The organism is Winogradskyella sp. A3E31, assembly GCF_046720935.1.
Lineage (GTDB): Bacteria > Bacteroidota > Bacteroidia > Flavobacteriales > Flavobacteriaceae > Winogradskyella.
Window position 1 is genome coordinate 173,015 of record NZ_JBHNWH010000007.1, and the last position, 57,671, is coordinate 230,685.

Genomic DNA, 57,671 nt, shown 5'->3' on the forward strand with positions numbered 1-57,671 from the left:
CCTTTTTACGCCCATGATTTCTGAAGATGAAACTGTGTATTATTGTGAGAATACATTCCCGGAAACACTTAGATTATTTGGTGGAGTACTTAATGATTCTCCTAGTAATTACTTATACGAATGGCAATTTAACGGCACCACAACTTCTGTGAACACATCCTTTAATGACATCAACCAAGCTGGAGTCTATACGGTTATTATAACAGACCCAAATGGATGCAGTAATAGTAGAGACATCACTGTGCTATCCTCTGATATAGCTTCAATAAATAATGTTGAAGTTGAAGGCATAGGCAATTCCAATACGGTAACTATATTCGTTTCTGGAAATGGTGATTACGAGTATGCTTTAGACAATCCTGATGGGATTTATCAAGATGATAATACTTTTGTGAATGTCACACCTGGTTTTCATACTGTTTATGTTCGGGATAAAAATGGCTGTGGCATTGTGGAACAATTGATTTCAGTTTTAGGTTTCCCAAAGTATTTTACACCAAATGGAGATGGAAATCACGATTTTTGGCGTGCAGCCGGAGTTAATTTCGAATTATATCCAAATCTTGACATACACATTTACGATCGCTATGGTAAACTTATAACCAGTCAAAATAGCTCAAGTGCAGGTTGGGACGGCACTTATAACGGTGCAAAATTACCAAGTTCGGACTATTGGTTTACCGCTAATTTGGGGGACGGAAGAAGTTATTCAGATCATTTTACGCTAAAACGCTAAGCGTAATTTTCATTTTATTTAGGACTTCTTAATCCTTAACTTTGTGACATGCGATTTAAGATAAAATCAGACTTTAAACCTACTGGTGATCAACCCGAAGCCATAAAGCAGTTGGCTGAAGGGATTACTGCAAAGGATAAGTACCAAACGCTTTTAGGGGTGACGGGTTCTGGTAAGACGTTTACAGTTGCTAATGTCATCCAAGAGGTGCAACGGCCAACTCTGGTTTTGGCGCACAACAAAACATTGGCGGCCCAATTATACTCTGAGTTTAAGCAGTTTTTTCCTGACAATGCTATAGAATATTTTGTCTCGTATTATGACTACTATCAACCTGAAGCTTACATTCCGGTATCAGGCGTATATATTGAGAAAGACCTTTCTATCAATGAAGAGATAGAAAAGATGCGTCTGAGTACGACCTCTTCCCTACTCTCTGGCAGACGTGATGTTTTGGTGGTTGCATCTGTTTCCTGTTTGTACGGTATCGGTAACCCTGTTGAATTTCAAAAAAATGTAATTACTATTGAACGCGACCAAGTCATTTCGCGTACAAAATTATTACACCAATTGGTTCAAAGTTTGTATTCAAGAACTGAAGCTGATTTTAAAAATGGAAATTTCAGAATAAAAGGAGACACGGTTGATGTCTTCCCTGGTTATTCGGATAATGCCTTCCGAATTCATTTTTTTGGTGATGAGATTGAGGATATTGAAGCGTTTGATGCCCACACCAATGAGGTATTAGAGCATTATGACCGATTAAACATCTATCCTGCCAATATGTTTGTAACCTCACCAGATGTATTGAACGGAGCGATCAAAGACATTCAAGACGATTTGGTAAAGCAACATGATTATTTTAAAGATATCGGTAAACATCTCGAAGCTAAGCGTCTTAAAGAGCGTACGGAATTCGATTTAGAGATGATTCGAGAACTCGGGTATTGCTCGGGTATTGAAAACTATTCAAGATACTTAGATGGACGTGCACCAGGGACCAGACCCTTTTGTTTGTTAGACTATTTCCCAGATGATTATTTAATGGTTGTGGATGAAAGTCATGTTACCATTTCGCAAGTACATGCCATGTATGGTGGGGACAGAAGCAGAAAAGAAAACTTGGTAGAATATGGTTTTAGATTACCAGCAGCCATGGATAATCGACCATTAAAGTTTGAAGAATTTGAAACCCTACAAAATCAAGTTATTTATGTCAGTGCTACACCCGCTGATTATGAGTTACAAAAATCTGGTGGAGTCTATGTGGAACAGGTCATTAGACCAACAGGACTTTTAGATCCTATTATTGAGGTGCGCCCAAGTTTAAATCAGATTGATGATTTAATAGAGGAAATTCAACAACGTGTTGAAAAAGATGAACGAACCCTTGTAACAACTTTAACCAAACGTATGGCAGAAGAGTTGGTGAAGTACTTAACTAGGATTTCTATCCGATGTCGCTACATTCATAGTGACGTTGATACACTAGAACGTGTAGAGATCATGCAAGATTTACGGAAAGGCATTTTCGATGTGTTGGTTGGTGTCAATTTACTGCGTGAAGGATTAGATCTACCAGAAGTCTCGTTGGTTGCAATTCTCGATGCGGATAAAGAAGGTTTTTTACGTTCTAACAGATCATTGACCCAAACTGTCGGAAGAGCAGCAAGAAATCTCAATGGAAAAGCCATTATGTACGCTGACAAGATTACAAATAGTATGCAAAAAACTATTGATGAAACCAATTACAGAAGAGAAAAGCAATTACAATACAATACCGATAATAACATTACACCAACTGCATTAAAAAAGAATTTAGATAGTGCACTTGCTAAAAATTCTGTCAGTACCTACCGGACTGAATTAGATGCTAAGATTGCTGCTGAGCCCGAAAGTAAATATCTAACAAAAGGTGAGCTCGAAAAGAAGATACGGGAAAAGCGAAAGATGATGGAAACGGCTGCAAAAGCCTTAGACTTTATGGAGGCAGCGCGTTTTAGAGATGAAATTACGGCCTACCAAGAACGTTTAGAGACGTTGAAGGTGAAATGATTTTAGTTCAGGTTTTATTCAATTATACGATAATGAGATTGCCACGTCCTTCGTCCTCGCAATGACATAGTCTTTCTTTTTTGACTGGATACTTGTGACTGCGACTGAAGACTAGTTATACTGCACCTTAAAAATATCAATCAAAAAATCTGGTGGCACAATTTTATTGGGGAAGCTTTCCATTAAATCCAAAACTCGACTAATAGATTCATGACTAAGTCCCATTCGTAATCCAAAATTATAGATTTTAACGATTTGCTTGCTCGTAGAATCCTTACTGATATTCATTAATAATACCAAGCGATGGAATTGCACTATACGCTCACTAAAAGACTTTAAGTGTACATAAGACACCGGATGTTCAAAAAGATATTCAAAATCGGCCTGTGATATTTCTAATTGCTGTGCGACTCCTAACAAGAAGTTGTATTCTATCGCTCTTATATTATCATCAGCTTGAGCAAATGCTATCATCTCCGAGAGCAAACTCAATTTTTCAACTCTATTTATCATGCTTAGCTATAGGGATTAATTAACTAATGTAAAGTTAAAAAGGAGCAATTAATTATTGTCGTCGATATAGCGTATCTTGTCGAAAAATTAGTTGTACTTAGTCGGTTTTTTTAAACTTTTATCAATGCAAGGTCACAATTTTACTAACTTCAAAATACTTGTAATAATTTTGTTATCAGTATTTTACGTTAACCAAATCAATTCTCAAAATAGTGTTTCTGAGCAAATTCTGAGTTTTTCCTTAAATGCTCCACAACTCGACACAGATAAAACGATTTGGGTTTACTTACCGGTATCATACAAAACTTCTGAAAAATCATATCCAGTCATCTATATGCACGATGCTCAGAATCTATTTGATGCTGAATTATCTTATGCTGGCGAGTGGAAAGTTGATGATTATTTAGACACATTATCAGAGAATGAAAGCATCATTGTTGGTGTAGCACACGGAAATGAAAAACGTATTGATGAACTAACCCCTTATAAACACGAAAAATATGGTGGTGGTAAAGGTGAAGCTTATCTCGATTTTATAATAAACAACGTAAAACCATATATTGACAATACGTATCGCACAAAAACAAGTTCAGCATCCACTACAATTTTCGGTTCTTCACTTGGTGGATTAATGTCCTTCTATGCGGTTATAAAATATCCTCATATATTTGGAAAAGCAGGCGTGTTTTCACCAGCCTTTTGGATCAACCCAGAAATCTATGAATTAGTAGAATCTAACAACATCCAACCTACTTCGAAATTTTTCTTTCTAGTAGGAACAGAAGAGGGTGAATCTATGGTGCCTGATATGGAAAAAATGATAACTTTATTAAAATCTAAGGGTTTAGGTTCTGATCGAGTTCAATCCAAAGTCATAGAGGGAGGAAAGCATAACGAAGCTTTGTGGGCAACTCATTTCCCTGAAGCATACCAATGGCTAATGACTAACGACTAACGACTAATGACTAACGACTAACGACTAACGACTAATGACTAATGACTAATGACTAATGACTAACAACGACATTTTTAAAAAACTAAGAGTAGCTCATAAATTACGTGATGATGATATTGTAAAAATCTTAGCCTTGGTAGATTTTAAGGTCTCAAAAAGTGAACTCAATGCTTTTTTTCGAAGAGAGGATCATCCTAAATACATGGAATGTGGTGACCAGATTCTTAGGAATTTCCTTAATGGTCTCATTATTCATTTGAGAGGGCCAATGCCGAAAAGAAAAAATTCCCCCTCAAATACATGAGAGAGAATTTTTAATTAAATAGAATACATCTTAGCTTGTAGCTTCTATTTTAACAGGGATGGTGTAAATTTGAGAACCATACCCATTACGTTCAACCTTTTTGTAGTTAAGTCGTCTTTTAATAAAGTTTTTTACACCTTCATCAGTAGACTCTACTGATAATACAACGAACTCATTGTCGTTATTGATCATAAAAAAGACCTTAGCTTCAACAGATTTCTCCACTTCAAAATTTGGTTTTTGAAGAAGTTCACTTACAGACTCAGTTAAGGATTTCGGTTCAGCATCTTTTGAAGGGTTTGTGCTTGCTGAAACAGCACTGCTAAACGTAAATACTACGACTAGCGCAAACATTTTTAATGTTTTCATGATTGTTTGATTTTTGATTGATACTAATTAATAGACTGAAGTTAAGACAAAATGTTACAAGTTAAGCTCCTTATTAACAGTGTTTAACACAGGTTGTGAGTGTATTAACAAAAAAAGCCCTCAAAATTGAGAGCCTTCTTAATCTATATTTATAGCTTTTACTAAGCCAAAACTTCTTGTACTTTATCTGCAGCTTCTTGGAATTCTGTAGCACTTAATACATCTAGTCCAGAGTTATCAATCAACTCTTTTGCTATGTCTGCATTTGTTCCTTGTAATCGTACAATAATAGGTACTTCAATATTACCCATATTCTTATAGGCATCTATAACACCTTGCGCCACGCGATCACATCGAACGATACCCCCGAAAATATTTATTAAGATCGCTTTTACAGCTGGGTCTTTTAAAATGATTTCAAAAGCAGCCTCAACTCTCGCTGCATCTGCAGTACCACCAACATCTAAAAAGTTTGCCGGTTCACCTCCTGCTTGCTTAATTAAATCCATCGTCGCCATCGCCAAACCAGCTCCATTAACCATACAACCGACGTTACCATCTAAATCAACATAGTTTAAGCCTTTTTCACCTGCTTCAACCTCGATTGGATTTTCCTCTCTTAAATCTCGTAATGCAGCCAAATCCTTATGTCTAAATAATGCATTATCATCTAAAGATACTTTAGCATCAACGGCCATTATTTTATCATCACTGGTTTTTAATACCGGATTGATTTCAAACAATGAAGAATCAGACTCAACATAAGCTTTATATAAAGACGTCACAAAACGTGTCATATCCTTAAAAGCAGCACCAGATAAGCCTAAATTAAAAGCGACTTTACGAGCCTGGAAAGGTAAAATCCCTGTTGCAGGATCAATTTCTTCAGTAAAAATTAAATGTGGAGTTTCTTCTGCTACGGTTTCAATATCCATTCCACCTTCAGTAGAATACATAATCATATTACGTCCGTTAGATCTGTTCAATAAAACAGACATATAGTATTCTTCTGGTTCAGAATCACCTGGATAATATACATCCTCAGCCACCAAAACCTGATGTACACGTTTACCTTCGGCAGAAGTTTGAGGAGTCACTAAGTCCATACCGATAATCTGGTCAGCAATTGACTTTACCTCTTCCAAGTTCTTCGCCAACTTAACACCGCCACCTTTTCCACGGCCACCTGCATGCACTTGTGCTTTAATCACGTGCCACCCTGTCCCAGTATCCTCGGTTAATTTTTTAGCAGCGTTTACAGCTTCTTCTGGATTTTGAGCGACGATTCCTCTTTGGATACGTACTCCGAAACTACTTAACAATTCCTTACCTTGATATTCGTGTAAATTCATTTTTGAATAGAAATTTTTAGATTTCAGATCGATACAACTTCTGTATCGAAAATAGATATGCAAAAATAAGCATCCTAAACCGTTTCTCAAATTAATTTAATAGTGAAGTGATTTTGAGTTTAAGATACAGGGTACAGCTTTATTAATTCAATCAACCTTTGTTGATCTTAGCGGAGTATTTAAGATATAACTGTTTTTTATTTCTAACTTATTAAGTTTTTGCCCCCTTAAAGGCTTCATTTTATCTACAAAATTTAAATTGGTATTTAACAGCTTATTCTCAAAAATCTCTTGGACAAAATATTCCCTAAATTGATATACTATTTTAACTTGGGGTTTATATATTTCACGACCAGTCATATCCTTTAAGTTTCTTACCATAAAATTAAGGTATTTCATTTCTTCCTTCCCTAGATTGGAGTATAAGCCATGAGAATCATCAATAAAAAGTCTTAAAGTGGAATCATTAACAATCTGCCTATCTTTTATTTTTATGCGGTTTCTTTGAAACTCAATTCTAAAACTTCTATTTCTAACTGTTTTAAAATCGATGTTAGAATTGAACGTCAACTCAAAATATTTATCACTGGGATTATAAGTGACTTTAGACTCTTTAAAAACATCATTATCTGCAACTACAAATCTGTTATTAAAACTGATGTAACTAAGGTGCATCTCATCACTATACCTTTGGTATTCTATTTTTACAGTGAAGATTGGATTGGACTTATCGACGTCATTTACTGTATAGTTGAAAGCATAAATTGAAAAATCTCGCAATGAGAGTATTATACTGCCAACTACTTTGTGCTTGTAGCTTGTAGCTTTGTGATCATTTGTAAAAGTAATTGTAACCAAAGGGTCGTCATCCTTAAAAAACACTTTAGATCTCTCAAATTTATGAAGCTGTAAAAATTCTTTATTTAAATGATAAACAAAAGAAAATGAATTTTGGTCAAAATTTCTAATGGGATTATGGACATTCAGAATGCTTAGTTCATTTCCACCAAAAGACAAAATCTTTGCCCCTTGAACAAATTTAGATTTTCCGTTATAAGCTTTTGAAAATTCCGGATTAACTTTGAATACTGAATTATTACCAAATTCATAAAATACACTTTGATTGGTTGAATCTATTAACTTTAGACTATTAATTCCACTGTCGAATTGTTCTAAAATACCTTCATTAAGATTAAAATATTGATTATCAAAATATTGATAATCTCTGTAATACCCGATATTAGAATGTGGTTGTTTTGGTAAATTTTCAGTTATTGAATGTACTGCCTTATAGACCAACTCATAAGCAGTCATTCTTTTTGTGGATTCTAAAATAGGCTTTAGATTTTTTTTAGAAACTCGTAAAATTACTGCATCCAAGGTTTCAATCTGTGGTGTGAGGGTAATAACGTTTATTATTTTACTATTCAAAGTACGTAAGTCAACCTCTAAAGGCTGGTAACCTAAAGAATTTAAAACCAATACAGGGGCATCATTAATATTTGAAATAGGGTATCTAAATTGCCCAAAGAAGTCGGCAACTAAGCCACGTTGAGAGTCCTTTATTCTTGCCGTTGCAAATGATATCGGTTCGGATGTTTCAATATCTCTAACTTCAATCAACAGTTCGGATTGAGCGCAGAGCGAACCGAAAATGAAAGCAAGTAGTAAGGTAAAATAGGTTTTCATAAAAAATAAATGTAAATATAGAAATCCATTTCTTTAGAATAAATTGGATAAAATAAATATTGTTATATATTTAACAATATGTTGAAATAATGGTAAAATTCAATGAATTCATTCCCATTTAGACTTAAAAAAATATATTTGAAAAAAAATAATAATGTCTCAACAACTCTTACAAATAGCAAAAGATTTTGGAAGCCCTGTGTATGTCTATAATGCTGAAAAAATAGAGCAGCAATACAAACGCTTAACCAAGGCTTTTGGCAAGGTTGAACATTTAAGGGTAAATTATGCCGTAAAAGCACTGTCTAATATTTCAATTTTAAAGTTTTTTAATTCGTTAGGCTCGGGATTAGACACTGTATCCATCCAAGAAGTGCAATTAGGGCTTAAAGCTGGTTTTGAACCTGAACAAATTATTTTTACACCAAATGGTGTTTCTCTTGAAGAGATTGAAAACGTCGCAGAATTAGGCGTTCAAATCAATATAGATAACTTATCTATTCTGGAGCAATTTGGCACAAAACACCCTAAAGTTCCTGTATGTATTAGAGTCAATCCTCATGTTATGGCAGGTGGTAACACTAATATTTCTGTTGGACACATCGACAGTAAATTCGGAATCTCAATTCATCAAATGCCTTTACTAAAGCGTATTGTTGAAAATACTAAAATGAACATCAATGGCATACACATGCATACGGGTAGTGACATTTTAGATATTGATGTGTTTTTATATGCCAGTGAAATTCTATTCGAAGCTGCTAGGAATTTTAAAGATTTAGAGTTCATTGATTTTGGGTCCGGCTTTAAAGTACCATACAAAGAGGGTGATATTGAAACCAATATTGAGGAATTAGGAGAAAAATTAGGGCAGCGCTTCAACGACTTCTGTGAAGAATACGGGAAAACTTTAACCCTAGCCTTTGAGCCTGGAAAATTTCTTGTCAGCGAAGCAGGAGTCTTTTTAGCTAAAGTCAATGTGGTAAAACAGACCACTTCTACAGTATTTGCACAAATCGATTCGGGTTTTAATCATCTAATACGCCCAATGCTTTATGGTTCTCAACACGAGATTAGTAACATTTCAAATCCAAAAGGAAGAGAGCGTTTTTATTCCGTTGTTGGCTATATCTGCGAGACAGACACCTTTGCTAACAACCGCCGTATCAATGAAATTAATGAAGATGATATTCTCTGTTTTAAAAATGCAGGTGCCTACTGTTTTACAATGGCGAGTAACTATAATTCTCGCTATCGCCCTGCTGAAGTTTTAATTTATAATGGGGAGGCTCATTTAATTAGAAAACGAGAGACGTTTGATGACATCTTGAAGAATCAAATTGAAATTGACCTAAGATAATATATAAATGAATTAGTATAAATTACAATTTTAAGTAATTAATAAAATTTTTCTATTTGGTGAATGTTAAAATTTTAACTACTTTTAACATTCCACCCTATACTTTTTCACCCATTCTACAAAAGCAAGTATTGCTTTTTTTACATGTTTTTCACCTTGATGTTATTGTGTTTTTTTTGACTATTAATCAACTAAATCAATACATTATGAAACAATTATTTTTATTAGGACTTTCCCTAATTCTTTTTACATCCTGTCAAGAACAGCAAACACGGTACACACAACAATCGCCAGAAATTGACACTGTAAAGCAGCATATTGCAAATTACAATGCCATGGACTATTCTGATATGAGCCACATGGCAGACTCAAGTAAAACTTATTTTAATTCCAAAAAAGATTTTATGACAAAATCCGATTTGGCAGACTATCACAAAGCCAATGACGCTAATTATTCTTCTCGCGAATTCTTAAAAGAGGACCAAGAATTTGAAATGGTCGTTACCGATGATGGAGAGACTTGGGTCAATTGCTGGTTAGATTGGAGAGGTACTATGAAAGAAAGTGGAAAAGTGATAGACATTCCTGTTCACTTAACCTATCAGTTTGTAGATGGTAAAATTGTTCGCGAAGTTGGTATGTGGGATCCAACCGAGGTTGTTTTGGATTTACAAGCCACAGCTATGGCAAAGCAAGAAATGGAAGCTGCTGATGACATGTCAGAGTCTGACACTGAAGACATGTAGCTTTATGATTAAATTCATTCCAAATTTATCATTTGAAGCAACTTATAATGTTATTGGTCAAAATATAATATCAACCAATTAAATCAATACATTATGAAAAAATTAATTTATTTACTTTTTGTACTTCCCCTATTTGCATTTGGGCAAGACAACTCCCAAGATCACATTATCAATATCACCCATATTAAAGTGAAAATGGGGCACGATGCACAGTTTGTTGAAGGCGTTAAAATGTATAAGGAATGCTACAATAAGGCTGGTGGTGAAAATAATTGGGATTTTTGGCGTCGCGTACAAGGTGAAGCTGGGGTATATGCCGTTACTGACATGATGGCCAATTGGGCAGAAATGGATGATGACAGTGATGAAGCAGGTCAGAAATGTGTGAGTATATTCCCAAATTTTATTGCACCACACATGAAGTCCATTTATTCTAGCATTACAGAGTCTATTCCTGAAGTGAGTAAAGACGGAAACGAAAACAATGACAAAGTATGGGTCACTTACTTTAATGTTGACAATAGCGCCGATTTTATGTCGGTAATTAAGGCAGTATCAGGTGCTGTAAAAGATAAAGAAGGTGACGAACGTGCCTGGTGGTATAGCGTTGCTGGTGGTAGTTCAGACGCTCCTGATTATATGGTCGTTTGGCCATTTGATAAATATGCGGATCTCGATGAAGACATGGACGGTGTTTGGAAAATCTATGAAGATGCTAATGGAGAAAAGAAAGCCGACGAGATGAGAGCTAAATTTAGAGCTTCTGTAAAAAGTAGTTCCTCCTATATCTATGACAGAAACCCTGATATGTCTAATTAAAATTTGATAACAATTAAATTAGAAAAGTGCTTCAATAAGACGAAGTACTTTTCTTTTTATTATAGTTTATTGTATAAGGTATCTATATTTTAACTAATATTATATCCAATTCCCCAAGTCTTTATAAAACAACTAATTATAAGACTAATGATTTTCTTATTTAAACTTCTTTTTTTTGAATGCAACCTACACATGCATTTCATTTATACCAAACCAACACACCAACCACTATGAAATTAAAATTTTCCTTAATTCTTGCCTTATCTATAACCTTAATCGCAACAACTGTATGGGAACTCTATTGGAGAAATCAAGGTTACTATCCAACACTAAATGACGAAAAAGCATTGTGGTCTATGGAAAGAGCCAAAGTCGAAGAAGCATCTGATGAAGATGTTATTATTTTAGGGTCATCGAGAGCATATTTTGACATACAAGTTGAGGAATGGAAAGAACAAACAGGTAAATATCCTATTCAACTGGCTTCCACAGGGTCGTCACCATTGCCTACATTTCATGATATTGTGCACAACACAAATTTTAAAGGTACCGTGATTATTGGTGTGGCTCCTGGTTTGTTTTTCTCTACCTTGATGCCTGAAGCATTTCCTTGGAAAAGACCTCAATCTAAAATCGATTATTTTGAGGATGAAACTTATGCGCAGAAATTAAACTTTAGATTGTCTATTCCGTTACAAAACAACTTAGTTCTAATATCTGCTGATGAAGAGGAGTGGTCAGATGATATTGATTTAAAGGCATTACTCAATCGTTATAGAATTGGGGATAGAACTGGAAGCCCAGAATATCCTCCTTTCAATAATTTCGGTGATGTTTCCATTCCAAGAAACATGGCACTCTCGCACAGAACTGAAACCGATAAGGATTTTGCGCAAACGGTTATTGATGTCTGGAATTTTGAACCTCCCAAACCACCTAAATCAGAACAGGATAGCACTAACTCAAAAAAACCTGAAGAAAACAAGCCTAAATGGCCAGATAAAGAAGGTACTACAGCGTTCTTTATGGAGGATCTTAAAACCTTTAAAGAAAGAAACGGTACTGTTGTATTAGTAAGATGTCCTTCTAGCGGTAAAGTGAGACAAGGTGAAATCAAAGATGTCCCTAGAGAACGTTTCTGGGATTCTTTGGTTAAGGTTGCTGATATACCTAACTACCATTTTGAAGATTATGAGCAATTCAAAAACTTAGAATGCCCTGAAGAATCGCATTTATCTAAAGGCGATGCAGATTATTTTACGAGGGAGCTAATAAAGCTCTTAAGAAATGATGGAATCTTAAATCAATAAATTGCCATCTAACTTCATTTATCCACCAACCAATACTAACTAATTATGTTATTTAATTCACTAAGTTTTGTTCTGTTCCTAATCATTGTTCTTATTCTGTATTATACGAAGCTATTTGGCTGGACAGGAAAAAAACGTATGCTATTGCTAGCAAGTTACGTCTTCTACGGTATGTGGAATCCACCTTTGGTTATTCTGCTTTGGATTTCTACTATAGTGGATTGGACGGCTGGTAAACGCCTAGCAACTGAAGACAACCAAAGAAAACGAAAGTTATGGCTTATGTTAAGTATGTTCGTAAACTTGGGTTTCTTGGCATTTTTTAAATATGGAGATTTCCTTTTAGAAAATTTTGTATTGTTATTAAATTCAATCGGTATTGAGTTTCAAGCACTGCCTATGGACATCATTCTGCCGATGGGGATTTCGTTTTACACCTTTCAAACCATGTCTTACACCATTGACATGTATAAGCGTAAAATTAAACCGGCTAGAACGTTTTTAGATTTTGCACTGTATGTCACCTTCTTTCCTCAATTAGTTGCTGGGCCAATTGTAAGAGCAAAAGACCTCATCACCCAGTTTTATGAAGAAAAAAAGGCAACAGCTGAACAATTTATGTGGGGATTGTTTTTATTGACTATTGGTTTATTTCAAAAAGTTGTTTTAGCAGACACCTTATTAGCAGATACATCCGATGCCGTTTTCGGCTCACCAGAAATGCTACATAGCATAGATGCATGGATTGGTACTTTGGCATTTTCTGGTCAGATATTCTTTGATTTTGCAGGTTATTCCACATGTGCTATAGGTATAGCCCTAATGCTTGGCATCATTCTACCTGACAACTTTAGGTATCCTTATGCCTCTATTGGCTTTTCAGATTTATGGAAACGCTGGCACATATCATTGTCAAGTTGGCTAAAGGATTACTTGTACATTCCTTTAGGAGGAAATCGTCATGGTATTACTAGGATGTATGTGGCTCTTATGCTTACGATGTTACTTGGTGGTTTATGGCATGGCGCTGCTTGGACATTTATCGTATGGGGTGGATTACACGGCACCTATTTAATTGTTGAAAGACTCCAAAAACAATTTGTGCCATTTAAGGTCACAAAATGGAACGGTATTGCCTTAGCTTTCTTAACATTTACATGCGTTAATATCACTTGGGTGTTTTTTAGAGCTCGATCATTCGATAAAGCTTGGAATATGATAAAAGCCATGTTTTATGTTGAAACTGATGGGGAAAAAGTTCTGGGCTATTTTACAATACTACAAGTCAGTGTATTAATCACTATCTTGTTTATTTGTCATTGGTTAATGCGAAATACATCAATGAAAGAAGTTTCACTTAAGACAAACCCTTATGTTCTTGGTATTGTCTGGGCAATAATGACTTTCCTCATTATTATATCACAAGGTAGTGGAGAACAATTTATATATTTTCAATTCTAAATCAATATGACGTCATCAATCAAATCAAAGCGTATAGAATCCATCGACATCCTTAGGGGATTGGTAATGGTTATTATGGCACTAGATCATGTGCGAGATTATTTTCACCTTAATGGTTTTATCTACGATCCAACAAATTTAGATACCACTACGCCAGAATTATTCTTCACAAGATTTATAACCCATTTTTGTGCTCCTGTTTTTATTTTTCTTTCTGGGACTTCAGCCTTCTTATATGGTAGAAATAAGTCTAAAGGGGACTTATCAAAATTCCTGTTCACCAGAGGGCTTTGGTTGGTTTTTGTTGAAATCGTTATTATGAATTTCCTTTGGTGGTTCGATCCGTCATTCGGATTTATAAACCTTCAAGTCATTTGGGCTATCGGAATATGCATGATCGTTTTGTCCCTTTTAATTCATTTACCAAAAAGGATACTTTTAGTCCTTGGGCTTTTAATTGTATTTGGTCATAATTTTTTAGATGGTATCAGCATGCAAGGCACTAATTTTAATGCCCTTCTTTGGTACGCTCTGCATCAAGGTGGTTTTGTTCCTTTTAGCCAAGAATTTGCTATGGCTTTTACGTACCCCATACTAGCATGGATTGGAATCATTGCTTTGGGGTATTGCTTCGGGCAATTGTACACTAAAGACTTTAAGGCAGTAACCCGCAAAAAGAATTTGTTATTTTTGGGACTATCAGCAATTGCTCTATTCTTTATACTTCGGGCATTTAATATTTATGGTGAAAGCAACCACTGGTCTCAACAAAGTGATTTGAGCTATACTATTATTTCATTTTTTAATGTGACAAAATATCCGCCATCACTTTTGTTTTTATTCATTACACTTGGCCCTGCCCTATTGTTTATCCGTTGGGTTGAAACTATTAAAAACAAGTTTACGGATGTTCTCTTGGTATATGGAAGGGTACCTTTTTTCTATTATGTGCTTCATATTTTGGTCATTCACTTAGCGGCTATGGTCGGACTTGAACTTACTGGTGGTAGTTGGAAACAAATGATATTAACCAATGATGTTTTTATGCAAGGTAAACTGGTAGGCTACGGCTATTCTCTATTCACCACCTATTTGGTTTGGATTGGCATCGTTATTCTACTCTATTTTCCAAGCAAAGCATACATGACCTATAAATTAAAAAACAAGGATAAATGGTGGTTGAGTTATTTGTAACTTTATAGCACTTGAGTTCGTCTAAATTTTTAAATCAATCAGTCTTAATATGAAACTTCTCAAAAACTTTCAATTCTTAACTTTAGCTCTACTAGTTTTTAATTTTACTTTTAGTCAGGACACACGTCTGTTACGCCAACCCGATATTAGTGACAATCAAGTTGTTTTTACCTATGGTTCAGATATCTGGATTTCAGATCTCAACAGTTCTGAAGCTACACGTATTACAAGTACACCTGCCGTAGAATCCAATCCTTACTTTTCACCGGATGGCAACTGGATTGCCTTTACATCGAACAGAGCAGGCACAAATAATGCCTATCTGGTTTCAAAAGAAGGCGGGCAACCGATGCGTCTAACATGGCACCCAAGTGGTTCTGTAGTTAGAGGTTGGAGTCCTGATGGCAAGCACATCTTGTTTGCAAGTAACAGAGAAACCGCACCTAGTGCCTATAATAGATTATATACTATTTCTAAAGATGGTGGCGTTCCAAAATTGCTAACAAAGCAATGGAGCAACGACGGTTCTTTTTCACCAGATGGTAAAAGAATGATTGTCGATAAGATGGATCGATGGGATACCGAATGGCGTGCCTACAGAGGTGGTCAAAACACACCTTTGTTTATTTTAGATTTAGACTCGCAAAGCGAAGAACTTCTACCTCATGAAAACACAACAGATATTCAACCTTTATGGCTAGGTGATAAAATTTACTTTTTATCAGATCGAGATTTAGTTGCTAATATTTGGTCTTACGACCCTGCATCGAAATCATTATCCCAGATAACTAACTTCAAAGGCTCAGATGTAAAATGGATATCAGCCCATAAAAATACGATTGTATTTGAACGCGAAGGCTATTTGCATACCATGGATATTAATTCTGGAGACACAAAAAAGCTCTCAATTAACGTCATTGGTGATTTCCCTTGGGCTGAACCTCAATGGGAAACTGTGACTAATTCTGCACGTTTTGCTTCATTATCGCCAAATGGCAAACGCGCTATTATGGAATCTCGAGGAGATATTTTTACCGTTCCTGTTGAATTTGGAGATTCTAGAAACATTACAGCGACTTCTGGGACAGCAGATAGAAGACCGATTTGGTCTCCCAAAGGAGATAAAATTGCTTGGTTTTCTGACGCTAGTGGAAAAGGGTATTCCTTAATGCTCTCATCTCAAGATGGACTTTCAGAACCAGAATCCATTTCAATCGGCGAATCTAAATTAGCGTGGAATCCAACTTGGTCACCCGATGGAAAACACATCTCATTTGTGGATGACGATGTGCGTTTAAGAGTTTTAAATCTTGAAACCAAAAAAATTAAAACTATTGATATTGGCGGTGTTAATATAGAACGTGGTTCTATTAGAATGAATTGGTCGCCAGACAGCCAATGGATTGCATACGACAAATCTGGTAGCAATAATTTTAAGCAAATCTATATCTACTCCATAGATTCTGATACATCGACGGCAATTACAGACCCTTTTGCGGATTCCTTTTCCCCAACTTGGGATTTAAACCATAAGCAATTGTACTTTTTAGCTAGTACTGATGTAGCATTAGGTTCAGGCTGGGCAAATACTAGCGCTATGACAGCCAATCCAGAATATGCTGCTTATGTCATTAATTTAGATGCCAATGATGACTCTCCGTTTCAACCTAAAAGTGATGAAGAAAAAGTTGAAGAGTCTTCAGATGAAAATGATGATGAAAAGCCAAAAGAAAAAAAGGATAATGGAGCCAAAGAAGTTACTATTGATTTTGAAGACATAAATAGACGTACATTACCATTGCCAATTCCTGTTAGAAATTATAACTTCATCATGGCTGGCCCAAAAGGAACAGCTTTTATTGGAGAACGTATTCCTAACAGTCGTGGTTTAACACTGCACAAATTCAGTTTGGACAAACAGGAAGCCAAAGACTTTTCAGAAGGTGTTGGTTCAGTTTACATCACTCCAAATGGGAAACATATGCTTGCTCAAATCAATGGTAGCTGGAAAGTCATTTCCACTTCTGGAGCTGATGCAAAAGGTGCTAAGGACATAAAGCCAAATCTTCAAATGAAATTAGATCGCTCTGCTGAATGGAAACAGATTTTTGAAGAAGCTTGGCGCTATGAAAGAGATTATTTCTATGATCCTAATATTCATGATAGAGATTGGGATGTTGTTTACAAACGCTATGCTCCTTTGGTTCCATTTGTAAAGCATCGCAGTGATCTTAACTATATATTGGATCAAGTCAATGGTGAGTTGTCGGTTGGTCATAGTTTTGTGCGTGGCGGGGATTATCCAGATGTAGATCGCTCTCAGGCAGGATTGCTTGGTGCTGACATGAGTGTGAGTAATAACCGCTGGAAAATTGACCGTATCTACACCACAGAAAACTGGAATCCTGGGTTATCAGGACCTCTAGATGCACCGGGGTTAGATATTAAAGAGGGCTATTTTATTGTTGGTATCAATGGTGAGGAACTAAAAGGAAGTGATAATTTCAACAGATTTTTAGATGGAACATCCGGTAAGCAAACAATTCTGCATATTAATGATAAACCTCAATTTGAAGGGCATTGGACAGAAATTGTAGAACCGATTAGAAGTGAGAATGCATTGCGCCAACGGACATGGGTGGAAGATAACCGCCGTATGGTCGATAAACTATCTAACGGAAGATTAGGCTATGTTTGGGTCCCAAATACTGGAGGACCAGGATTTGTCTCATTTAATCGTTACTATTTTGCACAACAAGACAAAGAAGGTGCTGTCATTGACGAACGCTTTAATGGTGGTGGTTTATTAGATGACTACATGGTTGATTTAATGACCAGAAGTCTTAGAGCAGCTATTACAAATGAAGTGCCAAATGGTAAACCGATGACATTACCTGCCGGGATTTTAGGCCCAAAAGTGTTGTTGATAAACGAACTTGCAGGATCTGGAGGAGACTTCTTCCCTTGGGTATTTAGACAACAAAACGCAGGACAATTAATTGGTAAACGGACTTGGGGTGGATTAGTAAAATCCTCAACGCATTATAGAATGATAGATGGAGGCTCCTTAACCTCACCAGACAATGCCGTTTTTGACCCTATAAATAACAAATGGATTGCTGAAAATGAAGGCGTAGCACCAGATATTGAAGTGAGGCAAGATGCAAAAGCTCTAAATAACGGTGGTGATCCACAATTAGAGCGTGCTGTAGCTGAGTTATTGAAACAACTGCCTGCTAAAAAAGAAATCAAAGCACCTAAATTTCCTAAGCCTGCCACAGGGAATAAAGGGAATTGATAATGTATATTATTAGTTATTAGAGTTAAGACCGATACGCTATTAGAACTAAGAAACAAGATATAAATAATCTCGTTTCTTGGTTCTTTATTCTTGTTTCTTGATAGTAATTATATGTCGTGAGTATAAATACTAAGCATTTTAAGAATTAAATTGAATAGGGTATTTTTATTATTGAAAGAAATTTCTGCACATTATATGTAACAATTTAATATATTCATACACAGATAAATAGTACACCAACCAAACTACGGACTCTCCTACCCAAATTTCATAGACACTCTTTGAAACTATATTTGTTATGTTATTTACTAACTTAAAACCAAGAACCTATGGGAATTTTCTGGGAATTAATGCAACAAGACGAATTAGACAAACAGCAAAAACAAGCTGATAGTGTCGAAGACCGTGTGGATCAGCTTGAAGCCGAATTAACCAAAACAAAAGCTTTGTTGCGCAAAACTTTAGAGGCACTCGAAATGCACATCAGTACTGATATTGATGGTGATGGCAAGCTTGGATGATAAAATTATTTGTCATTCCGTCCCGATAGTTATCGGGAATGCGGAATCTACTTTTTTCTTTAAATGGATTCCTGCCTTGTGCCATCGCTAAAGCTTAGGCGACACGCGATCGCAAGAATGACAATGCTCTTTGTGTATGATTAAATTTTTTAGATTATCGAAACTTTATTTTGCAAAGCAAAATCAAAGGTCTTGCTTGTCCGAAGAAGCACTTTGTGCGAAGGCGGATAGACCTTTGGCTGAGATAGCCCTGCCTGCCGGCAGGCAGGCGCTTTGCGGAAAAAATAGAAACCTAAAATATGATTAAGTTCTTTAGACGAATTAGATACGACCTTATGAGTGAAAATCCACAAGAACAGTCCAGTCGGACTGGTAAAACCACACGCTATTTTAAATACGCCATTGGAGAAATTGCTCTTGTGATGATCGGTATTTTATTAGCATTGCAGGTTAATGATTGGAATGAAAATCGAAAAACCATAAAACAAGAAATAAATATTCTAAAGCAATTACAAAGTGACCTCAAAGAAAATTCCGTAGAAGTTAAGGAAACTAATGATTTAACAAAAAATCGAGTCGACTATTCAAAAATGATTCTTTCCTATCTTGAAGAGAATCGGCCAGTGGATGACTCTTTAAAGCTTGCCTTTGAGTGGTTAACAACAGATGGATTGTTTAACGTCGCCAACACTACCTATAAATATATCGAGAATCAAGGCATAAATGTTCTTACTAACGATGGCTTAAGAGCACAGATAACAGAAATGTACGAAAGGCATTTTAAAAATATTACTATCCGTGAAAGTCTTAATTGGGCTTTATTGAACGATAAACTCTTTCCTTTGATGGAAGTAGATTTTAAAAGTTCAAAAGCAATAATTAATGATGATGAAATGGGAATTGAATTAGGACTAAATGAGCCTTTGGACATGAATGCTTTGAGCCAAAACCAGCAATTTAAAAATGTGGTCCTTAGAATCCATAATTGGCTCAAATTACGCTATAAATGGCAAAATCAAACCATAATAGAATTAGAGGCCCTTATATATGATGTAGATGCTGAAATTAAAAGATTAAGCCCTTGATAAAATTCTTTAGACAAATACGATTCAAATTAATGGAAAAAGGAAAAACCTCTCGCTATCTCAAATACGCCATAGGCGAAATCATCCTTGTGGTTATTGGAATTTTAATTGCCTTACAAATTAATAATTGGAATGAAGAGAAAGAAACCACCCGAAAAACCAATAAGCTGCTGGAGGATGTCTTACAAGATCTGGAATTTGATATTAAAGTCATTCAAGAAACATTAGAGTATTACAATGCTAAAGATTCCATAATTCATCTTGTCAATGAAAAAGGGCTTGACTATTATAAAGACAGTACTTCTATTTACCTTGGATATCAAGCTATACCTATGCAAATTAGGGTACTTGCGTTTAGAAAGCGTTCTTACGAACAATTAAAAAGTATGAGTGCTTTGATACCACAAAGCCACGAAAAAATCTTCGCTGAAATCGTTGATCTTTATGAACCAACTGACTTATATAAAAATAATTTTCAACCCATTTTAGACGAAGAATATGCCGAACTTCATAAAAAAGAATGGTTTAGTGAGGGCCTTACTGTAGACAATGGCCTAAATCCAAAACTATTAAACTATATGGAAAATGATGCTATAAGAAAAAACAGAATTGTAAGATACCACAATGCCATACACAATTCCTTAAATGTCATATTCAACTATTATGTACAGGGCCAAATAACGTATAAAAACATTGCTAAATTTTTAAATAAGGAGGAGATTCCTTCTTTTTTCTCTGTTTCTCAGTTAGAAGAAGAAGACGTTGAGCAGTTAGAAGGAACCTATTGTTGTATAAGAAATCAAGAATTAACCATAAAACCCATAGAAGGTGAATTAAAATTAATCGGTTTTAATTTTGACTTAAATCTCTACAAATATGGTGATAATGCTTATGTTGGGATTGGCGATGAATATACCAACAGAACCTTTAGTATTGATCCTTACACCCAAGAATTAAAATTCTTTGAATTTCAACAACAACTGTATCAATTAGAGAAGACGACAAATAGCGATGATTAAATTCTTTAGACATATCCGCCAGACCTTAATTATGGAAAACAAAACAAGCCGCTATTTTAAATATGCCGCAGGAGAAATCATTCTCGTGGTCATAGGCATACTCATTGCACTCCAGATCAATACTTGGAACCAAAACCGCTTAGACCGCATTGAACGCAAAAGAATCGTTAAAAACCTTAATTCCGAATTCAGCCAAAACAAAAGAGACCTTACTAAAATTGTTGATCGCTATCGTTTAGCAAAAAATTCTGGGATGAAAATGATGGAATTTGTTGGGGTAGAACAATCGAAAAATTATAAGCAAAAGGAAATTGATAGTTTAATGGATCAGATTTTTGCAACCATTGATTATTTGCCTTCAAACAATGCCATTCAAGAAGTCATTCAATCAGGAAAATTAAAAACTCTGGATAATTCAAAATTGCTCAATAAATTATCCGAATGGCAAAGTCTAATCTATATATGCAGCTCTAGGGAAGAAAAAATTGAAAGATGGATTTTTAATCAAATGCTACCTTATTTAAATAGACACATGTCATGGAGAGATGCCGGCGTTGTTAATGGTTATAACTGGTCTACAAAAGGAACAATCCCGGCAAACTATTCAACCTTTTTAACCGATCTGGAATTTGAAAATTTATTAGAAAACCACTTGTTTTTCCTTAATGAATGTTTAGTTCGTTATTCTGAAACTGTTTCTCTTGTCGATGAAATAATTATCTTAACCTCTCAATATGATTAAATTCTTTCGTCATATCCGCCGTTCATTAATACAAAAAAATCAAATGGGAAAGTATTTTAAATATGCCATTGGAGAAATACTACTCGTAGTTATTGGGATTCTCATTGCACTTCAAATTAATAATTGGAATGAAGATCGTAAAACAAGAATGGTTGAAGTTAAAATGCTTAAAAATATAAAAAACTCTTTGGTATCAGATATTAAGAACCAAATCAACCCAAATCTTGATCAACTAGAGTTAGATATGCGCAATATCGAAGATATAAAGAACTTTTTTGAAATAAGCGAGGTTCATCATGATTCAATGAACCTGAAATACAAAACCCTTATGTACAGTAAGAATCATGATTACGAGGTGACATCTTATAAAGCATTGGAAAATGAGGGTCTTCATATTATCCAAAATCCAGAATTAAAATCGCGCATTTTAAAATTGTATAACATGTCTTATCCAGAAATAGAATTCACTATCTCAAACTTTTCTAACAATCTTATGACCTTTTTTAGACCAAACATGCGAGAACTCTTCAACTTTTTGGATGATAATAGAATGAATGGCTATTCTCCGGTTGACTATGTACAATTAAAAAATAATAGAGATTTTAAGAATAATCTTATAGTTTGTACAGAAAATTGTCAAAATATTTACAATGCAACAACAGCTGCTAAAACAGAGGTAGAAGACTTAATAGAAATGATTGATATAGAATTGAAACACCGTGATTAAATTCTTCCGACATATCCGTCGTTCATTAATTCAAAAAAATCAAATGGGAAAGTACTTTAAATACGCCATTGGAGAAATACTGTTAGTAGTCATAGGAATTCTCATTGCCCTCCAAATCAACAATTGGAATAACCAACAGCAAGATCGAAAACGAGAAGCACAACTTCTTCAAAACCTAAAAGAAGAGTTTCAGCAAAATCTTGATGAGCTTAAAAGAGATCATGCCATTAATGTCTCGTGCTTACAAGCTTGTAAAACGCTTTTAAATTTCCCTAAAGATTCAACACCTAACCCCAATTATATAGATAGCCTCATGGGTAAAGTTTACAATTTTGCCACGTTCGATGCTCGACTTGGAGTTATAAATGATGTTACTTCGTCTGGAAAATTAGAATTATTACAGGACAACAACTTAAAATTTAAGCTTATCCAATGGACAGCAGAATTAGACGATTATGAAGAAGATGTGGTCATTAGGAGAGAATACTGGATTAACAATCTATCACCACTTGTCAATAGCTACCTCCCAATCAGGAATACAGACTTTACACAGGATAGACCAGACTACAAAAGAGACGATGTGGTCAATAAAATCTCAGCCCCAGAACAAAATTATTACGACTTTATGAATAATCTGAAGGTAGATGGATCTTTATTTGAATATTACATCAATCAATCATTTGTGACTACCAATGAGGAGTCTATAAAAGAATATTTAGAGGATATATTGCATTTATTAAATCAAAATATTAATGAGAATTAAGATATGAAACTAAAAATCACACTAATTACATTTTGCATCACAGCGCTTAGCTTTGCACAGAACTTTTCGGATCAAGTCAAACGCTTTATCACCGTTGAGGACAATCAATTTGCCATCACTAATGTCACTGTTATCGACGGCACCGGTGGTGAGATAAAAGAGAATCAAACAATCGTTGTTTCCGACGGTAAAATTCTTAGAACCGGTGATGCTGACAAAATACCAATGGCACTTGGTATTAAAACAATTGACGGAAAAGGCAAAACGGTAATACCAGGTTTAGTGATGCTCCATGAGCACATGTTCTATACCACTCCTTTTGAGAATTGGTTTTCTGTAAGCCAAATGACTTTTACCTTTCCACGCCTCTATCTTGCTGGTGGTGTAACGTCCATGAGAACTGGAGGCAGTATTCAACCACAATCAGACCTCAACGTTCAACAGTGGATTAATGAAGGGTTAATGACTGGTCCTAAAATGCACGTTACAGGTCCATTTATTGAACGTGAAGGTCCAAAAGTACCAGAGTTGGGCTTTATAGGCAATACAGATGAAGTCTCAAAAATCGTCAACTATTGGGCAGATAAAGGAGTGACATCGTTTAAGGTTTACAATAATATTACAAAGCAAGATTTATCTGTAGCTGTTAGTGAAGCACATAAACGTGGCTTAAAGGTTACGGGGCATTTATGCTCGTTAACCTATAAAGAAGCATCAGAAATCGGGATTGACAATTTAGAACACGGCTTTATGGCTTCGAGTGATTTTGCGTTGGACAAGGAAGAGAATCTCTGTGATCCATTTTCAGCAAGAACTGGTTTAGCAAACGAGCCCATTGATGGGGAAAACATCAACAAACTTATAGATTTACTCATCGCAAATGGTACCGCCATAACAACAACACCAAATGTTTTTGAACCTTATACGGATAGAGAGATTGTACCAGGAGGTGGTTTGGATGCTTTGTTACCTCAAATTCAAGAACGATTGACATCTCAGCACAAAAGAGCACAAGGTAGAGATTCCTCTAGCATAGCTTTATTTAATAAAAATTTAGCTTGGGTAAAACGTTTTTATGATAAAGGTGGGATTTTACTCGCTGGCACTGACCCTACAGGAGCAGGAAGAACAGTCGCTGGTTATGCCAATCAACGCACCGTTGAAATCCTAGTTGAAGCAGGTTTCCCTCTCGTTGATGCCATTAAAATTTGTACGATAGATGGTGCCAAGTTTCTTGAAATTTCAGAAGTTACTGGTACGGTCGAGGAAGGAAAACAGGCAGACTTATTGTTAATTGATGGAGATTTATCGCAGGATATTAAAAATATAAGAAAGCTCGAAACGGTCTTCAAAGATGGAGTCGGTTTTAACTCTAAACAACTCTTTGAATCTGTAAAAGGTAAAGTAGGCTTTAATTAATGATTAAATTTTTTAGACATATACGTCAATCTCTAATTATGGAAAATAAGTCATCACGCTACTTTAAATATGCCATTGGCGAAATCATCTTAGTCGTAGTTGGTATTTTATTAGCACTACAAATTAATAATTGGAATGAAGAGAGAAAGGCAAGTGCTTTAGAAAAAGAATTTCTTCAAAATATACAACAAGATCTCGATGCACAATTATTGGAAATCAACCTTCAAATTAAAGCAGAAAATGAATACTTAAAAGCGGCCAGCGAGCTATTGAATAATTATAGCCAAGAAAATAGTCTCGTTATAGATAGTCTTTTTTATAAACAATTATTTCACCTTACATCTCGTAGAACTTTTAAGATTTATGACCCAACATATACAGAATTATTATCTTCAGGGCAGATTGTATTAATAAAAAGTAGGAAATTAAAAAACAGTATCGTAGAATATTATCAGGAATTAACTCGGACAGAAAAAATTATTCAGAATAATAACATTTATTTGACAGATCAGAATTTCATCCCTGTGGCGCTAAAATTGGGGAACTATTACGAGTCTGATGAGCGACAATTAGATACTTCAGACATCGATCCTGAAATTTTAAATGCAACAACAATTTACAATGAAAGATTGGGCAATATATCGAAAGATCTTCTTAGTAATCCAAAACATGAATTGCAACTTATTAATGCGTTAAAGATGAGGCATGGGGCATCAGTTTCTTTACTGGTCAAATCAAAGGGTCTTAAAAAATCTACCGAACAATTAAAAAACCAACTCTCTAATTATAACTATTAATTTTTACCTTTAAAATCTTTTTACAAATCATTTAATCAATACTCATGAAATATAGCATTCTTACCCTTTTAGCCTTACTTAGTTTATCGTGTAAAACACAAGTTAAAGTTGCAGAACCAACAGACAAGGAATTAACTGAAAAGACAACCACAAAATCCGATATTGAAGGTCACATCTACTTCTTGGCGGATGATTTATTAAAAGGTCGAGAAACAGGGACTCCAGAAAATAAAATCGCCGCCGCATATTTAGCCAATACCTTAAGAAGCTACGGGGTAAAGCCAAATCCTGAATCTGGAGACTACTATCAAAGAATGACGTTAGAGGTTCCCGCTCGTGGAGAACGACCAGCACAAAGTTTCGATTCACAAAATGTTATAGGCGTTGTGGAAGGTACCGATCCAGAATTAAAAAATCAATACATTATTTATTCGGCGCATTACGACCATGTTGGAGTGCGTAAGATTCCGAATCAAACGGACTCTATCTTTAACGGAGCTAGAGATAATGCTGTGGGTACAACCACTGTTTTAGCCATGGCGAAAAACTTAGCACAATTCCCAACAAAGCGTTCTGCCCTATTCATTCTATTTACCGGTGAAGAAAAAGGCTTATTAGGCAGTCGTTATTATGTAGAGAATCCTGTGTTACCGTTAGAACAAATGGTCTATTGTTTTAATAGTGATAATGGTGGTTATAACGACACCTCAATAGCTACAATTGTTGGTTTAGAACGTACATCAGTTGGTCAGCACATTAAGGATGCATCAGCTGCTTTTGGGCTCGAAGCCATTGACGACCCGGCTGGTGAACAAGGCCTTTTTGACCGAAGCGATAATGTCAGCTTTGCTAAAAAAGGTATTCCTGCACCAACATTTTCTATGGGATTCAGGTCTTTTGATGGTGATGTCACTAAGTATTACCACCAACCAATTGACGAGGCCAATTCATTAGATTATGATTACCTGACTAAGTTTTTTAGAGCCTATGTGCTTTCAGGACGTAAAATTGGTAATGACCCTAAAACACCTGTTTGGACAGCAGGAGATAAATACGAGGCCGTATCGAAAGAATTATATAAGAACTAAAAAGATTGTTGAAGTAATTTATTTCTACAAACGTTAAATAAAAGTTATAGTAACCCGTTTACTGTAACTTTTTCTTTTCTTATACACCTATACAATACCTTAATTAATAGCAAATGACAGGAATAGACATAGTAATGGTTTTCGCCATTATCCTTTTTGCCCGTTTGGGAATTCGTTTAGTAACGCGCTACATAAGCATGAAGAAGGAGGAAAAGCATGAAAACGGTGAAAATTAACTTTCCTCTTAAGAGTTTGCAATTACTGGTCTAAAGCCATAAATTGACACCTTAATTATTTCACTTATGTCTCGGCATTCCATTTTGGTTTTGATTCTTTCCCTTTGTCTCAACACGCTATATACTCAAGAATTTGGTTATAACGATGTTCAGCTAACCAATACTAATGCCGATGATCGCTATGCCACTTACAACAAAGATGGAGAACTTATTTTGTTTGAATCCAATAGAGATGGTCGCTGGCAAATTTACACTATGGATATAAATGGCAATGGGCAGCGTCGAGTGATTAGTAGTGACGCCAATGACCGTAGACCTTCGTGGCATCCATACAAAAACATGATTTTATTTGAATCGGATCGTAGTGGTACCAATGAAATCTACACCTACGATTTAAATTCAGGAAGTTTAAAACAAATTCCGATTCCACTAGAAGGGAATAAACATTATCCGCAATTTAATTTAAATGGAGTTGAATTGGTTTTTTCTCATGAAGTATCTGACGAACAAATGGATATTTATCGTGTTCATAAAAAGGGAAAATTATTGCGAAAACTGGTCGATAATGGACATATAAATAGATATCCAAAAACGAGTCATCGTGGAGATTTTGTGCTTTACCATTCCAATAAAAATAACGATCAAGAAACAGATGTTGTCTATACGTTTAGCAACTTAAAGGATGAAAATTATAAAATAACATTCTTTAAGGACGATAGTAAATACGCCACTTGGCCTACACAAAGCAACCGAATTCTGGTTAGTACCATTATTGAAGAAGATTTAGACACTTACGAAATTTACACCATGCAGTCCGATGGCTCAAGAAAACGTCGTTTAACATTTAATGATAACAACGATACACTACCGCATTGGTCACCTAATGAAATCAATATCCTGGTTACACGAGAAATAAATGGACATGAGCAAATCGTAAAGATTTTGATGAAAGAGCCTATTGAGGAAGATCCCGATAAAAAATAAGCCCATTACCACTTGGGTCGTAAAAGCCAAACTCTCGCGTTCCCCAAGGTGTGTCTTTTAAAGATGTACGATCATGGAAGACATCTTTAGTTTTATACTCTTCAAACAATGCATCTACCTCATCAACATATACCCTAAACAAAAGTGCATCCAAACCTGCTTTAAATTCTTCTTCTGCATGCCATTGCATGTGTAATTCAATGCCATCACGGCGGACTCCTGCATAATTAGGATTATCACCCGGGTCTTTAAAGGCTAAAGTAAATCCTAGCTTATTGACATAATAATCCACCGAATCCAAAACGTGTTTTACAGGAAGTACTGGATGGACTTGTTTTAAATAGGGTTGTTTCATTTTATTAATATTTACAATAAATGTAACAATTTATCATATATTGAATCTATAAGACTAGTATGAAAACATTATATGTTATAATAATATTCTTAGGTAGTTTACATCTAAGTTTAGGTCAAAGTATTAAAAGTGATAAAAGGATATCTAATGACTCCGTTCATATTGATTTAATAAATCCTTTCTATGTTCCTATGGAACTCAGGCTTTCAGCGTTAGATTCAACAAAAGACTACACTGATATTGTTCCTTATTATTTATTAAAAGAAAAGGATACACTTAAAAATGCTATAGTTCTTCCCATAAAAAAGGTAAACGACACTAGTTCAATAAATATTAAAAAATACATCAACTTTAAGGCAAGCTTTGGTAACCCTAAGTCTAGTATTGATTATAATTATGAATATTCATTGCCTTATCCAAAAGGAAAAAAATATAAAATCATTCAATCATTTGGGGGTAAATTCTCTCACAATATGAAACATTCTAAATACGCCATTGATTTTGGAACACAAATTGGCGATACGATTACAGCTATTAGACCTGGTATTGTCTTTTTTGTTAAAGAAGATTCTAATGAGCACTGTAGAACTCGGCGTTGTGTCAATAAAGCCAATAAAATTATGATTTTGCATAACGATGGCTCTATTGCAAGTTATGTGCATTTAGACGTAAATGGAGTTTTGGTAAATGAAGGAGATGAGATATTAGAAGGGCAACCAATAGGCATTTCTGGGTTTACTGGATTTACAACTAAACCGCATCTTCACTTAGTGATTTATAAATCGGGTAGTGAATCTATCCCCTTTTACTTTAAAGGTCAAAAGCAACGAAAACTTAAACAGGGAAAATCTTATAAAAGAAATATCTGAATCAATTTCTAATTTTTCCTGTAAAGTGATTCACTTTAGGATTAATCGGATTTCCGGTCGTTCTTCTAAAAATAGCTAATTGACCACAGTGCCAAATGGCATCAGCAATAGGTCCATTAACTTGGTTCCAAAAGGGAATCTTGTTATCACCGAAGATGATATTATATTCTGAGATATCGTCACTTTCCCTTAGAATATCAGCGGCTGTTTTTAAGTTGTTCAATATACGCGCTCTCGATTCTTCAAAAGTGAGTTCTTCCTGATCTTGAGAATTCTGCTTTTTTAAAGTTGAGTTTACAATAATGTTCGACAAGCCCAAAATATGATCTATAGTTTCTCGTGTTGTACGACTACCGTCATTGGGTTTATAAGCCAAATCGCTTTCAGTTAAACCTTCTGTAGCCCAATAAAACCTGAAACCAAGCGCATCGACCATACGAGCTGCCATAGTCCCAGCTGTAAATTCTTCGGGATAATCTGGTACTTCATAATACGGCAACTCATTTTTCTCTTGAGAAAATGATAGTTGCGTCAATAAACAAACACAAAATATAAGCTTCACTTTCATTATTAATCTTTTAAAATTTCTGGCGTATCGATTGGATTGACTCCATATTTATCAAAAAGGTATACTAATGAGGTCATGGTGGCTGCACCCAACTCCAGTTCACGTTTATTGACGGCATCAAAGGTGTCGTTACTGGCATGATGGTAATCGAAATAACGTTGTGAGTCTGGTCTTAAGCCTGCCAAGACATTAGTATCTGTCTTTAAAGGGCCAACGTCAGCACCACTTCCACCCAATTCAAAATAATGGATGAGATAAGGTTTAAATAATGATTTCCAACCTAATACCTGATTAAAATTCCGTTCATTAGCAGCAAAAGAGAAACCTCTTGGTGTAAACCCACCTGCATCACTTTCTAAAGCAAAAATGTGGTTTTCATTATTGGCTTCAGCGAGTCTTGCATATTCAGTGGCACCTCGTAGACCGTTTTCTTCGTTCATAAATAAAACAACTCTAAGGCTTCGTTTTGGGGTTAGTCCACTTTCCTTCATTAATCGCAACACGTCCATGGATTGCACAACTCCTGCTCCATCATCGTGAGAACCATCACCTAAGTCCCAAGAATCTAAATGCCCGCCAACAATAATGTATTCATTAGGGAATTCACTCCCCGTAATTTGGCCAATGACATTGTAAGACTGCACATCATCCATTTGCTGGCACGATTGCTTCAAATAAAAATTGAGGTTATCATTAGCTTTTAATGCTTGGCTCAATGCTTCCGCATCATTAGTTGAAATGGCCGATGAAGGAATGCGCTGCTCAACGGGTAAGTCACCATAGGACATGCTACCAGTGTGCGGAAAGTCATCTTGTCTTAAGTTCATGCTTCTCACAACAACTCCAACAGCTCCATATTTTGCAGCCTCCATAGCACCAGCATAGCGCTGATCTACACAACCTCCATAAGCTTCAAACGTTTGGATTAAATCTGCTTGCATCGGTCTATTATAAAACACGATTTTTCCTTTTATGGCTTCCTCACCCAATGCTTTTAAGTCTTCAAAATTATGAACCTCTACAACTTGAGCAACCAACCCTTCTTCGGCTGTCGCCACAGAGCCACCAAGGGCACAGACATTGACTTCCGTTTTTCCTTTAGCAGTCTCAAAATACGCTTCCTCTTTATCTCCCCTAACCCATTTTGGCACCATAACCGGTTGTAACCATACACTATCCAAGTCTAATTTTTCGAGCTCTGATTTGGTATATTCAACAGCTTTTTGCGCATTTTCTGACCCTGATAAACGTCCGCCAATGTCATTTGATAAATGATCTAACCATTGGTAACTGTGCCCATTGGTTAAGGATTGTGTGTAAATGGTTCTAATAATGTCCTTATCTTCTTGAGTATTTCCAGAGCTACAAAAAGCAACTAGTGCTACAAGAGATAAAGTGATTTTTAGGCTATTCATTTTCAAGTTGTTGTTTGTATTGATCAATATTAGCTTTTTCATCATCTGGCAATTCTGGTTCTTTGATATCGTCATACGTTTTTAATGTATCGTATAGAATTTTAGCTACGATATAACGTGCTGTCGGCTTATCATCCGCAGGAATATTGTACCACGGCGCATGAAACTTAGAGGTTTTATTAATTGCATCTTCATAACAGGCTTGGTACTCATCCCAAAGCTTTCGTTCTTTGAGATCGTCTGAAGAGAATTTCCAGTTTTTTTCTGGCTTATTTAAACGTCTTAGCAAACGATTTTTTTGTTCATCCTTCGACAGGTTAAGGAAAAACTTGAAAATGATGGTCCCGTTATCAGAAACATGCTTTTCAAAATTGTTGATTTCATTAAATCTCCGTTCCCAAAAAGCTTCATCTACATCTTCTACACTGTTGATATCTGGCATATTCTCGTACATCAGATAGTTGGGATGTACTCGTGTGACCAATACATTTTCATAATGTGTTCTATTGAAAATCGCAAATTTTCCTCTTGCCGGTAATGCAATGTAGTGCCTCCACAAATAATCGTGCTTTAGCTCTAAATCCGTTGGCTTTTTAAAACTGTGCGACACTATTCCTCGCACATTGAACTCCTTAAACACTTCACGGATAAGGCTATCCTTACCAGCAGTATCCATACCCTGAATGCACATAAGTACAGCATATTTACCATGTGCATACATGGCATTTTGAATATCCGCTAACTTTTTACTGAGCTTATTGAGTTCTTTTTCAATCTTTTTTTTCTCCTCATCAAGATTATAGGTAGTACTTAAACTTTTAAGTTCAATGTGTTCCGTGATTTTAAACTCGTCTATGTGTGGTTCTTTCATAAATCAATATTATTTTGAAGCAAAGGACTTTACATCATCCTCGCTAACTTCTTTTCCGCCTAAAATAATAAGACGTTCAATAACATTTCGAAGTTCTCTTATATTACCTGTCCAATCGTAGTTTTGTAATAATTTAACTGCCTTATCAGAGAAGTCTTTATTTGCTGTTCCCTGTTCTTCAGAAATTTTCTTCGCGAAATAATCTATCAACAAAGGAATATCCTCACGCCTATCGTTGAGTGAAGGGACTTCAATTAATATCACCGCTAATCTGTGGTATAAGTCCTCACGAAACTTTCCGTTCTCGATTTCCTTTTTTAAATTCTTATTAGTCGCTGCAATGACTCGGACATTAACTTTAATATCTTTATCGCTACCGACCCGTTGAATACGACTTTCTTGCAGTGCACGTAGCACTTTTGCCTGTGCAGATAAGCTCATATCGCCTACTTCATCTAAAAATATTGTTCCGCTATTAGCAGCTTCAAACTTACCAGCCCTATCTTTTGCAGCAGACGTAAAAGCCCCCTTAACATGCCCGAACAATTCACTCTCTATCAATTCACTTGGTATAGCCGCGCAATTGACTTCGATCATCGGGCCTTTGCTCCGTTCACTCTTTTGGTGCAACCAATGTGCTACCAATTCCTTACCGGTTCCATTTGGTCCTGTGATTAAAACTCTTGCATCTGTAGGAGCAACTTTATCGATCATATCTTTAATGCGCTCAATGCCATCACTTTCACCAATCATTTGGTAATTTTTTGAGACCTTCTTTTTGAGTCTTGTGTTTTCTACCACTAATTCTTTTCTGTCTAGAGCAATTCTAACGGTATTTAACAGTCGATTAAGGTCTGGTGGTTTAGAGATATAATCAAAAGCTCCTAGTCTCATGGTGTTAACAGCCGTATCTAAATCTCCGTGACCAGAAATCATGACGATAGGAATTTCAGGTTTAATTTTCTTAACTGCTTCAAGAACTTCTACTCCATCCATCTTCGGCATCTTGATATCGCATAATATCAAGTCAAAATCGTCTTTTTTTATTTTTTCAATTCCAGATAATCCATCTTCTGCTTCCTCAACGCTGTAGGTGTCACTTTCTTCAGATAATATTTTAACCAACACACGTCGGATAGCGGCTTCATCTTCAATAATCAGTATTTTCTGCATATTATATTTTAAATTTTAATCCTGTTCTTAAATACAAGGTGTTAACGTCATCTAAGGTAATAACTTCATCTCTATTTTCATTTCTAAGCACGTTATTCAGCCTAAAGGTATAGCCAAAATAACTGTATGCAAAAAGATGTTTTGTGAATTCATACTCATAACCTAGTCCACCAACAAGTACAGACAATGAAATGTTGTCAACACTTTTACCATTGATTATTGACGGTTTTTGGATATGTGCATAGTACCCGTCCAAAGAAAGGAAAGCTTGTATATTTTGATTTTCAGTAAAACTATGCTTAAGATTAGACTTTGGCACTCCCAATGTAAATGACCAATTTTCCCTAAAGTTTCTGAAGTAACTGACAAATGGCAATGGAAAAGGAATACCGGTAGTTGCATTATATGTTAAGCCCAAGATGATACGATAAGGTCTCTTAATATCTGTAGCATCTAATCTGTCTTTAATAAAGAAGACTCCCCCATTTAAGAACATGTCATTGATTGAAAAATCTTCCGTAAGCGTAGAGGCAACCCTAGGGTTAATTTTTGCACCAACTCGCCAATGCTCACTCATCTTAAAGGTATAACCTACACTAAAATCAATGATATGTAATGTCTCTAAGGGTGTGGTTTCAAAATTATACTTGTCATCCAAATCTAAAATGACGTGGTTATATTCGCCACCGAGAACGAGATAGGCATCTTCTTTTATCTCAATCGGATAATTAAGCAATGCTCTTAGTCTTGTGTATCGATCTTCCGATTTTCGTTTAGGAATAAATGAATATTCGATACGTGCCAAATCAGTAATTTGAGCTTCAATCTCTACAGAAAAGCATACCATTAGGCAAACTACTGCTAATTTAAAGGTCTTTTTTTTGCAGTAGCTCATGGATTATTTCTTTGGGTCAATAATATGAATGTCGCGTTGTGGGAATGGAATAGTGACGTTGTTTTCCCTAAATAGTTTATCAATTTCAAAGCGAACATCACTTTTAGGAAATGTTGCTTTAAAACTGTCATTTAATGTAAATACCAATTTAAAATTTAACGAACTATCTCCAAAATTGGTAAAAACTACTGTTGGTTCTGGTTCTGAAATTACGGCCTCATGGGTACTTGCAGCCTGCAACAATAAACGCTTTACCAATTGCACATCGCTACCATAGGCCACACCAACCTCAACACTCTCTCGGGTTAAGGTGCCATTTTGTGTCCAGTTATGAAGAATATTTGTTAGGTATAAATGATTAGGAATTACTAAAACTTTATTATCAATGGTTACTGCTCGAGTTGTTCTTAATTTTATCTCCTCGACACGCCCCACTTTGCCATCAATCTCAATAATATCGCCAACATGCAACGACTGATCAATTAAAATAAAAACACCAGAGATTATATCCTGAAACAAGGTCTGGAGTGCCAAACCAATACCTATTAAAAGTGCAGCAGAAGCAGCAAATACCGCAGTGACATTGACACCAACCGAATGAAGTGTAATTAATAGTATTACAACATATATCAACCACCTAAAGTAACCGAAAACCACTCTAAACTTTACTTTATCGTCACGAGGTAATTTCCTTGTAAGCACCCTAAAAAGAATTCTTAATACTATGGTAGTTATAAAAATTGCTGTGGTAACAATAAGCAAATCCATTACGGAAATACTAATGCCTTCATTAAAATCTAAATGCATGTGCAAAAAGTCCCTTGCTTTTTCCCAAAGTGAGCTTTCAGTAATCTTTTCCCCGATGTCTGTTAAATCTTGAAACAGCATTAAGACTAATATTTTAACCATTTAAACAATTCTTTATATGTTGGTTTTTTGCCATACATTAATATACCTACTCTATAAATTTTAGAAGCGAACCATACCGTAAACGAAAAGGTGCCGATAAGGATGATTAAAGATAATAATTGTTGCCAAATCGGAACACCAAACGGAATACGCATTAACATAACTACGGGTGATGTGAGAGGTATAAAAGAAAATACAGTTGAAACAGTGCCGTGGGGATCCTCAATCACCGTAAAAATCCCGACATAAACTGCCAATATTAAAGGCATTAAAATGGGCAACATAAACTGTTGGGTATCCGTTTCATTGTCAACTGCTGCGCCAATGGCAGCATATAGTGAACTATACAAAAGGTAACCGCCAACAAAGAAAAACAGAAAGGCAATCACTAGATTGGTCATCGGTAAACTAGCGATACTCGACAAAATATTTTCAGCCATTTCTTGAGCGCTACCATTAGACATTGCTTCATTAACCAATTCTTGTTGTGGCGTATTCATTGCTGTGACATCGATGCCAAATATAGCTGAGACTACAACTAAGAGTATTCCCCCTAAAATAACCCAAATGACAAATTGCGATATTCCCGCTAGTGAGGTTCCAATGATTTTTCCCATCATCAGTTGCACCGGTTTTACCGAGGAGATAATGACTTCGATGATTCGGCTTGTCTTTTCTTCAATGACGCTACGCATAATCATATTGCCATAAATAATGATAAACATAAACAGTAAATACCCTGCTGCTCCGCCAAATGCCAATTTTAAAATGTTATCGATTTTAGAACTTTTTTTACCATCAAAACTTTCTTGCCCAATATCCACAGAAGTCCTTGCTTCCTCTATCATTGCAATGTCTAAACCACTTTCTAAAAGTTGAAGTTCATTCAACTTGCGTTCTAATTTATTTTCAAGACTCGAAATGACACTTATTGAAGGGGATTCTTCGGAATAAAACTTGATATTTTCTGAAATTGATTCAAAATCCGAAGTTTTAGGAATATACAGAAGCCCGTAATTTTCTTCTTTTTTAACATCAGTTATTGCTTCTTGCAGGGTCATATTGCTTAACCGCTTATAGGTTGTATTCTCTGTATTTTCGAAAATGCTAGACAAGATTCCTGAATCATCAAGAACGGAAATTGTTCTTTTTTTATCGTTATTTAATTGCGATAGGTAAGACACAACAGCTATAAGCGCAATAAAAATTAGCGGACTCACAAATGTCATTACAATAAATGACCGATTACGCACCTTTGTTAAATACTCGCGTTTTATGATTAATGGCAGATGGTTCATCTTAGTTGTTTTGCACTGTTTTAATAAAAATATCATTTGCAGACGGCACAACCTCAACAAAATGATGCACTTCTGCTTTGGTTGTTAAAAAAGACAGCAATTGATTAGGAGAGGTTTCAGGTTCAATTTTTACATTAATTTTTATATCATCATTTAGGGTTTTGAACGTTGCTGGCAGTACTTCAAATTTGTCTTTTATTTCTGAAATAACACGATCCTTTTCTGATGTTTGTAATCCAATCTCAAACGTATTTGATTTATACTGGCGTTGAATGTCTATTAATTTTCCATCCAATATTTTATTCGATTTGTGTAGTAATGCTATATGGTCGCACAATTCCTCTACAGATTCCATACGATGAGTAGAAAAAATCACCGTTGCTCCTTCATCTCGAAGTTGTAAGATTTCCTCTTTAATAATATTAGCATTTATCGGGTCGAAACCTGAAAAAGGTTCATCAAAAATCAGCAGCTTTGGCCTGTGTAGCACAGTAACTATAAACTGTATTTTTTGCGCTTGCCCTTTACTGAGTTCCTGTATTTTTTTGTTCCACCAATCGCCAATATCCAATTTATCGAACCAGTATTTTAATCGGCTTTTAGCCTCACTTTTCGACAGCCCTTTAAGTTGTGCTAAGTACAAAGCCTGTTCCCCAACTTTCATGGATTTATACAAACCTCGTTCCTCGGGCAAATAACCAATATCTCTAATATGATGCTGTTTTAGGGCGTGACCGTCCAAAAACACCTCGCCAGAATCTGGCATTGTAATTTGATTAATGATACGGATTAAAGTGGTTTTGCCAGCTCCATTTGGGCCCAAAAGACCAAATATGCTTCCGTGAGGAACAGAAATGGAAACATTATTTAAAGCTTTAAAATTTCCAAAATGCTTGGAAACGGAATTGGCCACTAATAGGTCACTCATGAAAGGTTTTTTGCTAATTTATCAATGGATAAAGATATTAATTCCTATACCAAAATAGGTATATAATTAAAGATTCTGCGTGTTTTGACCAAAAAAACAAAACCCACCCTTATAGTAAAATAAGGATGGGAAAAAATTGCTATGAAAAAGAAAAATTATCACTAATAAGCATTAGTGATGCTTCAAATATACTCTTTTTTATGAAAAACAAGGGAAAATCAAGAAAACATATCCTTCACTTTTTCAAAAAATGATTTGTCTCCTTTTTCCGGTTTAGGCTCAAAGTGCTCGTCACCACGCATGTTTTCAAAAAATTCTTTTTGACTTTTGTCTAAAGTTTTTGGTGTCCAAACATTTACATGTACTAAAAGGTCTCCTTTACCATATCCGTTGATACTTGGAATTCCCTTTCCTCGTAAACGCAAAATCTTACCTGATTGCACACCTGGCTCTATCTTAATTCTCACTTTTCCTGTTACTGTATCAATTTCCATAGAAGATCCCAAAACGGCATCAGGTAAACTAACATACAAATCGTAGTGTAAGTTATCACCTTCGCGCTTTAACGTTGGGTGGTCTTTTTCTTGAATAGCAACCAATAAATCACCAGAAATACCATTACCAGGCGCTTCATTACCTTTTCCGGTTACCTTTAGTTGCATCCCATCCACAACACCAGCTGGAATTTTTACTGAGACTGTTTCTTCCTTCGCTACTAAGCCTTGTGCATCAGCACCGGCAGGTTTTTTATCTATGGACTGACCAGTACCATTACATGTAGGACAAGGTGCAGAAGTTTGCATTCTCCCTAAGATGGTATTTTGGACTCTGGTAACCTGACCAGCACCATTACAAGTACTACACGTTTTATAGGTGACACCATCAGCCTGGACCTTTCGTTTTACCTTAATCTTTTTCTCAACACCATTGGCAACTTCTTCTAGAGTTAGACTTACACGTATTCTCAGATTACTCCCCTTAACAACACGCTGTCTTCCACCTCCACCGAAGCCACTAAATCCGCCTCCACCAAAAGCTCCACCAAAGATATCACCAAATTGGCTAAAGATGTCATCCATATTCATGCCTCCACCACCAAAGCCACCTGCTCCTTCAAAAGCTTGGTGTCCAAACTGATCGTAACGTGCTTTTTTGTCGGCATTACTCAAAACTTCATAAGCCTCAGCTGCTTTCTTGAATTTATCTTCAGCTTCTTTATCATCAGGATTTTTATCTGGATGGTATTTCAAGGCCATTTTTCTATACGCCTTTTTTATCTCAGCATCCGATGCATTTTTGCTAATTCCTAATATGTCGTAATAGTCTTCTTTCATTCATTGCGTTTTGGTCATTTCCTTTTTTAAGAAAATGCATTAAAATTTATTGGCCAATCACCACTTTTGGAAAACGAATCACTCTATCTCCCAACTTATACCCTTTTTCGATTACATCTATAATTTTACCCTTAAGATCGTCGCTAGGTGCAGGTATTTGAGTCACTGCCTCATGGTCGTCCGCATTAAAGGCATCACCTTGTTTTACGTCAATCTTAGATAAGCCTTTTTGTTCTAAGGTGGACATTAATTTTTGATAAATCAACAACACACCCTTTCGTAATTCCTCTGCCTCTTTGTCTTCTTCTATATGGGTCAAAGCACGCTCAAAATCATCTAGTATGGGCAACATGGCCAGCATCACGTCCTGACTCGCTGTCTTAAACAATTCTATACGCTCGCGAGTGGTACGTTTTTTATAATTCTCAAACTCGGCGAAAAGGCGCATAAACTTTTCCTTTTCTTTAACCAACTCTTCCTGCAACTTTTCTTCTACAGTCAATTCTTCCTGTTGGCTTTCTTTTTCTGAAGTTTTTTTTGTTTCAGGTTCCTTTACTGTTTCAGTCGCAGTGTCTTCGACCTGATTTGATTTTTTATCTTCTTTTATATCTTTTTTGCTCATTTTAAGCGTCTGTTTTAAATCTTTGATTTAGATGGCAAAAGTACTGCCATTATTATTAAAATGTCAAAATGTCATTAACAAATATTTACAATTTACCTAGGCGAATTTTGTTTAATTTTGATATTTAATCACTAAACAAAAAATAAAATGAAAAAATTTGTATTAAATACCTTTGTTATTGCATCACTGATTTTTACATCTAGCTGTAAGGACAAAGCCAATGAAGCAGAAACTAAAGAGGCTGAAGACGCAGCAATGGCTGAAGCATCAGCTGTTGCCTACAACGTCGTCCCTACCGAATCTACTATTATGTGGAAAGGTTTTAAACCAACAGGCACACATAATGGTGTCATTTCTGTGTCAAACGGATCAATGAATGTATCTGAGGATAAAATTGAAAGCGGAGTTTTTGAAATAGACATGTCATCAATAACTGTTAAAGATATCCCTGTTGAAGAAGAGTCCCATGCAAAGTTAACTGGACACCTAAAAAGTGATGACTTTTTTGCTATTGAAACGTACCCAACTTCAAAATTTGTAGTGACCGGTATGGAAATGAAAGATGGAAAAGCGATGCTATCTGGTAATTTGACCTTAAAGGATGCTACAAATAATATAACCATTCCGGTAAGTATGTCATCCGAAGGGGATATGATGACGTTAACAAGTGACACTTTTACTATAGACCGCTCTAAGTGGAATGTAAAATATGGTTCTAAATCTTTCTTTGATAATTTGGGAGATTCCTTTATCAATGATGATATTGAACTACAGATTAGTGTGAAGGCTAAAAAAGAATAGCTTACTAGATATTACAACTAAAAAAAAGCACTCAATTTTTGAGTGCTTTTCTTTTTCATAACAGTTCTTCCCAAATTATTTAGGCATCACTACAGTATCAATTACGTGAATTACACCGTTACTAGCTTTTACGTCAGTTGCGACTATTTCACTATAATTGCCATTCTGGTCTTTCAACCAGATCTTTCCGTCCTTAGACATCACAGTCAATGTAGCTCCGTTCAATGCTTTTACATCTACCTTTCCGTTTCCTTTTTTCAAAGCAGCAACCACATCACTAGCCATTAATTTCGATGGAATAACATGATAGGTTAAGATATTTGTTAACATCTTTTTATTCTTTGGCTCTAGTAAAGAATTAAGAGTTGCTTTGTCAATTTTTCCGAATGCTGCATTAGTTGGCGCAAAGACTGTAAATGGTCCATCACCCTGTAAGGCAGAAACTAAATCCGCAGCTTTCAATGCAGCTACTAGTGTTGAAAAATCATCATTGCCTACAGCAACATCTACAATAGTTTTTTGTGCGGTAGCTGCAGTACTAAAGGTTAATGCGACTACAGTTGTGAAAATAAATACTAACTTTTTCATTTTAAATTTTTTTATTGGTTAAACTAATTTTTGCGTTTACTTTACTTTTGAAACGCTTTCATTTATATTTACACAGCCTTTGGCATTATGGATGAAGCACATCTGTATTTTGGCAAATCTTTAACATTGATGCACGACGATTCTCTTCTTATACAACAGCTAAAAACAAAAAATGAAAGAGCATTGTCGAGCTTATATGACAAATATTCTGAAGCGTTATATTTTGTGATTCTTAAAATGACAAAAGACGAAACTGCTGCACAAGATCTCTTGATGAAGACTTTTATGACTATTTGGGAAAAATCACACCAATACGATTCAGATAAAGGGCGCTTTTACACTTGGGCCTATAGAATAGCCAGAAATAAAACGCTAAATTTTCTAAGAAAATCAGACCCCTTCATCCAAACCGATGATTTTAGTGTATATGAAAGTACAGAAGATAACATTACTAAAAATGACGATTCTCTAGCTTTGAGAGGAGCAATTCTAAAGTTAGAGAAACATCACCAAAAAGCGTTAGAACTTATTTATTTTAAGGGTTTAACACACAGAGAAGCCTATAAAGAAATGGATGTACCACTTGGTACTTTTAAATCTTATGTTAGACAAGCGCTTAGGGAATTGAAAACAATCTATTCAAAAACAATGGTTTTTGTTTTAACGTTTGGAAAAGGCTTATGAAGATGGAAAAGAAAAAAATAATAGAAGAAGGTTGGTTAGAACAGTATGCTATAGGAACATTGACTGCTAATGATAAAGTTTTACTTGATAGGATGCTTCAAGAAGATACTGAATTACGTCATCAACTTGACGAGATAGAGCTTAATCTTGAGAAAATTAGCTTAGAGAATACGATTGAAGTTCCTCAATATGTAAAGTCAGGTCTTTTTAAGAATATAAAAAAAGAAACCGGAATCACCTCAGAGATTTCTGTAAATCAAAACTCTCGTATGCCAATAATGATTGCTGCAAGTATCGCTGCAATTTTAATGTTTGGCTGTTTTTATCTCTATTCTGAAATGAATGGCATTAAAGAAGATTTACAAATTGTTAGACAAGAAAATTCTAAATTGAAACAGGATTTAAATACGACAAAAGAAGTTCTTACAGAAACAAACAATTGGTTCGGATTGATTACCGATAAAAATACAGAACGCTATACACTCAGAGGAAATGCATTGGCACCAGATGCTAAATTGACGAGTTACGTTAATCACGAAACAAAATCCGTAGCACTCCATACTCATAACCTCCCCGAATTAGATGAGGAACATGATTACCAAATGTGGGCAGATGTCGATGGAGAAATGATTAATATGGGCGTGATACCTAAGAATGCCAATTTAATGGCCATGACGTATATTGATAATGCAGAGTCGCTTAATATTACGATTGAACCAGCTGGCGGAAACACCCATCCGACAGTAGAACGTTTAATTTCCAATGTGTACTTAAATTAAAAAACCCCTTGCAAAAATGCAAGGGGTTTCTCTCTCAAAAAATAGTTCTTACAAATGTAAAAACATCGATTAATAGCCTCTTAAAAATCGGTAGTGACTGCACTTGCACCCATAAATTCGGTTGAGTAGATTGGTGCACAATTACAATTATCTTGTGGTATTTCAAAAATTAAAAATTTGTTCTGCGCTCTTTCAGCCACATAAATGGCATTCTTAGCAGCATTAACTACAACATCAACTGGATTACCTAATTCGGTAGAAGCACCTTCAATTCTAATTTGGTCATCCAAAGAAATGGTTCCACCATCTCCTGCAGCGTTGTATGTATTTATAAAGTCCGTAATAATTACTAAAGCTCCATCATCTGCTGACCCAGCAGAACCAATATCTGTCAATACCATGATATCTGAATTAGCATCATAGTTTAGTCCGTGTGTTCTAACCAAACCTTCTATACTAACACTCATTGTTGAAGCAAGTGCTCCACTTTTTGCTCTAAAGAAATCTTTAAAATATGCCAATTTATTATCTGCATCTTCTATAGCCCAAAGGTCTTTACCTGTAACTTGGATCCCCCATACTTCGAAATCAACATCATAAGAACGGAAATCACTAATATTCTCATCATTAACATGGTAACTACTAAATTTTCCTGGAGACACGTCATCAACCACTACAACTTTATTGTTATATAATGTCGCTTCTCTACCATTAGAAAAAGTAGATGGTCCCATGGCACTTGGTGAAATCATATCACCGTCCATTGCTCCTGAAATTTCTGAAAACGCAACAAGCTTACTATCTGATCTATTAACTTGGTAGAGGGCATCTCTGTTGGCATCATAAACAACACCGTCAGCATCAGCATAAGGGACGTTTAATGTTGACATCGAAGGCATGGTATTACCATCGGCCACATCGTAGACTCCTATTTGTCCTGAATTGTTAGAAGACACGTAAACTTTAGAGCCATTGAGATTTGTAGCAGGCTGTCTTGAAGCTTTACTATCAACTTCAGTAAAAGAGTTTTGGGGAGTGTAATCGGTAGACTCAGTATCGCAACTGGTCAATGAAAGTGCAAATGCCGCACAAACAATAAGCAATGAATTTTTCATTTGTTTTTAGTTTTAAATGATTAATACTTGTTTTCTGTTTGGGGCAGTCTCTCTACTTACGTAATTATTAAAGGGTCGGTTTTAAAAAAAGTGAATTATTTTTAAAACCAGTGATTTTCTAATGTCTTGGTAGCTTAAAAAATAGGTTACCTTTGTGCATTAAATTCAAATCATGTCTTTTAAAGACTTAGGACTTATAAAACCTCTGCTTAAAGCTATAGATGCTCAAGGCTACGATGAACCCACTTTTGTACAGGAGAAAACGATTCCTTTAGTATTAGAAAAAAAGGATGTTGTTGCATCTGCACAAACAGGTACAGGGAAAACCGCTGCGTTTGCTTTACCCATTTTGCAATTGTTATTTGATAAGCAAGATGCTTCTAAACGTCAAAAGAAGATTAGAGCACTGGTCGTTAGCCCTACACGAGAACTCGCAAGCCAAATCAATGAGAATTTTAAAAACTACGGTCAGTTTACCAATTTAAGATCAGCAGTTATCTTCGGGGGTACTTCTATTGAACCACAAATTGACATCCTAAAAAAAGGGGTTGATATTTTAGTGGCTACTCCCGGTAGACTTCTCGATTTGCATAAGCAAGATTATATCAATCTCGATTATATTGACATTCTTGTGCTAGATGAAGCCGATTTAATGCTCGATATGGGTTTTATTGATGATGTAAAAAAGATTGAGCGTCTTTGCCCTGATGAAAAACAAACACTTTTATTTTCTGCTACCATTCCTTATAAAGTAGAGCAGCTTGCCAATACCATATTGAAGGATCCTGAGCGTATTGATGTCACACCAAAAGCATCTATTGCCAATGACATTAGTCAAGTGTTGTATTATGTACCTAAACGCAATAAAATACAATTGTGCCTTCATTTGCTAAGAAATACAGTAAAAGGAAATGTTCTCATCTTTAGGCGCACCAAATTCGGGGTTACTAAACTCGAAAACAGATTATTGGAAAATGGATATAAGGTGGATAGTATCCATGGTGACAAAACCCAAAGTGACCGACAGACGGCTTTGAACAAATTCAAAAATGGCTATGTCAATATTTTGGTGGCGACAGATGTTGCCGCAAGAGGAATTGATATAGATGAACTTGATACAGTTATGAATTTTGATTTACCAAATGTTCCTGAAACCTATGTTCACCGCATTGGTAGAACAGGTCGCGCAGGTAATATTGGTATAGCATATTCCTTGTGTTCTGCGGATGAAAAGAATTATATAAAATCCATACAAGAATTTATTGGAGTTCAAATTCCTGTTGAAGCTGAACATCCATTTCCTTTAGACCCCAAAGCAAAGCCAACCGTTCATAAAAAGAAAGGCAGTAAGCATAAAAAAGGACGTAAAGGCAGTGGTTCTAAAAAGAAAAAGAAACGATGGTATTAAAAGATGAAAAGAAATAATTTTTAGGCTAAATTGTTTTTGCTCTATCAATAATTTCTTTCTTAAAGAGAGAATCGCTCTCTAAAATTTTGAAAAAGTCTAACATGAATTGTTTGGCTTTATTATAACTTTCTATATTTTCAAAAAACGTTTTATGATCATCAAGAACCTTTAGAATCTCTGGTTTCTTTTCTAAATATTCATTTCTGATTTTGTCGTACACAGACAAATCCCTTTTATATCCTAAATAGTATCGCTCTGTAACCTTAGTAATTGGCAGTGGATTTTTCCTTGAATCTGATACAATGGCGTAATCAGAATCTACCAAACCACAAAGATCAAAATCATATGGTATAGGAACTGATTTTTTGTCAACAAAGAGCATCTTCATATTATGTTGATAGGACACAGAATAATCTGTATTTCCAATCATAAATTGAAACAGTGCGTTTCTTACCGTAACCTCATCAAAATTAGCAGGATGCTTTTTTTTATCAAAAACCTTACCTCCAACTCGCTCGGCTAAATCTTCATCATCTTCTATAACAAAACCTTTAAACTTGTAAAGTTTGTCATCCTTCTTTTTTACGTCTTTATACTCAATATCTAGTAGTCTGGTTTTAAAATGATACTCTGAAATTTGCTCATACATTTTATAAGCCAAATATTCCTTTAAAACAAAATCACTGCTATTAGATTTTTTGCAGGGCATAACTAATTTTAGTTTCCTACTCCCCTTAAATACCGTTTTTTTGGCATTATCCTTAGAAACCTTCAGTTTTAAGGGTGTAAAAAAACAATTCTTTTTTCTAAATTTTCCACGAGCCCTGATTTTTATATCTACATCTTGCCACTCATTTTCAGAGTTGAGATAGGCTATGTTGGACTTCATAAATGTAGAATCATTTGTCTTAGCCTTAATTTCTTTTCGAGAATATTGAAATCGGATCGGTAGTATCTCTGTTTGTAAAAAAAGACGCTCCTTCTGTTTTTTTGTTTTGTCTTTATTGTTCTCTTGAGCTTGTATTGGGAGAGAAACGAATAAAACAATTAAGCTAAAATATTTTAAATAGCGGAAATTCATTTTTATTGCTAACTTTATCAAATATAACCAATTAACCAACCTCATCAGAAAATATTCAACAATTTTAAATTCAAGGACACTTATTGTGTTGACTTCTGCTTGCGCAATAACGTATGCTTCTTTTTACTTTAATATAAGTTTTAATGTAGATCTTACATTACTCAGTATTGCAATTATTTTCCCTCTAGTCTTTGCGATAAGAGGATCTTTTAGACGTAGGGAAAAAGCTTTAGAACATTTAAGTGAATTTAAGAGCACACTTAATACATTAAAATATTATCTCATTAGTAAAAATGACCGATCCAAAGAGTTTATTGATAATGTAAATAATATTCTTCTTGAAATTAATAATACCGTTATAGCTCATCTGGGTGCTAAAAATAAGGGTATGCATGAAGTGGATAAATCTACTGATAAATTATACCAATTTATACTTGCAAATGAGGCTGTAATATCTAGACAAGTAAGAGAAAAATCTTTCCGGTTTATGAAAGATATGCATGAGTCTGTTGAAAATTTAAATTCCATACATATTCATCGAACCCCTATAAGCATGAAGGCCTATTGTCTAATTTTCGTCTATATCTTTCCTTTTATTTATGCCCCTGAAGTGATAAAGAATGTTGGTGATTACCAATCTTCTGTAATAGTCTATCTTATAGTCATTGTTACCCAATTCATACTAATCTCTTTGTATAATATCCAAGACCAATTGGAGCATCCCTTTGATAGTGTTGGTGTGGATGATATAAATCTTGATAATTATAGAATAAACAGGTGAGTCTGTAGGGTTTAAATTGCACCACCCTATTTTCATCTATTGTTGTAAAAGCAACATCTGTTACAAGACTTTGTATTATTAATTAGGGCATCCAGATAAATCCAACTAAATTATCATATAGACTACAAAAAGCATTATTATTAAGCCTAATTTGTTTTTACTCTAAAAAGACTTATAAAAAATTGAAAAAGAAAGCACACCCTAAAATAAAATCAGAACTTCACCCAAGGAATCAGCACAGAACACGCTACAATTTTGATGACCTTATTAAAAGCTCCCCAGAGTTAGCCCCTTTTGTTGCTCCAAACAAGTATGGAGATCTTTCAGTAGATTTTTTTAATCCCGAAGCAGTAAAAGCCCTAAATAAAGCTTTATTAGTTCATCATTATGGCATAGAATTTTGGGATATTCCTAAGCACTATTTATGTCCACCGATTCCTGGCCGGGCAGACTATATTCACAATATCGCAGACCTTTTAAAAAGAGATGAAAAAGACATCCCAAAAGGACATCAAATTAAAGGTTTAGACATAGGTGTTGGTGCAAGTTGTATTTACCCCATCATTGGTAACCATGAATACGGTTGGTCTTTTATAGGTAGTGACACCGATGAGACTGCTATTATATCAGCCAAAGCCATAGAACAAAACAACTCTAAATTAAAATCCAATGTAGAGATTAGACGTCAGGAATCGAGTAATGCTTTTTTCAAAGGCATTTTAAAACCTGATGAGAACATTGATTTTTCAATGTGTAACCCGCCCTTTCATTCCTCATTGGAAGAAGCTCAAAAAGCCAGTCTTAAAAAGCTTAAAAACCTAAAAGGGAAAAAACCAGACAAAGCAATACTCAATTTTGGCGGTCAACACAATGAGTTATGGACCAAAGGTGGTGAAGTCCGGTTTGTAAAGGACATGATTTATGAAAGTAAACACTTTGGTAAGCAATGCCTTTGGTTTACCTGTTTAATTTCAAAAGAAACGTCTTTAAAACCGACGTACAAGATTTTACAAAAAGTAAATGCTACAGAGGTTAAAACGGTTGAAATGGGACAAGGTCATAAAATAAGTCGCTTTATAGCTTGGACGTTTTTATCTGAGAACGAACAAAAAGATTGGAGAATAGGACGTTGGTAGAACTATTCAATAGTCATAAAAAAAGTTAAATTTAATTGAATATACCTAAATTTAGGATGAAATAAATCAACCAACCCATGAGTCAAGATTATAATAATCCGGCTTTTAAAAAGCTATTACAAAAACTACAGGAAGAAAGTTGGCAATTAGAACTGATTATTTCTGGTTTTGCCATTTTTGGTCTATTCTCGATTTTTGACCCTATATCTGTAGCCCTAACTGCAGCAGAAAATGATGAAAAAATCTACATGGTCATTATACTTATGGTGGCTCTGGTCTCTTGTGCCATTTTAGCCCTAAATTTAATTCTGCATGTTATTCTCAGAGGTTTATGGATTGGAGCATTGGGGCTACGCTATGTTTCCGGGGATATTGATTATGACTACCTCAACTATAGTCCAAAATTCACTAAATACCTTAAAAAAAGAGTTGGCTCATTCGATAGGTACATTGCACGGCTAGAAGATTATTGCAGTATCATATTTGCCATATCATTTCTTCTTATATTCTATGTTCTAGCCCTAACCTTTACCATTGTATGTATTGCTTTAATTGCAAATTACATTCTTGATAATGACAACCTCAACAAGACATTTAGATTGTGGCTAGGCATTCCGATGATGTTGTTTATTACCATAGGCATGTTTATCACATTTATTGATTTTGTTACACAAGGCTGGTTAAAGAAAAAAAAGTGGATTAGTAAGATTTATTTTCCGGTATATTGGGTTTTTAGTTTTATTACCTTATCATTTCTATATCGGCCAATCGTCTATAACTTTTTAGATAACAAATTTGGAAAACGCTTAAGCTTTTTATTAGTTCCTCTCTTTATACTAATACTAATAGGTTCTTCCTTTGTTTATGAACGTTCTAATTATTTTGGCGAAGACCTCAACTCTAATACCATAATTGCAAATTCTTTAAACTACGAAGATTTACTCACCGAAGATGCAGACTTTATTAAACGTGCTGCTATATCATCAAAGGTTATTACTGATCCATTTATAAAAATTTTCTTGGTTCTCGACGAGAATATTGAAGATAATGTCGTGGATTTTAACCAAGGTCTTAAACCAGAAAACGATATTCGTGGATTAAATTCTAAGATGTTTTTTGATTCAAATTTTAGATGGTCTAAAAGGGACAGTCTTCAAAAAGAATATATAAAAACACTCAACTATGTGTATAGTGTAAAAATTGACACCATAACATATAAAAGTGACTTTATCCTAGGTGAAAGCTTGAAGAAGCAAAGGGGTTTTGAGAGTTATATTGGCATAAAAGATCTCCCTGAAGGTAAACATCTATTAAATATCATTAGAAAAAGAATTATAAGAAACAACGATACCGTTAGCACCTATGTAGCTCGTATTCCCTTTTGGTATTATCCTAATTAAAAAGACATACGATTATTAAAATACTGTTTCAATAACGGAATTTGAATACTTAACATAATAGCAAGTAAAACAAACACATACATAAATGTATTAGAAAAATCAAAAGAGAATCCTTCGAATGGATTAAGCGCCACATCCGGTAAATTATAACGCTCGGAAAGGCTTGCCGTGTTGCCTGAGTCTTGAAAAAGGACATAACTAACCAATCCTAAAAAGCCTGCACCTATTAGCCACCACAAATATTTTGGAATAAGTGGTTTATAAACTATTGCTTTAGATGCTGACAAGGCTTCAATCTTAGACATTACATTATCTGTAAAGTCATTTGGCGCTTGCTCTAAGCTATCATCCGTCATTAACTTATTAACTAACTCCTCTATTTTTTTATCATGCTTCTCCATAATTCAAACTATTTTGCGGTTGCAGGTATTGCTCTAAAATAACTGCCAATTTTTTTCGAGCTCTAAACAATTTCACCTTAACCGTATTGGCTTCAACATTAATGATTTTAGAAATTTCTTCTAAAGATAATTCTTCAAAATAAAATAAGGTTAACAATGCACTGCTATCCTCTGGTAATTTGTTGATGCAATCTTTTATTAAAGTACTCCTTTCTTCCTTAATTATATTGTCTAAAGCATTATCAATAGTATCTAACTTATTAAAAGTATATTCATCTATTGCAACATTGTTTATGTGCTTTTTGTTCTTTTTAATATTGTCCAGACACGTGTTATAAGCCACTCTATAAATCCAAGTCGAAAACTTAGAATCCCCTTTAAACCTATCCAATGACTTAAAAACTTTGATAAACGTATCTTGTGCTACTTCTTCGGCCTCTTCCCTGTTCTTCAACATTCTTATCGCTAAAGTATAGACCAGATCCTTATAACGATCTACTAGTTGTGCATAAGCTCTAGCATCGCCATTATTAATAGCATCTATTAATATGTTTTCGTCGTTGGTGGTCATTTTTATTTAAGACGACAACTATGTATATAAGGTTACACAAACTGATAAAAATTAATTTTTTTGAAAAAATTGTAACCTAAATCAAAAACCAGTCGTCATAAGCTTTGAACAATTAAAACTAATCAATTTAAAAACAAACATTATGGATGAAGAAATTTTAATACCAATTAGCATGTTCGCAGCTATTTTTGGAATTGTGTACTTATACTTTTCTACAAGAAATAAAGAACGGCTAGCTTTAATAGAAAAAGGTGCGGATGCAAGCATCTTTAATATTGGTAAACGCGCAGGGTCTTCATGGAAGATAGTCATATTAAATCTAGCATTTCTTTTAATGGGTATTGGTGTTGGCGCCTTTATAGGTTCCATTATCGATGAATATACCCGATTAAATGATGGGGCAATTGTTGCTGTAATTTTTATCATGGCAGGTCTAGGTCTATATGTCGGTTTTACACAAACCAAAAGAGCGTTGGACGACTAAAAAACAACTAATCAATCAAAAGACGAAAAACGTCTCACTCATTACCAAATGGGTTGGACGTTTTTTTATGCTTTTTTTCGATGTTTATAGCAGCTTGAAATTAGTCATCGGATTTTTAGGACATTAAGTAGATTTTATCTGGTTGAAAAAGTATATTGGTTATATTTATAAGCAGTATTAACGACCATGCTCAATAAAACCATCTTCCTTCCTTTATTTTTTTTAGGTGTTCAAGTACTTTGGAGCCAAATAAAAATAGTAGATAGTATTTCTAAGATACCTGTTTCCTATGCTACAGTGTCTTTCGGAAATGGCAATGGTATTTTTGCCGATGATGAAGGTGTGTTTGTTTTTAATAAAAAATTATACCCGGATATTGATTCGCTTTTTATTTCTGCTCTAGGTTATAAGGAACTTGATTTGGCCAGCGCAAATATTGAAAAACAATTATTTCTTCAGCCTCAGATAGATCAGTTGGACGAAGTGCTTTTGAGTTATACACCAAATAGACCTTTTGAGACTGAAGAACTCGAGCCCTATTTAGATGACGATTATTACAATTGCTGGTTACCGACCATAGAATCTGAAATCGCTGTATTTTTTCCGAATGAAGAAAGCTCGTTGACGCAGATTGCATCGGTTAAGTTTCCTATCGCCTTAGAATCTAAGGACTGGAGTAAGCGCAAGAAGAAAAACAGTGATAAAAAGAAATTTTCAACCCTATTTAAAGTCAAGTTTTATAAAAACGAAAATGGTCTTCCAGGCGAAGTCCTTTCCTACCAAACCATAGTCTTTAGGGCTACTGAGAAAGATGGTGATTTTCATGAACTCGATGTATCTGGAAACTCGATTTTTATGCAAAAGGAAGGTGTCTTTGTGTCTCTACAGGTTTTGGGCTACACCGACTCAAAAGGTAAATTATTACCCAATAAAAAATATAAGGAAATCAAAAGTCAGTCTGGTATTGTAAAAATACCTACCAACTTTAGACCCTTGTTGCCTTTTACTAACGAAATACAACCACATAGAACTTATATTAAACGTGTCTTTATCAATGACAATGATTGGACTCCGTTTAAAGCTAATAATGGCTTTAAATCAACCTTATTAGACAAAGGATATTATAACTACGGAATAGGACTAACACTTAAAATTTATAAAGATGAATGAACCATGGCACTTATATTTAATGGCTGCGATATATATTATTGCAGGAATTTCACATTTTGTTAAACCGCAAATGTATATGCGTACTATGCCCAACTATTTACCAAACCATAAGGCTTTAGTACTTATTAGTGGCGTTTCCGAAATTGCTTTAGGTTTAGGGTTATTATCCTCAGAAACACGAGATATTTGCCTTATCGGAATTATGCTAATGCTCATTATGTTTTTGAGTGTTCATTTTTACATGTTAACGAGCAAAGAAGCCGGTGCTGGCATACCAAAGTGGATTTTATACCTTCGTATACCACTACAATTTGTATTGATGTATTGGGCATATTCATATCTTTAAAAGATAACTATGAAAGATAAAACAGGCCTTATCATTGCCATTATCGGTATAGTAATTTTAGGAGGTATTATTGGTTATCAAGCTAAAACGGGTGAATCGCTTACATACCTCATACCTGTTGGATTGGGCATTAACCTGTTTGGTGTTTTCTTGCATATGAAACGCAATCGCAAGTAATTATTTAATTGGAAAGTCGAAATACGTATCAGGAAATGGCTCACCTCGTAACGTGAAGTGCCACCATTCTTTAGGATAATTCCTGAATCCATGCTTCAGCATTACAGTTTGTAGAAGTTGTCTATTTGCTTTTTGTTCAGCTGTTATGGATTCATAATTTACCCAAGACGGTTGTCCGAAAAAATCATAAGGACTTCCCATATCCAAAGGAATGTTAGTCTCACCGTCAATGATGGTTAAATCTACTGTACTGCCACGGCTATGACCAGATTTACTCGCAATATATCCTTCACTAAATAAATTACTTTTATCAACTTTTGGGTAGAACTCCTGCTTATTTATAGTATCATTAATCTGCTTTGCCCAACGTACAAAATGGTTTACAGCAGTTTGTGGTCTATAGCCATCATAAACCCGTAAGCATAGGTTTTGTTGCTGTAGTTCGTCCTGTACTAACTTTAAATGCTTTGCTGCTGCTTTGGTGAGATAAAGCGTGTTAGAATGGTACCCATTTATTGTGTCACCGACAAAATTATGAGTTGAATAATAACGAAGCTCTACATCCAAATCAGCAATAACCTCAGAGACATCTGTAAAATCCTTGGGCATATCCTTACGCTCTTGAAAAGAAAGCAAGCCAAATAAGAGGATTAAAAGTAGATTTTTGTAATTCATATTCAATAGCTAATTTAGAGAAAATTAAACTATGGAACTGTTTTCTGCAGAAAAACAAGTAATGTGCTTACCCAATGCTGAGCTTATTTATTATCCAAATTTCTATAAAAAAGGAGAAGCAGATCGACTTTATGAAAGCTTAAAGCAAAGCACAAAGTGGCAACAAGATGATATTACGGTCTATGGAAAAACCTATAAACAGCCACGATTAACTGCTTTATTTGGTAAGAATGGTAAAACGTATTCCTATTCAGGTATCCTTATGCACCCAAAACCCTTTACTAAAAAGCTTATTAAAATTGAAGCTGATATTTCTAATACATGTGGTCAAAATTTTGATACCGTTTTATTGAATTGGTATAGAGATGGCAATGACAGTAACGGATGGCATGCAGATAATGAAAAGGAATTAGGGAACAACCCCATAATTGCATCATTAAGTTTTGGTGAGGAACGTCCATTCCATTTTAAACATAGAACCATAAAATCAGAGAGACATAAATTAGTATTGAAACACGGTAGTCTATTGGTAATGAAAGGAGAAATGCAGCATCATTGGCTACATCAAATAGCCAAAACTAAAAAGGATATTGGAGGTAGAATAAACCTCACCTTTAGAAATTTGCAAACCTTATAAAAGCAAAAAACCGAGATCCCTCAATCTCGGTTTTTCTAATAATTTGCTTTAATATATGCTAGTAGATTCAGGGTCTCTAAACCAATAACATAATGCAAATATTAATTAATTAATCCATTGAACTAAAAACTAAATTTTAGTACACAACAAATATAAAATCCTATTTCAATTATATAGTTTAAATACATTATTAATCGATGAAATACACCTAATTTTAACATTTAAAGATGAAATAATGTATTTCATCGATAAAACACACTGCTATAATAACAAAAGCGATCCGAGCGTTATACCTTTTTATCAGTCTTTGGACTATATTTGTCCGTAAATAAAAAATACTATGAAAGGAGCTTTTCTCAGTTTATTACTTTGTCTATCACTTACTCTTTTTGGGCAAAACAATCCTCTTCAAAGTACAGAAATAGAAATCAATAAATGGGTAGAAGGGACGCTATTAACGCCCAACTCTAACTCTAAGCCCGATTTGGTAATAATTATTGCAGGTTCTGGTCCTACTGATAGAAATGGAAACCAGAATACCTTAAAAAATAACTCCCTGAAAAAATTGGCAATAGCTTTGGCAGAATCACAAATTGCTTCATTTAGATATGATAAGCGTACTGTAAAGCAAATTCAAATGGGAAAATTAGAAAAGAAAATTAGCTTTGATGATTTTGTTGATGATGCAAAGGCATGTATCGACCATTTTAAAGACAATCCAAATTTTTCCAAAATATATATTATTGGCCACAGTCAAGGTAGTTTGGTGGGTATCCTTGCAGCCGAGGACAATGCCGATGGATTTATTTCCTTAGCTGGTGCAGGCCAAAATATAGGGGATGTACTCATAGAGCAAGTCAATAAAACTGCTCCCTATTTTACGGAAGCCACAACTGCTGTTGTCGAAAAGTTGAAAGAAGGAAAGACCACAAAAGAATATCCCAAAGAGTTGAGTAATATGTTTAATGAAGAGCTTCAAAAATTTATGATAAGCTGGATGCAATACAATCCTACAGAAGAAATAAAATCTTTGGAAATGCCTGTACTTATAATCAATGGCACAAAAGATCTTCAAGTGTCTGTTGATGAGGCCAATTTATTAGCTGCTGCAAATTCTAAAGCGGAGCTAAAAATCATTGAAAACATGAATCATGTTCTTTTTGAAATTGAAGGTTCTGACCTGGAAAATTCCAAGTCCTATAACGAGGCCTTTAGACCTATTTCTTCAGAACTCATCAAAAGCATAGTAACCTTCATAGAATCAAACAGATAGGCATTTCAGCCGAAAAATTTGTTTTTATTAGTGATTTCATAGTTATTTTTTGTCACTCATCGACAAATCAGGGTGTTTTTTGAAATTAATTCTACTTTCAAAATCTGAATACACCCAAATCTATGTATCATGAAATCTAATTACCTACTAATTGGTTTACTTTTTTGTCTGCCCTTTTCACTACAAGCTCAAGAATTTGGCTTTGGTGTGCGTGGCGGATTCAATACCTACTCTATCGGCGAAATTATAACTGTTGGTTCTAACGGACCAAACGGCCCTGAAGCCGGACTTGTTTTTGACCCGGTTGAGGATATCGGTTTTCAGTTTGGCGGCTATTTTGTGGCACAATTCGGAAAGTTTTATGTACGCCCAGAACTGAACTACATGTCCTTTCAAAATCATTATGATTTTCCAGATCAGCAATCCAAATGGACACGTTCAAAAATTGACTTTCCAATATTATTAGGTTACGACATTATTGGTCCTGTATCAGTATATGCTGGTCCTGACTTTGGTTTTTTTAGTGATGCAGAAATTGAAGGTGTACAAGAAACTTCTTTTACAACAGGCAATGTAGGTCCTGATTTAGAAAAAACAGCCGTGAATTTAAATTTTGGAGTGACATTCAAATTTAAAAGTATAGGTATTGACCTACGTTACGAAATGGCCTTAGCAGAAACTGAAGAGGAACGCGAAGATTTTATTAGGTCTGCTTATGGGGTAAACCTTGCTGATTTAAAACCATATAATCCAAACGTATTAAGTTTAAGTGTCTTTATAGATATATTTAGAACTGATAGTGGCAACATTGGCGAGTTCTTTGCTGGGCTTTTTAAAAGTGATAAATGCTACTGTCCTTACAATAAATAAAGCAAATCCATCTTACTTCAATAAAAAAAGCATCTTCAGACGAAGATGCTTTTTTACTAACTAACCAACCAATGTAATGTGTGCATTTATTGAGCTGCTAACCAGGCGAACTCTGCATTTTACATTACACCAATACTATATTCAAATCCCGTGCCAAAAAAATAATTTTCATAAAATATTTTGAAAATCAAAAAACAAAATATATCTTTATGATATCAAAATAATATCATTTTGAATTTAACTTATAAAATCCAACATCATGAAAGAAGAAAAAGTCATTGTCCCTGCTAACGGATACCTAATGTTATTGGTATTCTTTGTATTATTTATCGGTAGTATTGTCGCAATGATTTTATTGCGAAGCCCATGGTTTATCATTGCCATTGTATCATCTTTAATATTGGCATTTGGCTTTGTAATGGTGCAGCCAAACAATTCGAGGGTCCTATTGTTATTTGGAAAATATGTCGGTACCATTAAAAGGAATGGCTTTTATTGGGTCAATCCCTTTTATACTAAAAAGAAAATATCTCTAAGGGCTAGTAACTTTGATAGCGAACGTCTTAAAGTCAATGATAAATTGGGTAATCCTGTAATGATTAGCACCATTTTAGTGTGGAGGGTATTTAATACCTACAAAGCTGCATTTGATGTGGATAATTACGAAAACTTTGTCCGCGTGCAAACCGATGCTGCCGTCCGAAAGTTAGCAAGCATGTACCCTTACGATAATTTTGCAGATGAAGGACATGATGAAGACATTACCTTACGTTCTAGCGTCAATGAAGTTAGTGAAGCTCTTGAAAAAGAAATTGAAGAACGCTTATTGATTGCTGGCATCGAAGTATTAGAAGCACGCATCGGGTATTTAGCTTACGCTCAAGAAATTGCCAATGCCATGCTCAAGAGACAGCAAGCTACTGCAATCGTTGCTGCCAGACATAAAATCGTAGAGGGTGCTGTAAGCATGGTCGAGATGGCTTTACATGAATTGAGCAAAAACCAAATTGTAGATTTAGACGAAGAGCGTAAAGCAGCCATGGTTAGTAATCTTATGGTTGTTCTTTGTGGCGACAAAGATGCATCACCAATTGTAAATGCAGGCACTTTAAATCATTAATATGAACAAGTCACAAATTTTAAGTATTGCTCTTGGAAGTTCTGGCGGAACAAGTTTAGGAATAACTGTAGGCGTTGTTGCTGGTAATATTGTTGTAGGTTTAATTGCGGGTAGTATTATAGGTCTATGTATTGGTACCATCATAGCTTTAGTATTCCTGAATGAGAATTCTGAAAATGAATAAATTTAAAAAATATGAAAGAATATAAAGTTATACAGCCAAAACTATCTTTAAGAAATCGATTTCAAAAATATGAAGATCTTTTGAACCAATATGCAAGGGAAGGCTGGGAAGTTAAACACGTTGGGCAAAATTCCCCTTTTATTATTTTTGAACGTGATAAAAACAGATAATGCGGATATTTAAGGAACAGCAACGATTTACTCAATTATGGCTCATTATTCTAGTGGCCATTAGTACGCTGGTGCCTTTAGGAATAGTATTGGGCACATATTACAAAGATTCTAAAAGTATGTCTATTATTGAGCTGGTCTCAATCATTAGTGTAGTTATTTTGGCTGCTGGTATTATATTCTTGTTTAAGTTGACCTCTAGAATTGATGAAAAAGGTATTCATTATAAATTTTTTCCTTTTCATTGGACAAATAAGAGTATTGTGTGGGGAGACATAAACAAAGCTTATGTTAGAAGTTACAGTCCAATAGGAGAATATGGAGGCTGGGGCTTAAGAGGTGGGAAACTCTTTAGTAAAGCTAATGGGAAAGCTATAAATGTCTCTGAAGATATCGGCATTCAGCTCGAATTAAAAAATGGTAAGAAACTATTAATTGGCACACAAAAGAAACATGAAGCTGAAAGCGTATTAAATACCTACAAATTAAAAATTAATACTAATGGCTAAGAAAAAAGCCTTTGCATTACGGATGAATGAAGACATGCTCAAAGCTGTCGAAAAATGGGCTGCGGATGAATTTCGCAGTACTAACGGACAGATTGAGTGGATGCTAATGCAATACCTTAAAGAACACAACAGACACCCAAAACAAAAAAATAAGGAGTGACCAATCGGTCACTTTTTTAGGCCTTAATTTTTGTATTTTGCATCTTTAAACTACCACTATGGAAAATACTCCAGTCTTTACCAACGATGCCATTGTATTCGGGATTTTAATGATTTCCCTTGGATTTGTGTTTTACACGGAATCCATAAAAACAGGATTTTGGAAGAAATTTTACAGGATTGTTCCCGGACTATTGATGTGTTATTTCATTCCGTCCATATTCAATTCTTTGGGTGTAATTTCAGATGAAATCTCGCAAACTTATTTTATTGCCAGTCGTTATCTATTACCTGCATCATTGGTATTACTAACGCTAAGCATTGACCTGAAGGCGATTTTTAATTTAGGATGGAAAGCCTTAGTGATGTT

Annotated in this window: 64 protein-coding genes (2 of these 64 running past the window's edge); 43 read left to right on the top strand and 21 right to left on the bottom strand. The window is 35.1% G+C overall.

Going from position 1 to position 57,671, the window contains the following annotated elements; translation table 11 throughout:
- On the top strand, positions 1–736 hold the 3' end of the coding sequence (locus tag ACFEMA_RS10420) for a choice-of-anchor L domain-containing protein (protein ID WP_411768137.1). 1,610 nt of this gene lie to the left of the window's left edge; the window shows 736 of its 2,346 coding nt (coding positions 1,611–2,346); its start codon lies off the left edge, out of view; its stop codon occupies positions 734–736.
- A 48-nt stretch (positions 737–784) separates the two neighbouring features.
- Entirely contained in the window at positions 785–2,791 is a 2,007-nt protein-coding gene (gene uvrB, locus ACFEMA_RS10425) for an excinuclease ABC subunit UvrB (protein WP_411768138.1), read from the top strand.
- 111 nt (positions 2,792–2,902) lie between these two features.
- Here the strand turns inward: uvrB and ACFEMA_RS10430 are convergent, their stop codons facing one another.
- On the bottom strand, positions 2,903–3,304 hold the full coding sequence (locus ACFEMA_RS10430; protein ID WP_411768139.1) for a TerB family tellurite resistance protein: 402 nt from the start codon (positions 3,302–3,304) through the stop codon (positions 2,903–2,905).
- A 169-nt stretch (positions 3,305–3,473) separates the two neighbouring features.
- Here ACFEMA_RS10430 and ACFEMA_RS10435 point away from each other — a divergent pair, with 169 nt between their 5' ends.
- Positions 3,474–4,259 (top strand): alpha/beta hydrolase, encoded by a 786-nt coding sequence (locus tag ACFEMA_RS10435; RefSeq protein ID WP_411768140.1) that lies wholly within the window; start codon positions 3,474–3,476, stop codon positions 4,257–4,259.
- A 55-nt stretch (positions 4,260–4,314) separates the two neighbouring features.
- Positions 4,315–4,563 (top strand): DUF1456 family protein, encoded by a 249-nt coding sequence (locus ACFEMA_RS10440; RefSeq protein ID WP_411768141.1) that lies wholly within the window; start codon positions 4,315–4,317, stop codon positions 4,561–4,563.
- Positions 4,564–4,593: 30 nt separating this feature from the next.
- On the opposite strand, the gene ACFEMA_RS10445 is transcribed toward ACFEMA_RS10440, so the two are convergent.
- The 3 genes from ACFEMA_RS10445 to ACFEMA_RS10455 form a co-directional block, all read right to left on the bottom strand.
- Positions 4,594–4,932: a hypothetical protein gene (locus ACFEMA_RS10445; RefSeq protein ID WP_411768142.1), complete on the bottom strand. Its 339-nt coding sequence runs from the start codon at positions 4,930–4,932 to the stop codon at positions 4,594–4,596.
- 161 nt (positions 4,933–5,093) lie between these two features.
- Entirely contained in the window at positions 5,094–6,284 is a 1,191-nt protein-coding gene (gene sucC, locus ACFEMA_RS10450) for an ADP-forming succinate--CoA ligase subunit beta (RefSeq protein ID WP_411768143.1), read from the bottom strand.
- Between the two features lie 147 nt (positions 6,285–6,431).
- Positions 6,432–7,973 carry a hypothetical protein gene (locus ACFEMA_RS10455; protein WP_411768144.1) on the bottom strand — a complete coding sequence of 514 codons (1,542 nt, stop codon included), beginning with the start codon at positions 7,971–7,973 and terminating at the stop codon, positions 6,432–6,434.
- Between the two features lie 151 nt (positions 7,974–8,124).
- Between ACFEMA_RS10455 and lysA the strand changes: the two genes are divergently transcribed.
- The 18 genes from lysA to ACFEMA_RS10545 all read left to right on the top strand — a co-directional run bounded on the left by lysA (position 8,125) and on the right by ACFEMA_RS10545 (position 27,545).
- Positions 8,125–9,333, top strand: a complete 1,209-nt coding sequence (lysA, locus tag ACFEMA_RS10460) for a diaminopimelate decarboxylase (RefSeq protein WP_411768211.1) — start codon at positions 8,125–8,127, stop codon at positions 9,331–9,333.
- A 206-nt stretch (positions 9,334–9,539) separates the two neighbouring features.
- Entirely contained in the window at positions 9,540–10,079 is a 540-nt protein-coding gene (locus ACFEMA_RS10465) for a nuclear transport factor 2 family protein (RefSeq protein ID WP_411768145.1), read from the top strand.
- Between the two features lie 93 nt (positions 10,080–10,172).
- Positions 10,173–10,898 carry a hypothetical protein gene (locus ACFEMA_RS10470; protein ID WP_411768146.1) on the top strand — a complete coding sequence of 242 codons (726 nt, stop codon included), beginning with the start codon at positions 10,173–10,175 and terminating at the stop codon, positions 10,896–10,898.
- 179 nt (positions 10,899–11,077) lie between these two features.
- On the top strand, positions 11,078–12,208 hold the full coding sequence (locus tag ACFEMA_RS10475) for a hypothetical protein (RefSeq protein ID WP_411768147.1): 1,131 nt from the start codon (positions 11,078–11,080) through the stop codon (positions 12,206–12,208).
- Positions 12,209–12,253: 45 nt separating this feature from the next.
- Positions 12,254–13,669 (top strand): MBOAT family O-acyltransferase, encoded by a 1,416-nt coding sequence (locus ACFEMA_RS10480; protein ID WP_411768148.1) that lies wholly within the window; start codon positions 12,254–12,256, stop codon positions 13,667–13,669.
- Between the two features lie 6 nt (positions 13,670–13,675).
- Complete coding sequence (locus tag ACFEMA_RS10485; RefSeq protein WP_411768149.1) at positions 13,676–14,863, top strand: DUF1624 domain-containing protein; 1,188 nt, start codon at positions 13,676–13,678, stop codon at positions 14,861–14,863.
- Between the two features lie 49 nt (positions 14,864–14,912).
- Complete coding sequence (locus ACFEMA_RS10490) at positions 14,913–18,161, top strand: PDZ domain-containing protein (protein ID WP_411768150.1); 3,249 nt, start codon at positions 14,913–14,915, stop codon at positions 18,159–18,161.
- Between the two features lie 332 nt (positions 18,162–18,493).
- Positions 18,494–18,685 carry a hypothetical protein gene (locus tag ACFEMA_RS10495; RefSeq protein ID WP_411768151.1) on the top strand — a complete coding sequence of 64 codons (192 nt, stop codon included), beginning with the start codon at positions 18,494–18,496 and terminating at the stop codon, positions 18,683–18,685.
- Between the two features lie 299 nt (positions 18,686–18,984).
- Positions 18,985–19,770: a DUF6090 family protein gene (locus ACFEMA_RS10500; protein WP_411768152.1), complete on the top strand. Its 786-nt coding sequence runs from the start codon at positions 18,985–18,987 to the stop codon at positions 19,768–19,770.
- 32 nt (positions 19,771–19,802) lie between these two features.
- On the top strand, positions 19,803–20,789 hold the full coding sequence (locus ACFEMA_RS10505; RefSeq protein WP_411768153.1) for a DUF6090 family protein: 987 nt from the start codon (positions 19,803–19,805) through the stop codon (positions 20,787–20,789).
- Positions 20,782–21,531 carry a DUF6090 family protein gene (locus tag ACFEMA_RS10510; protein ID WP_411768154.1) on the top strand — a complete coding sequence of 250 codons (750 nt, stop codon included), beginning with the start codon at positions 20,782–20,784 and terminating at the stop codon, positions 21,529–21,531. The genes ACFEMA_RS10505 and ACFEMA_RS10510 overlap by 8 nt, the downstream gene beginning before the upstream one ends.
- Positions 21,524–22,258 carry a DUF6090 family protein gene (locus ACFEMA_RS10515; RefSeq protein ID WP_411768155.1) on the top strand — a complete coding sequence of 245 codons (735 nt, stop codon included), beginning with the start codon at positions 21,524–21,526 and terminating at the stop codon, positions 22,256–22,258. Before ACFEMA_RS10510 ends, ACFEMA_RS10515 begins: the two co-directional genes overlap by 8 nt.
- A 43-nt stretch (positions 22,259–22,301) precedes the next feature.
- On the top strand, positions 22,302–23,021 hold the full coding sequence (locus ACFEMA_RS10520) for a DUF6090 family protein (protein WP_411768156.1): 720 nt from the start codon (positions 22,302–22,304) through the stop codon (positions 23,019–23,021).
- Positions 23,022–23,024: 3 nt separating this feature from the next.
- Complete coding sequence (locus tag ACFEMA_RS10525) at positions 23,025–24,440, top strand: amidohydrolase family protein (protein WP_411768157.1); 1,416 nt, start codon at positions 23,025–23,027, stop codon at positions 24,438–24,440.
- 38 nt (positions 24,441–24,478) lie between these two features.
- A complete protein-coding gene (locus ACFEMA_RS10530) occupies positions 24,479–25,237 on the top strand; it encodes a DUF6090 family protein (RefSeq protein ID WP_411768158.1) in 759 nt (252 codons plus the stop codon).
- Between the two features lie 44 nt (positions 25,238–25,281).
- The gene (locus tag ACFEMA_RS10535) at positions 25,282–26,325 is read left to right on the top strand and encodes a M28 family peptidase (RefSeq protein ID WP_411768159.1); all 1,044 of its coding nucleotides are present in this window, start codon (positions 25,282–25,284) and stop codon (positions 26,323–26,325) included.
- 113 nt (positions 26,326–26,438) lie between these two features.
- Positions 26,439–26,561, top strand: coding sequence for a hypothetical protein (locus tag ACFEMA_RS10540; protein ID WP_411768160.1), 123 nt, complete (start codon positions 26,439–26,441; stop codon positions 26,559–26,561).
- Positions 26,562–26,627: 66 nt separating this feature from the next.
- Complete coding sequence (locus ACFEMA_RS10545) at positions 26,628–27,545, top strand: TolB family protein (protein WP_411768161.1); 918 nt, start codon at positions 26,628–26,630, stop codon at positions 27,543–27,545.
- On the opposite strand, the gene ACFEMA_RS10550 is transcribed toward ACFEMA_RS10545, so the two are convergent.
- The gene (locus ACFEMA_RS10550) at positions 27,517–27,900 is read right to left on the bottom strand and encodes a glyoxalase superfamily protein (protein WP_411768162.1); all 384 of its coding nucleotides are present in this window, start codon (positions 27,898–27,900) and stop codon (positions 27,517–27,519) included. The genes ACFEMA_RS10545 and ACFEMA_RS10550 overlap by 29 nt on opposite strands.
- Positions 27,901–27,959: 59 nt before the next feature.
- On the opposite strand from ACFEMA_RS10550, the gene ACFEMA_RS10555 reads away from it, so the two are divergent.
- A complete protein-coding gene (locus tag ACFEMA_RS10555; protein WP_411768163.1) occupies positions 27,960–28,769 on the top strand; it encodes a M23 family metallopeptidase in 810 nt (269 codons plus the stop codon).
- Position 28,770: 1 nt separating this feature from the next.
- On the opposite strand, the gene ACFEMA_RS10560 is transcribed toward ACFEMA_RS10555, so the two are convergent.
- The 10 genes from ACFEMA_RS10560 to ACFEMA_RS10605 all read right to left on the bottom strand — a co-directional run bounded on the left by ACFEMA_RS10560 (position 28,771) and on the right by ACFEMA_RS10605 (position 38,782).
- The gene (locus ACFEMA_RS10560) at positions 28,771–29,337 is read right to left on the bottom strand and encodes a hypothetical protein (protein ID WP_411768164.1); all 567 of its coding nucleotides are present in this window, start codon (positions 29,335–29,337) and stop codon (positions 28,771–28,773) included.
- A gap of 2 nt (positions 29,338–29,339) precedes the next feature.
- A complete protein-coding gene (locus tag ACFEMA_RS10565; RefSeq protein WP_411768165.1) occupies positions 29,340–30,752 on the bottom strand; it encodes a M28 family peptidase in 1,413 nt (470 codons plus the stop codon).
- Positions 30,745–31,623, bottom strand: coding sequence for a PPK2 family polyphosphate kinase (locus tag ACFEMA_RS10570; RefSeq protein ID WP_411768166.1), 879 nt, complete (start codon positions 31,621–31,623; stop codon positions 30,745–30,747). Before ACFEMA_RS10570 ends, ACFEMA_RS10565 begins: the two co-directional genes overlap by 8 nt.
- Before the next feature lie 9 nt (positions 31,624–31,632).
- Positions 31,633–32,796 carry a sigma-54-dependent transcriptional regulator gene (locus ACFEMA_RS10575; protein ID WP_411768167.1) on the bottom strand — a complete coding sequence of 388 codons (1,164 nt, stop codon included), beginning with the start codon at positions 32,794–32,796 and terminating at the stop codon, positions 31,633–31,635.
- 1 nt (position 32,797) lies between these two features.
- A complete protein-coding gene (locus ACFEMA_RS10580) occupies positions 32,798–33,691 on the bottom strand; it encodes a DUF6268 family outer membrane beta-barrel protein (RefSeq protein ID WP_411768168.1) in 894 nt (297 codons plus the stop codon).
- A gap of 3 nt (positions 33,692–33,694) precedes the next feature.
- The gene (locus ACFEMA_RS10585; protein WP_411768169.1) at positions 33,695–34,600 is read right to left on the bottom strand and encodes a mechanosensitive ion channel family protein; all 906 of its coding nucleotides are present in this window, start codon (positions 34,598–34,600) and stop codon (positions 33,695–33,697) included.
- Positions 34,585–35,898: an ABC transporter permease gene (locus ACFEMA_RS10590; RefSeq protein WP_411768170.1), complete on the bottom strand. Its 1,314-nt coding sequence runs from the start codon at positions 35,896–35,898 to the stop codon at positions 34,585–34,587. The genes ACFEMA_RS10585 and ACFEMA_RS10590 overlap by 16 nt, the downstream gene beginning before the upstream one ends.
- Before the next feature lies 1 nt (position 35,899).
- The gene (locus tag ACFEMA_RS10595; RefSeq protein ID WP_411768171.1) at positions 35,900–36,826 is read right to left on the bottom strand and encodes an ABC transporter ATP-binding protein; all 927 of its coding nucleotides are present in this window, start codon (positions 36,824–36,826) and stop codon (positions 35,900–35,902) included.
- Between the two features lie 218 nt (positions 36,827–37,044).
- On the bottom strand, positions 37,045–38,160 hold the full coding sequence (dnaJ, locus tag ACFEMA_RS10600; protein ID WP_411768172.1) for a molecular chaperone DnaJ: 1,116 nt from the start codon (positions 38,158–38,160) through the stop codon (positions 37,045–37,047).
- A 46-nt stretch (positions 38,161–38,206) separates the two neighbouring features.
- On the bottom strand, positions 38,207–38,782 hold the full coding sequence (locus tag ACFEMA_RS10605) for a nucleotide exchange factor GrpE (RefSeq protein ID WP_411768173.1): 576 nt from the start codon (positions 38,780–38,782) through the stop codon (positions 38,207–38,209).
- 147 nt (positions 38,783–38,929) lie between these two features.
- On the opposite strand from ACFEMA_RS10605, the gene ACFEMA_RS10610 reads away from it, so the two are divergent.
- Positions 38,930–39,583: a YceI family protein gene (locus ACFEMA_RS10610; RefSeq protein WP_411768174.1), complete on the top strand. Its 654-nt coding sequence runs from the start codon at positions 38,930–38,932 to the stop codon at positions 39,581–39,583.
- A 75-nt stretch (positions 39,584–39,658) separates the two neighbouring features.
- Here ACFEMA_RS10610 and ACFEMA_RS10615 read toward each other — a convergent pair whose 3' ends face one another.
- Positions 39,659–40,171, bottom strand: coding sequence for a fasciclin domain-containing protein (locus ACFEMA_RS10615; RefSeq protein ID WP_411768175.1), 513 nt, complete (start codon positions 40,169–40,171; stop codon positions 39,659–39,661).
- Positions 40,172–40,258: 87 nt separating this feature from the next.
- Between ACFEMA_RS10615 and ACFEMA_RS10620 the strand changes: the two genes are divergently transcribed.
- Together ACFEMA_RS10620 and ACFEMA_RS10625 are read left to right on the top strand one after the other, a co-directional pair.
- The gene (locus ACFEMA_RS10620) at positions 40,259–40,855 is read left to right on the top strand and encodes an RNA polymerase sigma factor (protein ID WP_411768176.1); all 597 of its coding nucleotides are present in this window, start codon (positions 40,259–40,261) and stop codon (positions 40,853–40,855) included.
- 2 nt (positions 40,856–40,857) lie between these two features.
- The gene (locus ACFEMA_RS10625; protein WP_411768177.1) at positions 40,858–41,634 is read left to right on the top strand and encodes an anti-sigma factor; all 777 of its coding nucleotides are present in this window, start codon (positions 40,858–40,860) and stop codon (positions 41,632–41,634) included.
- Positions 41,635–41,714: 80 nt separating this feature from the next.
- Here the strand turns inward: ACFEMA_RS10625 and ACFEMA_RS10630 are convergent, their stop codons facing one another.
- Positions 41,715–42,749 (bottom strand): hypothetical protein, encoded by a 1,035-nt coding sequence (locus tag ACFEMA_RS10630; protein WP_411768178.1) that lies wholly within the window; start codon positions 42,747–42,749, stop codon positions 41,715–41,717.
- Positions 42,750–42,921: 172 nt separating this feature from the next.
- Here ACFEMA_RS10630 and ACFEMA_RS10635 point away from each other — a divergent pair, with 172 nt between their 5' ends.
- Positions 42,922–44,157, top strand: a complete 1,236-nt coding sequence (locus ACFEMA_RS10635) for a DEAD/DEAH box helicase (protein WP_411768179.1) — start codon at positions 42,922–42,924, stop codon at positions 44,155–44,157.
- A gap of 25 nt (positions 44,158–44,182) precedes the next feature.
- On the opposite strand, the gene ACFEMA_RS10640 is transcribed toward ACFEMA_RS10635, so the two are convergent.
- A complete protein-coding gene (locus ACFEMA_RS10640) occupies positions 44,183–45,046 on the bottom strand; it encodes a hypothetical protein (protein WP_411768180.1) in 864 nt (287 codons plus the stop codon).
- 277 nt (positions 45,047–45,323) lie between these two features.
- Here ACFEMA_RS10640 and ACFEMA_RS10645 point away from each other — a divergent pair, with 277 nt between their 5' ends.
- From ACFEMA_RS10645 to ACFEMA_RS10655, 3 genes are all read left to right on the top strand, one after another.
- Positions 45,324–46,019, top strand: coding sequence for a hypothetical protein (locus ACFEMA_RS10645; RefSeq protein ID WP_411768181.1), 696 nt, complete (start codon positions 45,324–45,326; stop codon positions 46,017–46,019).
- Between the two features lie 182 nt (positions 46,020–46,201).
- Complete coding sequence (gene rlmF, locus ACFEMA_RS10650) at positions 46,202–47,155, top strand: 23S rRNA (adenine(1618)-N(6))-methyltransferase RlmF (RefSeq protein ID WP_411768182.1); 954 nt, start codon at positions 46,202–46,204, stop codon at positions 47,153–47,155.
- 77 nt (positions 47,156–47,232) lie between these two features.
- Complete coding sequence (locus ACFEMA_RS10655; protein ID WP_411768183.1) at positions 47,233–48,555, top strand: hypothetical protein; 1,323 nt, start codon at positions 47,233–47,235, stop codon at positions 48,553–48,555.
- Here the strand turns inward: ACFEMA_RS10655 and ACFEMA_RS10660 are convergent.
- Positions 48,552–48,956 carry a hypothetical protein gene (locus ACFEMA_RS10660; RefSeq protein WP_411768184.1) on the bottom strand — a complete coding sequence of 135 codons (405 nt, stop codon included), beginning with the start codon at positions 48,954–48,956 and terminating at the stop codon, positions 48,552–48,554. The two genes, ACFEMA_RS10655 and ACFEMA_RS10660, sit on opposite strands and share 4 nt — an antisense overlap.
- Positions 48,943–49,527, bottom strand: a complete 585-nt coding sequence (locus ACFEMA_RS10665) for an RNA polymerase sigma factor (protein ID WP_411768185.1) — start codon at positions 49,525–49,527, stop codon at positions 48,943–48,945. Before ACFEMA_RS10665 ends, ACFEMA_RS10660 begins: the two co-directional genes overlap by 14 nt.
- A 142-nt stretch (positions 49,528–49,669) precedes the next feature.
- On the opposite strand from ACFEMA_RS10665, the gene ACFEMA_RS10670 reads away from it, so the two are divergent.
- The 4 genes from ACFEMA_RS10670 to ACFEMA_RS10685 all read left to right on the top strand — a co-directional run bounded on the left by ACFEMA_RS10670 (position 49,670) and on the right by ACFEMA_RS10685 (position 51,704).
- Complete coding sequence (locus ACFEMA_RS10670) at positions 49,670–50,011, top strand: DUF6249 domain-containing protein (protein WP_411768186.1); 342 nt, start codon at positions 49,670–49,672, stop codon at positions 50,009–50,011.
- 186 nt (positions 50,012–50,197) lie between these two features.
- The gene (locus ACFEMA_RS10675) at positions 50,198–51,181 is read left to right on the top strand and encodes a hypothetical protein (RefSeq protein WP_411768187.1); all 984 of its coding nucleotides are present in this window, start codon (positions 50,198–50,200) and stop codon (positions 51,179–51,181) included.
- Positions 51,174–51,527: a MauE/DoxX family redox-associated membrane protein gene (locus ACFEMA_RS10680; protein ID WP_411768188.1), complete on the top strand. Its 354-nt coding sequence runs from the start codon at positions 51,174–51,176 to the stop codon at positions 51,525–51,527. Before ACFEMA_RS10675 ends, ACFEMA_RS10680 begins: the two co-directional genes overlap by 8 nt.
- A gap of 9 nt (positions 51,528–51,536) precedes the next feature.
- Positions 51,537–51,704: a hypothetical protein gene (locus ACFEMA_RS10685; RefSeq protein ID WP_411768189.1), complete on the top strand. Its 168-nt coding sequence runs from the start codon at positions 51,537–51,539 to the stop codon at positions 51,702–51,704.
- Here the strand turns inward: ACFEMA_RS10685 and ACFEMA_RS10690 are convergent, their stop codons facing one another.
- Complete coding sequence (locus tag ACFEMA_RS10690) at positions 51,705–52,379, bottom strand: M15 family metallopeptidase (protein ID WP_411768190.1); 675 nt, start codon at positions 52,377–52,379, stop codon at positions 51,705–51,707.
- A 31-nt stretch (positions 52,380–52,410) separates the two neighbouring features.
- Here ACFEMA_RS10690 and ACFEMA_RS10695 point away from each other — a divergent pair, with 31 nt between their 5' ends.
- The 9 genes from ACFEMA_RS10695 to ACFEMA_RS10735 all read left to right on the top strand — a co-directional run.
- Positions 52,411–53,016 (top strand): alpha-ketoglutarate-dependent dioxygenase AlkB family protein, encoded by a 606-nt coding sequence (locus ACFEMA_RS10695; protein ID WP_411768191.1) that lies wholly within the window; start codon positions 52,411–52,413, stop codon positions 53,014–53,016.
- Between the two features lie 340 nt (positions 53,017–53,356).
- Positions 53,357–54,289, top strand: coding sequence for an alpha/beta hydrolase (locus ACFEMA_RS10700; protein WP_411768192.1), 933 nt, complete (start codon positions 53,357–53,359; stop codon positions 54,287–54,289).
- Between the two features lie 129 nt (positions 54,290–54,418).
- Complete coding sequence (locus ACFEMA_RS10705; protein ID WP_411768193.1) at positions 54,419–55,159, top strand: hypothetical protein; 741 nt, start codon at positions 54,419–54,421, stop codon at positions 55,157–55,159.
- Positions 55,160–55,418: 259 nt separating this feature from the next.
- Positions 55,419–56,279 carry an SPFH domain-containing protein gene (locus ACFEMA_RS10710; protein WP_411768194.1) on the top strand — a complete coding sequence of 287 codons (861 nt, stop codon included), beginning with the start codon at positions 55,419–55,421 and terminating at the stop codon, positions 56,277–56,279.
- A gap of 1 nt (position 56,280) precedes the next feature.
- On the top strand, positions 56,281–56,463 hold the full coding sequence (locus tag ACFEMA_RS10715) for a hypothetical protein (RefSeq protein ID WP_411768195.1): 183 nt from the start codon (positions 56,281–56,283) through the stop codon (positions 56,461–56,463).
- A gap of 11 nt (positions 56,464–56,474) precedes the next feature.
- Positions 56,475–56,633: a DUF4177 domain-containing protein gene (locus ACFEMA_RS10720; protein WP_411768196.1), complete on the top strand. Its 159-nt coding sequence runs from the start codon at positions 56,475–56,477 to the stop codon at positions 56,631–56,633.
- Entirely contained in the window at positions 56,633–57,142 is a 510-nt protein-coding gene (locus tag ACFEMA_RS10725; RefSeq protein WP_411768197.1) for a hypothetical protein, read from the top strand. Before ACFEMA_RS10720 ends, ACFEMA_RS10725 begins: the two co-directional genes overlap by 1 nt.
- Positions 57,135–57,302, top strand: a complete 168-nt coding sequence (locus ACFEMA_RS10730; protein ID WP_411768198.1) for an Arc family DNA binding domain-containing protein — start codon at positions 57,135–57,137, stop codon at positions 57,300–57,302. The genes ACFEMA_RS10725 and ACFEMA_RS10730 overlap by 8 nt, the downstream gene beginning before the upstream one ends.
- Positions 57,303–57,360: 58 nt before the next feature.
- Positions 57,361–57,671: the 5' portion of a DUF819 domain-containing protein gene (locus ACFEMA_RS10735; RefSeq protein WP_411768199.1), read on the top strand. The gene runs 955 nt beyond the window's last position; 311 of the gene's 1,266 nt are visible here — the first part of the coding sequence; its start codon is at positions 57,361–57,363; its stop codon lies beyond the right edge, outside the window.

Bases quoted from the DNA above. Each gene is read 5' to 3' on its own strand.
- uvrB (WP_411768138.1), top strand. From the start codon at position 785: ATGCGATTTAAGATAAAATCAGACTTTAAACCTACTGGTGATCAACCC.
- ACFEMA_RS10430 (WP_411768139.1), bottom strand. From the start codon at position 3,304: ATGATAAATAGAGTTGAAAAATTGAGTTTGCTCTCGGAGATGATAGCA.
- ACFEMA_RS10440 (WP_411768141.1), top strand. From the start codon at position 4,315: ATGACTAACAACGACATTTTTAAAAAACTAAGAGTAGCTCATAAATTA.
- ACFEMA_RS10445 (WP_411768142.1), bottom strand. From the start codon at position 4,932: ATGAAAACATTAAAAATGTTTGCGCTAGTCGTAGTATTTACGTTTAGC.
- sucC (WP_411768143.1), bottom strand. From the start codon at position 6,284: ATGAATTTACACGAATATCAAGGTAAGGAATTGTTAAGTAGTTTCGGA.
- ACFEMA_RS10455 (WP_411768144.1), bottom strand. From the start codon at position 7,973: ATGAAAACCTATTTTACCTTACTACTTGCTTTCATTTTCGGTTCGCTC.
- ACFEMA_RS10465 (WP_411768145.1), top strand. From the start codon at position 9,540: ATGAAACAATTATTTTTATTAGGACTTTCCCTAATTCTTTTTACATCC.
- ACFEMA_RS10470 (WP_411768146.1), top strand. From the start codon at position 10,173: ATGAAAAAATTAATTTATTTACTTTTTGTACTTCCCCTATTTGCATTT.
- ACFEMA_RS10475 (WP_411768147.1), top strand. From the start codon at position 11,078: ATGCAACCTACACATGCATTTCATTTATACCAAACCAACACACCAACC.
- ACFEMA_RS10480 (WP_411768148.1), top strand. From the start codon at position 12,254: ATGTTATTTAATTCACTAAGTTTTGTTCTGTTCCTAATCATTGTTCTT.
- ACFEMA_RS10485 (WP_411768149.1), top strand. From the start codon at position 13,676: ATGACGTCATCAATCAAATCAAAGCGTATAGAATCCATCGACATCCTT.
- ACFEMA_RS10490 (WP_411768150.1), top strand. From the start codon at position 14,913: ATGAAACTTCTCAAAAACTTTCAATTCTTAACTTTAGCTCTACTAGTT.
- ACFEMA_RS10495 (WP_411768151.1), top strand. From the start codon at position 18,494: ATGGGAATTTTCTGGGAATTAATGCAACAAGACGAATTAGACAAACAG.
- ACFEMA_RS10500 (WP_411768152.1), top strand. From the start codon at position 18,985: ATGATTAAGTTCTTTAGACGAATTAGATACGACCTTATGAGTGAAAAT.
- ACFEMA_RS10505 (WP_411768153.1), top strand. From the start codon at position 19,803: ATGGAAAAAGGAAAAACCTCTCGCTATCTCAAATACGCCATAGGCGAA.
- ACFEMA_RS10510 (WP_411768154.1), top strand. From the start codon at position 20,782: ATGATTAAATTCTTTAGACATATCCGCCAGACCTTAATTATGGAAAAC.
- ACFEMA_RS10515 (WP_411768155.1), top strand. From the start codon at position 21,524: ATGATTAAATTCTTTCGTCATATCCGCCGTTCATTAATACAAAAAAAT.
- ACFEMA_RS10520 (WP_411768156.1), top strand. From the start codon at position 22,302: ATGGGAAAGTACTTTAAATACGCCATTGGAGAAATACTGTTAGTAGTC.
- ACFEMA_RS10525 (WP_411768157.1), top strand. From the start codon at position 23,025: ATGAAACTAAAAATCACACTAATTACATTTTGCATCACAGCGCTTAGC.
- ACFEMA_RS10530 (WP_411768158.1), top strand. From the start codon at position 24,479: ATGGAAAATAAGTCATCACGCTACTTTAAATATGCCATTGGCGAAATC.
- ACFEMA_RS10535 (WP_411768159.1), top strand. From the start codon at position 25,282: ATGAAATATAGCATTCTTACCCTTTTAGCCTTACTTAGTTTATCGTGT.
- ACFEMA_RS10540 (WP_411768160.1), top strand. From the start codon at position 26,439: ATGACAGGAATAGACATAGTAATGGTTTTCGCCATTATCCTTTTTGCC.
- ACFEMA_RS10545 (WP_411768161.1), top strand. From the start codon at position 26,628: ATGTCTCGGCATTCCATTTTGGTTTTGATTCTTTCCCTTTGTCTCAAC.
- ACFEMA_RS10550 (WP_411768162.1), bottom strand. From the start codon at position 27,900: ATGAAACAACCCTATTTAAAACAAGTCCATCCAGTACTTCCTGTAAAA.
- ACFEMA_RS10555 (WP_411768163.1), top strand. From the start codon at position 27,960: ATGAAAACATTATATGTTATAATAATATTCTTAGGTAGTTTACATCTA.
- ACFEMA_RS10560 (WP_411768164.1), bottom strand. From the start codon at position 29,337: ATGAAAGTGAAGCTTATATTTTGTGTTTGTTTATTGACGCAACTATCA.
- ACFEMA_RS10565 (WP_411768165.1), bottom strand. From the start codon at position 30,752: ATGAATAGCCTAAAAATCACTTTATCTCTTGTAGCACTAGTTGCTTTT.
- ACFEMA_RS10570 (WP_411768166.1), bottom strand. From the start codon at position 31,623: ATGAAAGAACCACACATAGACGAGTTTAAAATCACGGAACACATTGAA.
- ACFEMA_RS10575 (WP_411768167.1), bottom strand. From the start codon at position 32,796: ATGCAGAAAATACTGATTATTGAAGATGAAGCCGCTATCCGACGTGTG.
- ACFEMA_RS10580 (WP_411768168.1), bottom strand. From the start codon at position 33,691: ATGAGCTACTGCAAAAAAAAGACCTTTAAATTAGCAGTAGTTTGCCTA.
- ACFEMA_RS10585 (WP_411768169.1), bottom strand. From the start codon at position 34,600: ATGGTTAAAATATTAGTCTTAATGCTGTTTCAAGATTTAACAGACATC.
- ACFEMA_RS10590 (WP_411768170.1), bottom strand. From the start codon at position 35,898: ATGAACCATCTGCCATTAATCATAAAACGCGAGTATTTAACAAAGGTG.
- ACFEMA_RS10595 (WP_411768171.1), bottom strand. From the start codon at position 36,826: ATGAGTGACCTATTAGTGGCCAATTCCGTTTCCAAGCATTTTGGAAAT.
- dnaJ (WP_411768172.1), bottom strand. From the start codon at position 38,160: ATGAAAGAAGACTATTACGACATATTAGGAATTAGCAAAAATGCATCG.
- ACFEMA_RS10605 (WP_411768173.1), bottom strand. From the start codon at position 38,782: ATGAGCAAAAAAGATATAAAAGAAGATAAAAAATCAAATCAGGTCGAA.
- ACFEMA_RS10610 (WP_411768174.1), top strand. From the start codon at position 38,930: ATGAAAAAATTTGTATTAAATACCTTTGTTATTGCATCACTGATTTTT.
- ACFEMA_RS10615 (WP_411768175.1), bottom strand. From the start codon at position 40,171: ATGAAAAAGTTAGTATTTATTTTCACAACTGTAGTCGCATTAACCTTT.
- ACFEMA_RS10620 (WP_411768176.1), top strand. From the start codon at position 40,259: ATGGATGAAGCACATCTGTATTTTGGCAAATCTTTAACATTGATGCAC.
- ACFEMA_RS10625 (WP_411768177.1), top strand. From the start codon at position 40,858: ATGGAAAAGAAAAAAATAATAGAAGAAGGTTGGTTAGAACAGTATGCT.
- ACFEMA_RS10630 (WP_411768178.1), bottom strand. From the start codon at position 42,749: ATGAAAAATTCATTGCTTATTGTTTGTGCGGCATTTGCACTTTCATTG.
- ACFEMA_RS10635 (WP_411768179.1), top strand. From the start codon at position 42,922: ATGTCTTTTAAAGACTTAGGACTTATAAAACCTCTGCTTAAAGCTATA.
- ACFEMA_RS10640 (WP_411768180.1), bottom strand. From the start codon at position 45,046: ATGAAGTCCAACATAGCCTATCTCAACTCTGAAAATGAGTGGCAAGAT.
- ACFEMA_RS10655 (WP_411768183.1), top strand. From the start codon at position 47,233: ATGAGTCAAGATTATAATAATCCGGCTTTTAAAAAGCTATTACAAAAA.
- ACFEMA_RS10660 (WP_411768184.1), bottom strand. From the start codon at position 48,956: ATGGAGAAGCATGATAAAAAAATAGAGGAGTTAGTTAATAAGTTAATG.
- ACFEMA_RS10665 (WP_411768185.1), bottom strand. From the start codon at position 49,527: ATGACCACCAACGACGAAAACATATTAATAGATGCTATTAATAATGGC.
- ACFEMA_RS10670 (WP_411768186.1), top strand. From the start codon at position 49,670: ATGGATGAAGAAATTTTAATACCAATTAGCATGTTCGCAGCTATTTTT.
- ACFEMA_RS10675 (WP_411768187.1), top strand. From the start codon at position 50,198: ATGCTCAATAAAACCATCTTCCTTCCTTTATTTTTTTTAGGTGTTCAA.
- ACFEMA_RS10680 (WP_411768188.1), top strand. From the start codon at position 51,174: ATGAATGAACCATGGCACTTATATTTAATGGCTGCGATATATATTATT.
- ACFEMA_RS10685 (WP_411768189.1), top strand. From the start codon at position 51,537: ATGAAAGATAAAACAGGCCTTATCATTGCCATTATCGGTATAGTAATT.
- ACFEMA_RS10690 (WP_411768190.1), bottom strand. From the start codon at position 52,379: ATGAATTACAAAAATCTACTTTTAATCCTCTTATTTGGCTTGCTTTCT.
- ACFEMA_RS10695 (WP_411768191.1), top strand. From the start codon at position 52,411: ATGGAACTGTTTTCTGCAGAAAAACAAGTAATGTGCTTACCCAATGCT.
- ACFEMA_RS10700 (WP_411768192.1), top strand. From the start codon at position 53,357: ATGAAAGGAGCTTTTCTCAGTTTATTACTTTGTCTATCACTTACTCTT.
- ACFEMA_RS10705 (WP_411768193.1), top strand. From the start codon at position 54,419: ATGAAATCTAATTACCTACTAATTGGTTTACTTTTTTGTCTGCCCTTT.
- ACFEMA_RS10710 (WP_411768194.1), top strand. From the start codon at position 55,419: ATGAAAGAAGAAAAAGTCATTGTCCCTGCTAACGGATACCTAATGTTA.
- ACFEMA_RS10715 (WP_411768195.1), top strand. From the start codon at position 56,281: ATGAACAAGTCACAAATTTTAAGTATTGCTCTTGGAAGTTCTGGCGGA.
- ACFEMA_RS10720 (WP_411768196.1), top strand. From the start codon at position 56,475: ATGAAAGAATATAAAGTTATACAGCCAAAACTATCTTTAAGAAATCGA.
- ACFEMA_RS10725 (WP_411768197.1), top strand. From the start codon at position 56,633: ATGCGGATATTTAAGGAACAGCAACGATTTACTCAATTATGGCTCATT.
- ACFEMA_RS10730 (WP_411768198.1), top strand. From the start codon at position 57,135: ATGGCTAAGAAAAAAGCCTTTGCATTACGGATGAATGAAGACATGCTC.